The following is a 57,671-nucleotide window of genomic DNA, read 5'->3' as shown; positions in this document are numbered from 1 at the left end:
AGAGTTACCATTGACTCCGACCAATCACTCTGAAATCAAAACTCCCGGGCAATCCTCCTCGGAAATCGGGGGATTGCCCGTTTTTTTTTCGCGCATCCTCAATACCTGATTCACCACTTCAACACCACGCAAAACCGCAACATTGCCCAAAATCGCACCCATGAAGACACGCCCCACGACAAAAGAGCAAACCCTGGCAGCGACACCTCGCGAGACGCCCGGCGCCCTGAGCGAGGACACGCGAAGCAAGGCCCTGGCCGTGGCCGGGTGGTTGGAAGAAAAAAAGGCCCAAGACGTCTCCGTTCTGGACGTCACCCCTTTTTCCGCCGTGGCCGACGTGATGGTCATCTGCTCGGCGCAAGGCGCCCGGCACGCCCAAGCCCTGGCGGACTGGCTTCTGGAACGCTATGCCGAGCAGGGCATCGGCTATCTGGGCATGGAAGGCTATACCGAAGGACGATGGATTCTCGTGGACGGCAACGACGTTCTGGTGCACATCTTCCAGGAAGAAGCCCGGGAATTCTACAACCTGGACGGCCTCTGGTCCCGGGCCCGTCACCTGCTCGACGCTCCGACCCCCGAACCGCCCGCGGACAAGCCATGAACGCCAGACAAAAAGCCCTGTTGCCGGTCAAGCCGGCGCGCATGGAAATCATTTATCTCTATCCGTGTCCGTTTTGCGGACGCGAACTGCCCCTGTCCTCCCCGACCCAGGCGTCCCTGGCGCAATGCGACGTCTGCAAGAACCAATTTCCCATCGTTCCCGTGGACGAACGGATGACCCGCTTTCTGAAACTGGTCAACGCGGACGGCAAGGCCGCTATTGACCAGGACTATCTCTAATCATCGCGCCATTCGCCGAACCGCTTCCCAACGCCCCACCGGATCGCCATGATTCACGACCATGTTCTCTCGCTCATCGGCAAGACCCCCCTGGTGGCCTTGCGCAAGCTGAACCCCTTTCCCGGGGTCCGGATCGCGGCCAAGATCGAAGAGTTCAATCCCGGCGGCTCCATCAAGGACCGGGTGGCCCTGGCCATGATCGAACAGGCTGAAGCATCCGGTATCCTGACCCCGGACAAGGTGATCATCGAAGCCACCTCCGGCAATACCGGCATCGGCCTGGCCATGGTCTGCGCGGTCAAGGGGTACAAACTGATGCTGCTCATGCCCGAGTCAGCCTCGGAGGAACGCAGACGGATCATGCTGGCCTACGGGGCGACCATCCACCTCACGCCCGGGCACCTGAGCACGGACGGGGCCATCGAGGAAGCCTACCGGCTGCACCGCGAGGAGCCGGAACGTTACGTGCTCATGGACCAGTTCAACAATCCGGCCAGCATCGCGGCCCACTACCGGACCACGGCCCAGGAAATCTGGGACCAGACCGAAGGCCGGGCGACCCACGTGGTGGCCACCCTGGGCACGTCTGGGACCGTGATGGGGTTGACGAAGCGGCTGAAGGAACTCAACCCGGATATCACGGTCGTGGCCGTGGAACCCTATGCCGGACACAAGATCCAGGGCCTGAAAAACATGCAGGAGTCCTATCCACCGGGTATCTACGACAAGCACGCTCCGGACCGGATTCTGAACGTGGAGGATGAGACCGCCTTTGACCTCTGCCGCAAACTGGCCAATCAGGAAGGAATTTTCGCGGGCATGAGTTCCGGGGCCGCGCTCAGCGGAGCGCTCCAACTGGCTCGCGAACTGGACCAGCAGGCAGCGAAGCATCCGGCGGCCCCGCCCCCCCTGGTGGTGGTCATCTTTCCGGACGGCGGCATCCGCTACCTGAGCACCCCGCTTTTCGCCCCGCCCCAGGAGCAGGGTGTTCAGGTCCGGGATTTGCGCCGACGCAAGTTGACGGCGTTACGGCCCGGCAAGTCGGCCATGCGCCTGTTCACCCCCGGCCCCAGCCTGGACGACATCACCGGATTCGGAGCATGGCGTCGCATCGTTTTGCTGGACGTGGCGGCCAGGTATCTCAATCAGAAGGACGCCAAAGCCAGTGACCGAGCCGAAGTGCTGGTGGGCGTGGCCGACCTGGACGACCGGGCCGTGGCCGCTGCCCGTGCCGGAGGAATGAGCCTGGAGGTGTCCGGAAAGCAAGCCCTTTCCACGATTCGGGAGCTTGCCGCACGGCTGGGCGTGTCCTCCCGGGTCCGTTTCGTCTCCGCGGGCCAGTGCGCCCCGGAACTGCTCCAGGCCTGCCGCAAGCTGCTCAGCAAGGGTCTCGGGTACGAGAAGCTGCGCTCGGTCTACTTCGACGTGCGCCGGGACAAGCACTACGGGGATCTGCTCGGGGTGGATCCGGAAAAACTGCGCTCCGGCTCCACCGTGGACCTGGACGGCTACGTCAAGGACAATCCTCGGGACTTCACCCTGCTCAAGCGCACCTCCCTGGCGGATCTCAAGGACGGCTTCTTCCTCCAGACCGAGTGGGGCAACGTCCGTCCCAGTTGGTACCTGCAAATGGCCGGTGTGGTTCTGCACGGTCAGTCGTCGGAACTGACCCTGGTCCTCGGGGACGACGACCACCGCTTCCCGCACCTGGAAAACCTTTGCTCCATCTGGCGCGGTGTGGGCAACACCCAGCCCCAGGCCTGGATCACGGCCCAGTCCGCGATCTGCGTCGAGCCGGAGACCTCTTGTTCCCTGTCGTCCCTTCCGGTCATGGACATCCCCCCCCTCGCCCTGCGCTTCTGGCTGCTCTCCGGCTCCTACCATGCCGCGTTGCAATGTTCCGCTGAAAGCCTGGAAATGTGGCTCAAAAACTGGAGACGCATTCAGCAGACCCTGGCAAGGCTGCACACCCTCGCCCCGGATACCGAACCGAAGAAGCCCGCGACGAATATCGGCCAGAATATCGGCCAAAATATCGGTCAATCCCTGTTCAACGTCAAACAGGCTCTCACGGACTGCCTGGAAAACGACCTCAACCTGCCCGCCTTTTGGCCTGCCCTGTTCCAATGCTCCAGGGAAATCAACGCCGCGATCAATCAGAACCGCCTCTCCACCCAGGAAGCCGCGGCCTGCGTCGATCTCTTCCGGTACCTGGACGCCGTTCTGGGCTTGGTGGATTGGACCGAAGTTCCCCTTCGCCCATCCGACCTGCCGGACCACGTCCGCGACCTCTGCGCCCGACGCGAAACCGCCCGAAACGACAAGGACTTCGCCACGGCCGACGCCCTGCGCCAGGAAATCGAAGCCGCCAACTACCGCATCCAGGACACCTCGGATCGGACGCTGATCTTCTCCGCCTCCTGACAGCTTTCTGGTCGTTATTTGACGGCCACCCTTTCAAAGCCTCAACCCGCCCGGACTACCGCCAGGCCCGTTCAAGGCTGATATCGAAGTACTTGCCCACCCCATACTCCCGGCGACGGAAGAATTTGGCCGGGTCGGGGCCGATGATCTGGAGTTCGGGGTGCCGTTTCTGCATGTCCAGGGCGATTTTCATTTCCTTGGTGCAGCCCGTGGAATACGTGGCGTCCTTGCCGTTCCAGACCGCGGGCATCTTTTGGCCCAGCAATTCAAAGGCGCGTTCGATGTCCTCCACGGTTTGGAACCGCCAGACGTCGATGAATCCGCTGCGCTGAACCTTCTCCCACATGTACATCAGATCGTCCCCGTCCATCCCCGGTTCGAAATGTTCGGCGGGATTGATGATCAGGGACTGTTCCAGTCTGGAGCGCAGGTGTGCGACAAAGGCGTTGAGCACGGCGATGGCCGTCTTGGTCTGTCCGGGAATGGACCCGATAATGGCGCTGTAAAAAATCACGGTCTTGCCCGCGGCCCTGGCCTGGCGCATGGCATCGATCAGCTTCTCGGCCTTGACCAGCAGTTCCCGCTCCGTGACGTGCCGGATGCGCTCGGAGCGCGGTTTGCATGAAAAAAAAACTTTTCCGTCCTCGTCGCGGTAAAAGGCGACGATGTCCCGGGTAAACCCCTGGCTCACGGCGATCAGCCGACGATAATGGTCATGTCCGTTGGCCAGGACCAAATTCGCCTCCTTCCAGGCCCTGGCGAAGGTCAGGCTGGTCCGGTACATATTCAGACGCTCCCGGGTGCCGTCCGAAATCATCAGGAGTTGATTTTCCCGGATCCGTTTGAGTAGTTCATTTTTGGAAACCTGATTATCCGTGAGAAAAAAGGCGTCGTCCAGGGATTCGGCCAGCACGGGGTCGTAGTCCGCGTCCCAGACCGTGGGAGCCATGAAGTCGAACCCTTCCTTCAAGGCCAGGATGACCCGGTGGCCCTGACGCATCAGGGAGCGGACGATCAGAATGTCGAACAGTACGGCCCCGCTTTCGCCGGGCAGGTACAGAATCTTCAGGGAATCATGGCGCTTCTGGAACAGATAGCCCCGCAATTCTTCAAACTCCGGCCAGGGAGCGTCCATTTCGTCCAGCAAGGTCTTGGCGTCGGGCTGAATCTCCTTGGACTCCCAAACCGGGAGAACGTCGGTCCACTCGGCCACGGTCTTATGCAGGCGGAACTCCTTGGCCTCCCAAATGCCGTGCAACGTGGCCAGGCGCACCAGTCGCTTCAGTTCCAGAAGGTCCAGATCCTCCCGCAACTGATCCATGTTGGTGCAGGCGATGATGTCCTGCGGGCAGGCGCTGACGATCCGGTGGTACAACGCGGTCTGCGTGAAGGCGTAGGCCCGGGCGTTGGCCCGGCGTTTGCGGTCCCGGAGCGGATCGTCCAGCCCGCTGTAGCTCATGAAGATCGTCAGCATCCATTTGATCAACCGCGACGGAATGATGATGGACGAGTGCAGGGCGGAACGGAACTTGAACTGGCACAGGGCGATGATCTTGTCCCGCAGATACGGGTCGGTGATCTGCTCGCGGACCAGACGGAACAGACTTTTCCAATGGCGGGCGTACTCGGCGCGCAGGGCCGGGGCCAACTCCTGCTTGAGCAGGTAGTCCAGCATCCAGTCCGTGCAGGCCGGAAAAAACTGGTCGTCGTCCAGATCCACCATGAACCGAATCTGTTCCGGTGAAGCGTTCTCCTCCGGATTGGTGGCGTGGTCCAGGTTGTTTTCGGTGAGAAAATGCAGAATCCAGGCGTCCAGCCGGGGATCATGCCCCAGCCGGAACTCCGGAGAAGGACCGGCGCGAAGATGGGCGGACATGTCAGCTCTCCCGGAGAAAACCTTTGGCCTTGAGTTTTTGTAAATAGGACGACCCCGGATACCTGACCAGGTGCATTTTCCGGGACGACCTGGCGACCAGCACGGTGTCCCCCTTGCGCAACGGCCACCCGGATTGTCCGTCAAGGGTCAGGAACACCTCGGTTGCCTCTTCGTCCACCCGGACCCGGATTTCCTGGTCTGCCGGAAAGACGAACGGTTTGACTTCCGTCAGAAACGAACAGATCGGAGTGGCGCAGATCACCTCCAGTTCCGGATAGATCAACGGCCCCCCGGCGGAGTAGGAATAGGCCGAAGCCCCGGTGGGCGTGGAGAGCACCAGGCCGTCGGCCCGCAAGGCGGAGATCCGCTCGTCCGCGAAAAATAGTTCCAGGTTGACCAGCCGGGCCAAATTACCGCGACCGACCACGATATCGTTCACCGCGACGGTTGAAAGCAGGGTGGCCCCGTCGCGGACCAGACGGACGTCCAGGAGCAGGCGTGAGGACACCGCGGCTCCGTCGGCCAGAATGCCCTCCAGGACCTCCTCCCAGGCCTCCTTGGAACACTCCGTCAGGAACCCCACCCGCGCGAAATTGATTCCCAGAACCGCCATATCGTTGGAGCAAAGCTTCCGGGCCACGCTGATCATGGTCCCGTCCCCGCCCAGAACGAGGACCAGGGTAGGAGTCTGGCTTTGGCCCGGCAGACACGGGGAGAGATCGTCTTCGTTTTCCGTAACCCGGGCAACGACCCCGCGGCGGGTCAACCAGTCGGCGATTTCGTCGGCCAGACCGAGGGCTTCGCCATGACCGCGCTTGGCCACCAGAAGGATGGATTTGGGATGAATTCGGTTCATGCCGAAATCCCATGACGCCGAACTATTGAAAAAAACGGAGCAGTTCGGCGGGAGAAAAACTGAATCATGAGGGAAGGGTCCTTGATGCGCCTCTGCGTGCTTGCGCGAAGGCGTCGGCTATGGTGGATCGGTGATCCGTGTCGACGTACTTGCCAGGCAAGGCATTACCCTTTACCCATTCATGGATCAAGGATTGCCGAACCGGCATCACCAAAGAGAGGCGACCGGCAAAGGAGACGAAATCAATGACCGACATGGGGAATACCGAACTCGAAGAGACCATCCGGGTGCTCGGCGCGAAGCTGCTCGACCGAACGGCACTGCTGGCCGCGGCCGAATCCTGCACCGGCGGCCTGATCGCCCACGAGGCGACCAACGTTCCCGGCAGCTCTCGCTGGTTCGCCGGGGGCGTGGTGGCCTATTCCAATCACGTCAAACAGCGGGTGCTTGGTGTGCCGGAGGCCGTGCTGGCGAATCATGGAGCGGTCAGCCGGGAGACGGTCCTGGCCATGGCTCAGGGTGCACGGCGGCTCCTCGGCGTCCAGGCCGCCCTGGCCGTCTCCGGCATCGCCGGTCCGGACGGCGGAACCCCGGAAAAGTCCGTGGGCACGGTCTGGATGGCCTGGGCCCTGGACGACGCGACGCACAGTGCACTGTGGCGCTTTTCCGGAACGCGCCTGGAGATCAAGCACCAGAGCGCCCGCGCGGCTCTGGAAGGTATGTTGGACATGGTTCGGCAAACGGGCTGAAGAGGCGGGGAAGGAAAGGGCTACTCCAAACCGTTCTCCAGAATCTCCTCCTGAAACGCGGCCACCAGGGCCGGATCGAGATGGGTTCCGGCGATGTTTTTCAGAGTCTCGAGTCCTTCATGCATGGTCTTGCCGGGTTGGTAGGGACGATCCGTGGTAATGGCGTCAAAGGTGTCGGCCACGGCCACGATCCGGGCAAAATAAGAAATGTCCTCCCCGGCCAGACCTTGCGGATACCCTGAGCCGTCCATACGCTCGTGATGGTGACGCACCACGTCCACGGCGGGTCCGAGAAAGTCGATCCAGTGCAGGATGGAACTTCCGATTTCGGGGTGGGACTTGATCGCTTGCAGCAATTCCGGCGAATCGCGACAATCCTCGCCGCTGAACAGCCTGTCGGAAAACCCGAGCTTGCCGATATCATGCAGCATGGCCCCGAGATACACAAACTGGGCGTCCTCCTTGGACAAGCCGACCCTTCGGGCCAGACGCAAGGCATACCCGGCGGTACGCTGCTCGTGCCCCTGGGTGTAGGGATCGCGAGCCCCTATCGCGGACGACATGGCCAGCACGAAGGTGGTCACCGCTTTTTTGAACACTTCGTGACGCTCGCGGAGTTCTTCCAGGTCCATCAAAATTCGCTGCTCCCTGGCCTCCACCTTGACCATCATCATCCCCATGGCCTCGGCGATCCTGCGAACCATTTCCGGATGCTCCTCGGTGCTGTACCGGAAGAGATCGCTTCCATATTCACCACCGGCAATCCGCTCCATGATCCGCACAAAATCATCCGTGACATCCCGCATCAGCTTCCTCCAATGCTTTTCCTCATCTCCCGGCGTGGACGGATTTCGACCAGCATTCCCCCGACCACATCCGATCTTCTTGCCTCAACCCTGCGGAAAAGTCCAAAAATCAGCCGTCAAGCAATCACCAAAGCCGCGGAGGCAACATGAAGCTCCTGGACTGACTGATCGAGGATGGCGAGCCCACGTCGAATGGATTCCGAAGAACATCCTGACCAGGAGGAAAGCATGCGCTGCTTCATTGGTTTGCCATTGCCCGGAGACTACCAACGGCTCCTGGCGGGCGTCATCACTGAATGGAAGCCCGTCCTCGGAGCCTGTGCGTCCTGGACCAAACCGGAAAACTGGCATTTGACGCTGAAATTTCTGGGTGAAACGGACCAAGGGCATGTGGCCCGCCTGAGCGAGTTTTTCGGAGGGGGTACGGGAGAGGCCTTTGTCTTGCAAGGGCGCGGTGGAGGTTTTTTCCCGGATCCGCGCAAGCCTCGCGTCCTTTGGGTGGGACTGGGAAAAGGTGCGAACCGGACCCGGCGATTGGCGGCCAGGATCGAGGAAGTCTGCGTGGAACTGGGCTTTGCCCGAGAAGAGCGATTGTTTCGGCCGCATCTGACCATTGCACGGCTCAAACAGCCCCGAAAAGACCATCGCGGCGAGGCGTGCCGCAGTTCGCGCGAAAGTCGACAATCATCCGCCTCGCCCTGGGGCGAGGTCCTACGCTTCGTGGAAACGATTTCCTGGCCGGAAATTACCGTGGACCGGATGGTGCTCTGGGAGAGCCGCCTGTCCGCGGAAGGGCCGAACTATCGGCCCCTGGCGGAATGGAGACTGGCGACGGGAGCCTTCGGATAATCGGCTCCCGTCGATCTACAGATAGTCTCCACGGTTGAACTTGATCCGTTCGGTGACGGCCAGAACTTCCAGTTCGTCAATCATGTCGCGCAGTTCAGGGGCCATGGGCTGAGGCGGGGTCTGTTGGGGCCAGTTGGCCTTCAAGGCGCCGATCTCGGTGGAAATCTCATCAAGGATTCCGTTGGCGCCGCGCAACTCCGGCGGTTGGGCGGTCAGCTGGTGGGCATATTTTTCCCACCTCGAAAGCAGATTGTCGAGGGTGTCCATGGCCTTGCTCTCGAATCCTGGAGTTTGGTCGGCGGGGAACAGCATCTGGGTCGGCGTCAGACGCATCGCATCCCCGGTGCTCAGGGGTTGTGCCGGGCCGGACGGCGGGCTTTGACCGGACGAGATGTTTTCCGTGGCGCGAAGGAGCAGATCTTCAAACCGTTCACTGCCCCTGTTCACCCTCCGGACATCCCGTTCCGCATCCGCCTTGACGAGAGAAGATTGATCTGGATTGATCTTCATGGGGTGCTCCTGGGTGGAGGTGAAATCCGTATGTCTTGCGTTTTTGCAAATAGGTTGCCAACTCCACCGACATGGGTCAAGCCGACGCGAAACCACTGAACTGAATATGCCCAGAGCTACGCCAAGGGCAGCAAAAGGTGCATCAAAACAGGCCCGTACAAGATTTGAAGCATGGCCCCCAGGCTGAGAAACGGGCCAAAGGGAATCCGGGTCCGCATGCCCTGATGGGCATTTTTTGCCATGTAGCCCAGGCTGGCCGCCAGGGCCGTGAACGCGGCCAGAAAGATCATCATCGGCAGCCCCTGCCAGCCCACCAGGGCCCCGAGCATCAGCATCAGCTTGATGTCCCCTGTCCCCAGCCCTTCCACGCCGCGCACCAGGTAGTACCCTTTCTGCAACAACCAAAAGGCCCCCGCGCCGATCACCGCGCCAAGCAGGGAGTCGCCCCAGGTCATGTCCGTCATCAACGCCGTCCCGGAGAAAGCCAGAATCGCCCCAGGGAACGTGAACACGTCCGGCAGGATAAATTCCTGAAAATCGATGAAGCTCATAATGATCAGCAATCCCCCAACGGCCATGTACAAAAGCCATTCCCAGCCCAGGCCGAATTGCACTGCCAGCAGCAGCGCCCAGATCCCGGAAACCGCCTCCACGATGGGATAGCGCCAGGAAATGGGCTCCTTGCAAGCCCGGCACCGCCCGCGCAACAGGATGAAGCTGACCAGCGGAATATTCTCCCACCAGACAAGCGCGTTGCGGCAACGCGGACAATGCGAGGCCGGCAGGACAATGGACTCTCCGGTCAGGTAGCGATGGATGCAGACGTTGTAGAAGCTGCCCAGGACGAGGCCGAGGGCCAGGGCGATGAGGGGGAAAAAGGCGATTAATGGGGTCACGATAAACTCAATCCCTGAGCATGCTGCTACGGCACCAAAGGCGCAACCGGCAAACCCAGGGCCGGGTCGAGGCCCAGCATCAGGTTGGCGTTGACAAGCGCTTGGCCGGATGCGCCGCGGCAGAGGTTGTCGATGACGCTGACGATCACCAGCCGATTGGTTCGCGCATCCACCAGCAGGCCGAGATCGCAGAACATGGTCCCGCGGGTGAAACGGGTTTCCGGCCATGATCCTTGCGGGTGGACGCGCACCCAGGACCCGGCTGTCGGGCCCAGGATATCGGAACGAGTGGCGTAGAAGTCGCGGTAGAGTTCCAGGACCTCCGCCCCGGTCACGGATCGGGTCAACCGGGTGTAGACCGTGGACAGGATGCCCCGGTCAATGGGCAGCAGGTGCGGATTGAAGGACAAAGCCACCGGGGTTCCGGCCAACTTGCCCACTTCCTGTTCCATTTCCGGGGTATGGCGATGCTTGCCCAGGCCGTAGGCCCGGAAGGTGTCGTGAACTTCGCAGAACAGCGTGGCCGTGGCCGCCTTGCGCCCGGCCCCGGAGGCCCCGGACTTGGAGTCGGCCACGATCCCGTCCGGCTCCACCAACCCGGCTTGCAGAGCCGGAGCCAGGGCCAGCAGGACGCTGGTGGGGTAGCAGCCGGGGTTGGCCGTCAGCCTGGCCCGGACGATGTCCCGGGCGTACAGCTCCGGCAGGCCGTAAACCGCCTGATCCAGCAGATCGGCGTGGCGGTGCTCCAGGTTGTACCACTGGGCGTAGACTTGGGGATCACGGAGCCGGAAGTCCGCGCTCAGATCCACCACCCGGACGCCTTTTTGGAGCAACTCCGCGGCCATGTCCATGGCCGTCCCGTGGGGCACGGCCAGGAAGACCAGCTTGCAGGCTTCGGCCAAATCGTCCGTGTCCGGCTGGGTGACCACCAGATCGGCCAAACCGGTCCCGGCCAAATGGGGCAGCAGCAGCCCCAGGGTCTTTCCGGCCTCGCTCCGGCTGGTGGCCCGAACCAGTTCCATTTCCGGATGCCCGGCCAAAAGCCGACACAGCTCCATGCCGGTATACCCGGCCACGCCCACGAGTCCGACGGGAATGCGTTGCATGGTTCTCTCTACGGTTGGTGATTTCAAAAAGTTCGTTACGCCGATTTGCGCACGTAGTGCATGCGCAACTCGAAGAGCATGTCCTTGAGCAGCTTGGATTCTTCGGCATCCAGATTGCCCTTGGTCTTTTCCTCGAGCATGGCCAGGATATCGATGGTGTGTTTGGCTATTTCGATGTTCTCGGCGGTCTTTCCGGTTTCCGGGTCCGGAACCTCGCCCAGATGGACCAGGGCCGAGGAACTCAGGGACAGAACAAAGGTGGGAAAGCAGACCTGGGGCATCACGCAGCCTTGAAAAGCTCCGGCTCCGGCCTGGTGGTCCGCCTGGGCCTGTTCCACGGCCGATGCACCTTGCTCCGTGCCTTCCTTGCCATGACCAACGCGTCGATCCGTGATCTTGATCTCTTCGTTCATTGTTCACCTTCCTTGTCGAATGCTTGTCGGACGGAAGCTCATGCACTCGACCGGTTTCGCTCAGGTTCTCTCCGGTTCCTCTCCCGGAACGCTCCGCGGATCCAGGGCCTGTTCGTAGGCGGTCAACCCGGCCTCCAGATAATCCCGGCTGGCGGTGTGTCCACCGCAGGCTTTGAAGGCCTGGCGCAGGGCGTAGAGCCCGGCCAGGACGTCCGCGTAGTCCACGTGGCCCATATGACCAAGACGGATGATCCGGCCCTTGAGGTGATCCTGGCCTCCGGCCATGACCACGCCGTAGGCGTCGGCCGCGATTTGCAGCAGCCGCTGCCCGTCCAGACCGGCGGGGACCAGGATGCTGGTCAGCCCCCATGTGTACTGTTTTTGCACCAGCAGTTCCAGCCCCAGGGTTCGGACCGCCCTGCGGGTCAGCTGGGTCAGGGCCCATTGCTTGCGGAAAATTTCCTCCAGCCCGCGCTCCCGGAACAGCCTCAGCGAAACGTCCAGTCCGTTGAGCAGATTGATGGCCGGGGTGAACAGGGTCTGGTCCTTCAGGCAGTTCTCCCGCTCCCGGCGCAGATCAAAATAGGCCACGGGGCAGGCCCCCGGAGAGCCCGCGGGACCTGCCTGGCGTTCCACCGCGGCCCAGGCCCGGGCGCTAAGGGCGATGAAGGCCAGGCCGGGTGGGAGCATCAGGCCTTTCTGGGAGCCGGTCAGCAGACAGTCCACGCCCCATTCGTCCATGGGGCACGGGGAAATGGCCACGGCGGAAATGCCGTCCACCACCAGCAGGACGTCCCGGTGCCGGGTCATTTCCGCGATCTCCCGCACCGGATGCAGCACCCCGGTGGAGGTTTCCGAAGCCTGGACCAGCACCCCTCGGATGGCCGGGTCCGCGTCCAGGGCCTCGCGGATCGCCTCCGGGGAAACCGCCTGGCCCCAGGGCAGCTTGAGCACCGTGGCTTCCAGCCCCCGGGCCAGGGCGATATCCTTCCAGCGCTGCCCGAACTTCCCGGCCTCCACCACCAACACCCGCTCGCCCGGTTGAAACAGGTTCCACACCGCGGCGTTCATGGCCCCGCTGCCGGAACAGGTCAGCGGCAGCACGGGTTGTGTCGTCCCGAACAGCCATTGCAGCCCCTCTTGAATCCGGTGCAAGACGGCCTTGAATCCGGGCTTGCGATGATGGACCATATCCTGGGCCAGGGCCAGGCGGACTTCCTCGGGCAAGGGCGTCGGTCCCGGGGTCAGCAAACGCAGCTTGTTGCGCATTCGATTCGTTCCTTTCTGGTTGTCGTCAATGAAAATCGATCCTTACCCATGCCCCACAGCCCAGTTCGCCCCCCGGCCCCAATCCACCACCAGGGGCACGTCCAGCTGAACCACCGAAGCCATCAACTCGGCCACTCGTTCGCCGACCCGCTGGCTCTCCGCGTCCGGGGCCTCCAGGAGCAGTTCGTCGTGGACCTGAAGGATCATCCGGGCCCCGGCCGCCCGCAGTGCTTCGTCGCCGTGAACGCGGATCATGGCCATTTTGATGATGTCCGCGGCCGAGCCCTGAACCACGGTGTTAATGGCCATGCGCCGGGCGATCTGGGCCAGATTGTCGTTGCGGGAGTTGATGTCCGGCAAGGTCCGGCGCCTTCCGGCCAGGGTGAACACCGCCCCTTGTTCCTTGGCCTTGGCCACCACCTCTTCGTAAAAATCCCGGACCTTTTGCAGCCGGGTGAAGTACAGGGCCATGAAGTCCTTGGCCTGCTGCTGGTTGATGCCCAGTTCCCGGCCCAACTTTTGCGGCCCCATGCCGTAGAGCAGCCCGAAATTGATGGTCTTGGCCTTGCGTCGCTCCTCGGCGGTGACCTGCTCCGGCTCCTTGACGAACAAAATGGCCGCGGTACCGGAATGGACGTCCACTCCCCGGGCAAAGAGATCCCGCAGGTGCGGATCTTCGGAAAGATGGGCCAGGACGCGCAACTCGATCTGGGAATAGTCCGCGCTGATCAGCTCCTGGCCGGGCGGCGCGGTGAAGCAGGCCCGCATCCGCCGTCCCTGGTCGCCTCGGATAGGGATGTTCTGTAGATTGGGGTTGCTGCTGGACAGTCGCCCCGTGGCCACGGCCAACTGGTTGAAGGTGGTGTGCACCCTGCCGCCTTTGTCGGCCAGTTTGGGCAGCGGTTCAAGATAGGTGGAGCGCAGCTTTTCCAGTTTGCGGTACTCCAGGATCTCCGGAACGATTGGATGCTCCCCGGCCAGCCGCTCCAGGACCTCCACGCTGGTGGACCTGCCGCCGCCGGGGGTCTTGCGTCCGGTCTTCAAGGCCAGGCGCTCGAAGAGCACCTCGGCCATCTGCTGGCTGGAACGCAGATTGAACGACCCTCCGGCCCGCTGGGAAATGGACCTGGAAAGCCGCTCCAATCCCGCCTGAACCTCGTCCAGGAAGGCTTTCAGGGCCTGCTGGTCCAGCAGCACTCCGACCCGCTCCATGTCCACCAGCACCGGGATCAAGGGCATCTCCAGAGTGGCGATCAGCTCGGAAAACCCGGCCTGCCCCACGCTGCGCCCCAGGGCCTCGGCCAGCCGCAACGTCAGCAGGGCGGGCGCTTCCTCGCCGGGCTGGGCGGCATCCGCCAGCTCATGGCCATATCGGCGAACCAGCGCCGCCAGGCTGTAGTCGCGCTCCTCGGGCTGGAGCAGGTAGGCAGCCAGACTGACGTCGAAGCGTCGGTCCATGGGCACTTCGGACCAACACGCGTCCTGGGCCAGCAAATCCTTCCAGGAATGGGCCGCGACCAGGGCCGCCGGACGCAACGCGTCCACCAAATCCTTGGTCACGTTCTTGGACGTGCCGCCCCACAGGAGTTCACGCCCTTCCAGCCCCAGTCGCCAACTGTCTCGGTCCGCGGCCACCCCGACCCGTTTTCCGGAAAAATTCGGCAGAACCTCCGTTCGTTCCAAAGCCTGTTCATCCGGAGGGTCGTCTTTCGGGTTCCGATGCGCGGCCAAGCGTTTCGTCGCCTTCTGGGTTTTCGAGGTCAGCAACTCTCCTTGGCGCAATCGCCCTTGATCGGACGATGCCGATGCTTCAGGCGCGGACAGGGCCGCCATCTCTCGTTCGAGGGAGCGAAATTCGTATTCGCGCAGAAACGCCAGCAGCGACGCGTCGTCCCATTCCCGGCAACGATAATCCTCCAGCTGGGCGTCCGGATGCAGGTCCGTGCGCAGACGGGTCAGCTCTCGGTAGGTAAAAATGCGCTCCAGCTCGGGTTCGACTTTTTTGCGCTCCTTGGGCGTCAGCACGTTCACGTTGTCCCGCAAAGCCTCCAGGGTCGGGAATCGCCGCATCAGCCCCATGGCGGTCTTTGGGCCGACGCCGGGAATGCCGGGGATGTTGTCCGTGCTGTCTCCGGTCAAGGCCTGGAAATCCGGCCACTGCTCCGGGGTCATGGCGTGTTCCCGGCGGAAGGATTCGTTGGTGACCAGCTTCTCGTTTTTCAGGCCCGGGTCCCAGATCACGACATTCTTGTCCAGGCATTGCAACAGGTCCTTGTCCGAACCGACGACAACCACCGGGCATTCGGACTTGAACTTCCTGCACAGGCTGGCGATCAGGTCGTCCGCCTCCACCCCTTCCGACACCTGGACGGTCAGGCCGAACAGCTCCACTCCCCGGACCAGCGGCTCGATCTGTTGGACCAGGGCTTCCGGGGTCTTGGGGCGCTGGGCCTTGTAAGGCGTGAACAATTCATGGCGAAACGTGGGGCCGGGGCCGTCCAGGAAAAAGCCGGCGTAGCGCGGTCGTTCCTCGCGATGCAGGCGCAACAGCAGGCGCAGGACGATGAACAGGGCGTTGGTCGGGAAGCCGTCCGAGCGCTTCAGATCCGGAAAGGCGTAAAAGGCCCGGTACAAAAAGGAGGTTCCGTCAAGAAGAAACACCGGGTCCGCGGAGAGGTTCAGGCGGGATTTCAGGCTCATGGAGTCTCGGGTAGGGCTTGGGAGCACTCGGGGGATGTTCAAACGGTGGTTGAAACGCGGTCAGGATGTACTGGGCGTGGGCTTGGCCACGGCGCGTTTGGCGGAACGAAGACGCTGCCAGACAAAATCCTCGGGGTCGTTTTCGCCGATATTGGCCAGCGGAACTTCCGCCCGGGCCATGGTCGCGTGGCCTCCGGCCGAGCCCACGTCGCCGAACAGCTTGTTGGCCAGCTTGCCCATGTCCCGATGCAGTCCGTCGCCGCGAAAGATCAGGACCAGGGTGTCGTCGCAGACCCCGCAGGTCACGGTCCAGGAAATCCCGTACAGTCGCAGGAAGAAATCCCCGAGGATCACCAGAATGTCCGGGGAGTCCAGTCGTCCCATGAACACGTGCAGGCAATGGCCGTTCACCCGCAGTTTGCGGAAGGCCAGGGAAAAATACTTCAGCCAGTCCAGCCGGAACTCGCTGCGGGAAATCTTGCGCAGCAGGTTCAGATTGCCGAACTTGCTCAGGTAACGAAAGGCCCGGACGTCGATGTCCGAGAACTGCCGCTCGAAACTCTGGGTGTCGGTCTTGATGCCGTAGAGCAGGGCCGTGGCCAGCAGTTCTCCCGGTCGGATCTTCAGTCTATGGAGATACTCCGTGAGCATGGTGCTGGTGGCCCCGTATCCCGGCTGGATGTCCTGAAATTCCGCCTCAACCGGATTTTCCGGAACCAGGGGATGGTGATCGATGATCAGGGAAAAGGCGTAGTCCTTGAATGCCGGGTGATGGTGAGGCTGCGAGTCCACCAGGGCGAAGTGGTCATACTGCGCGGCCAGGTTCGGGGTCAGGCGCTGGGTGGGGATGCGCAGAGTCTTGATCATGGTCAGGTTGTCCGGCCGGGATATCTCGTTGACCTGGGCGCAGTCCACCGCGGCCACCTTACGGGCCATGATCCGGCGCAGGGCCTGGGCCGAGGCCAGTGCGTCCGGGTCAGCGTTCATCATGATCAGCCAGCGGTCCGATTTGCGCCACAGCTCGTTCAGGGCGTCGATCTTGGAGCCCAGGGATCGGAAGTAGCCCATCTAACTCGTTCCTTTCAGCCAAAGCGGCAACCCGGCGACCATCAGAACCACTTCGTCGGCCAGGCCCGCGATTTGTTGATTTAAAAGGCCCAAGCTGCGAACGAAGTGCCGGGTCTGGGGCGTGGCCTGGATCGGACCGAGGCCGATTTCCGAACTGACGAAAAGCAGGCGCGTCCCGACCATTTTCAGGGCGCTCTCTTGCAAGCAGTCCAGCAGTTCGGTTCGCAACCGGGTCTCCTGGTCGGCCTGGATGCAGGCGAACAGCCAGAAGTCCAGGCTGTCGACCAAAATGGCCCCGTGGTCCGCCCGCTCCCGGCGCAGCGCCTCGGGCAGTTCGATATTCGTCTCCAGGGCCGGTAGATGCGCGGGCCGCTGGCGACGATGCTCCCGGATACGCTGGCGCATTTCCATGTCCTGGGCCGCGGCCGTGCCGACGAACAGATGCGGACCGTCCGCCTGAAGCAGACGCTGCAAGGCCCAGGCGGACTTGCCGGACTTCTCTCCTCCGAGAATCAAGGTAATCATGAGCGACCCGTCATGGCGCGGAGCATGTTCAACGATTCCATGAACCCCTCCGGTTCAAAAACTTCCAGCATCAAGACACAGTCCGGGCGAATCCGCCCCAGAATTTCCTCCAGCAGCGACCGGCCGCGGTGGTCCAGCTCGGTCAGGGAACGATGCCCGTCCCGTGGCCGTCCATCCGCCCCAAACTTGCCGGGAGCGCTGAGATGCATCATGCGCACGCGGGACCAAATCCCCGGCAGGTGGTGGGTTTGCTGTCCGTGGACGAGCAGATGCCCCAAGTCCAGGCAAATACCCAGGTTGGAGGATTGAATCAATGACCACGAGTCCACCAGATCGTTTTCCCGGATGTTCTCCAGCAGCAGTTCCTCCGGGCGTCCGCTCCCGTGTTCCTGCCTCTGCTCCCTCTCTTGATCCCAAAGTCGAACAAAATCGCGCAGGGAGTCAAAACTTTGCCTGAAGGCTACGCCATTTCCCGATGGCGGGCAAATCCGGGACTGTCCGGAAAGATCGGCAAAATCGGCCCGCGCCTCGGGCGGATGCAGCACGAAGGCCCAGGGACGGAGAAAAGCCGCCTTGCGTCGCAGCCCGAAGACGATCTCCCAGACCCGTTCCGGTCCTTCGTTCCAGGGCAGATCCAGGGGCAGATGGACGTGAAACCCGAGGCCGGTCTCTGCCAGCCAGGGAGGCAGGTCATGTTCGGTGTAGGCCAGGCAGGCTTCGGATTGAAAAAAAAGCAGCCCCACTTCGTCCACCAACGGCTCAAGCCGCCGGCAATTCGCGGCGACATCCGCCGGCCAGACGAACGACGGGGCGGCAATTCTTGCATGTTTCAGCCTGGAGCGTGAACAGAGACCGGAAGCGGACATGGCCGGGATTTTTGGGAAGACGCCCGTTTTCATGAAGTCGTGGTTGACATGGGGAAAAAATCACAGCAGAACGCTCTCAGCGCGCAGGAGTCCAGGGACGATGGCATACACCTTGCAAAAAAAACTTGCACGACTGCCCGCTCAGCAGGTTTTTCGCACCGTTTTCCAAGGCCCAGCCCAATGCGCACCGTTCGCTTTTTCGTCCAGCACTACTTCAACCCCCTGCACGTCTACTGTAGACTGCGGGAAATCGGCGTCAACACCTGCACGGCCCAACGGTTTTGTACGGTGTACGAGCGCTTCGTCTATCGCGCTTTCCGATTCTGATTTCTCGCGTCACACCCTGCCGTGCCATCGCGCCTGCCCGGACGTTCCAACTCGGTCCGACAGGTTAGTTGCCAGATTCACCGGTAGATTCGCCGGTAAGTTCGCCGACAAACTTGTTAGGCGGATACGCCCGTCTCCCTCCCGCAAGCCCTTTCAAAACCACGGTTTTTCGACCATCAAGAAAATAACGTCATCCGCTTTTCCCGCCGGACCACCTGCTGCACAGTCTTGCTGCATCGCATCTCTTCCCGGGGCAGGTCCCCCAGGAAACGCGACGGCTTGAGCCGCAAGGTTCGACCGAACAGATTGCGTTTTTCCGCATGGCTGAGAAACAGCCATTGCCTGGCCCTGGTCAACCCGACATAGAACAGCCGCCGCTCCTCTTCCAGATCCCCGAGAAAACTGGATGGCAAACTGGATAGCGGACCAATGACGCCTTCCTGGGGAGGTTCCTCGGCGTCCCGATGCCCCCCCAGCGGACCAAGCCCCACCATGGGCAACAGACCGTCTTCCAGGGCCGGCAAAAAGACAGCCTCGAACTCCAGCCCCTTGGAGGCGTGCAGGGTCATCACCTGGACGGTTTCGGCCCGGGCGCGGACCAGTTCCAGTTCGGTGTGGAAGTTGATCCAGGTCAGCAGCCCGGCCCAGCCCTTGTGCCGGGCGTAGGCCTCCTTGAGACGCAAAAATTCCTTGCTTTGCCAGAACAGGCGATCAAAGGGCGGCACTTCCTGCAAATGGGCCGCCAGGGCCACGGGTCCCTGCACCAGGGCCTGTTCCAGAACGTGACCCTGAACATGCCGTGTAAGGACTTCCTGGTCCGCATCCTCCGCCCGACCGAGCCCCAGCAGTTCCGCAGCGGCCTGCAACAGCAGGGCGACCCTGGGTTCTTTCCAGAACGGCTCGGATTCGGGCGCGGAACAAGGCACCCCGAGGCGCTGCATGGCCTGAACGATGGGCGGAATCAAGGCCTTGATCCGGACCAGCACCGCCACGTCTCCGGGGCTCAGGCCGCCCTGAGTTCCCCGATCCGCTTCCCAATGGGCGCTCCCGCCCAACAGCGTCCGCGTTTGGTCGGCGATCCAGGCAGCCTCCCGGGCCGCGCTGGAGGCCTGAAACAGGGCGATCCGCCCCGCATGCGGATTTTCGGCCAACAGGCCTTGCTCGCCCGGAAACACCTTCCCTGAGAGACGCACCAGGTTTTCCGTGGAGCGGTAATTTCGGCTCAGGGAGACGACCTCCAGATCGGGCCAGCGAGCACGCATGGTCGCGGCGATGTCGTCCACCGCGCCCCGAAAACCATAGATGCTCTGACGGGGGTCGCCGATGGCCCAGAACCCGGAGCCGTCCTGGGGGGCGAGGGCCTGAAGCAGTTCCCACTGGAGCCGGGAAAGGTCCTGCACCTCGTCCACCAGGATGTGCGTATACGGGTGATGGGCGCGCTCCTCGGTGGCCTGGGCCAGCCAGAACTCCAGCAGGTCCGTGTAGTCGACCAGGTTCCAATCCTGCTTCTGGCGGGCGTACCGGGCGGCAAGTTCCGCCCTTTCCGCCGCGCCCTCGGCAAGGTCGGACACCACGCGGCTCTCCCTGGCACGGGAGAGTTCGTTCCAGGCCTGCTTCACCCCGGCTGGACCGAGTTCCGGATTGGCCGCGGCGAAAACCCGCCGGGCCGCGTCCTCGGAGAGCAGGACCGGGGCGTCGCCCTGGACCCTGGTCCAGACTTCGTAGGCCGCGGCGTGCAGGGTGTCCGCCTGGGGCAGGGCTTCTTCCTCGCCCTGGGTGGCGATGAGTCGTTCGCGGAGTTCATTGGCCGCCCGCCGGGTGAAGGTGACCACCAGCATCCGCCGGGGCTGTTCCCCTTTTTGCAACAAATAGGCGATCCGGCCCATCAAGGTCCTGGTCTTGCCCGTGCCCGGCCCGGCCAGGACCAACACCGGCCGCGGCCCGGCCCGCAAGGCCCGGCCCTGTTCCGCGTTGAACTCCATCCGGGCTTCGGGCCGTGCGCCTTTGTCCGAAGGCTCCGATGGGATTCGCGATGGGGGGACGGCCCCATAGGAAGATTGTGGCTCGGCAGCCGAGGGTTGAGCATCCACGGGTTGAGCCTCTGCGGGCGGCGTCGCGAAAAAAGCGCGGCCCCGTCGCAGTTCCCGCTGTTCTTGGGGCGTGAACATGGAAATCGTGCCGAAATGACCGTCATATCCGGACTGGCGCAGTACGCGGCCCTGGCGCATCCGGCGCAACGATTCGGCCAGGGCCGGGCGGCGACGGGCCATGTCGTCCAGGGGCAGCTCGCCGAGAATGTCCAGCTCCGAGCCATGAGCCGCGACCAGGGCCGCGTATTCCCGGCGCACGGTCTTGGTACCCGGGCCTTTGCCCAGGACTTCCGAAATCAATTCCACCAAGGGCACCAGGGACTGAAATCCAGGCTGATTGGGCGGCTTCAGCGGCTGGTCCCGGTCGGCCAATTCCATTACCCGATGCAGCACGCCCAGGGTCAGGGGCTGGCCGCAAACCGGGCAGATGTTGCCCCGGGCCATGGCTTCTCCGGGGGACAGGACCACGTCGCACTTGCGATGCCCGTCCAGATGATACTTGCCCTCCTCGGGAAAGAACTCCACCGTGCCCAGGAAGGCATGGCTCCCGCCGTCGCCCCGTAGGGCCTTGTATATGCCCTCGAAGCTCGGCTCGCCGCGAAACAGATTGGCCTCCCGGGCCAGCTTCTCCCCGGAATGGGCGTCGGAATTGGAAATCATCCGAAAGCGGTCCAGGGCGCTCCACTGCCAGTTCATGTCCGGATCCGAGGACAGCCCGGTCTCCAGGGCGAAAATTTCCGAGGACAGTTCTCCGTAGCACTCCTCAATGGCGTCGAAGCCGGACTTGGAGCCGAACAGGGAAAACCAGGGCGTCCAGATATGCGCGGGGACGAGAAAGGCCTGGGGGTGCAGCTCCAGGACCATTTCCAGGAGATGGCGCGAGTCCAGCCCGAGGATGGGCCGACCGTCCGAACCCAGATTGCCGATTTGTTCCAACTTGGCGTTCAACGCCCTGGCCTGCTCCAGACCGGGGACGTACACCAGATGATGGACCTTGCGCACCCGGCCCGCGCGTTTGTAGATGGTGCTGATTTCCGCGGAGAGAATGAACCGGACCGGGCTTGCGCCGCGACCCGGAGCAACGGACTCCAGCCAGGGGATCTCCGCCGAGAGGTCCGCTTCCCGCCGCGGAACCAGCAGGCCGGAATCGTCCTCTTCCAGACATTCCTCAAGGTCTTGCAGCCATCCGGGATGGGTGAAGTCTCCGGTGGCCACCACGTCCAGACCCTTGACCCGGGCCCAGGCGGCCAGGTGGCTCGGCGTCAGGCCGCGGCTGGTGGCCCGGGAATACCGGGAGTGGATATGCAGGTCCGCGCGGAACAGGTCGGAGGTCATTCGGGAATCACTGGGTGATTGTTGGGGGAGACGTCGTGAGGATGCGCCGTGGCGCAGTCCGAGGGATCGCCCTGGAGCTTGGCCAGGGTGTGGTCCAGAGCGGGCAGCAGGGCTTCGAGGTTCTCCCGAACCGCCTTGGGAGAACCCGGCAAATTGATGATCAGGGCGCGGCCCAGGATACCGACCACGGCTCGGGAAATCACGGCATGCGGGGTCTTGCGCAGGCCGGCCTGGAGCATGGCCGCTTCCATGCCGGGCAGGCGTTTTTCGATCACGGAGAGGGTGGTTTCCGGGGTGGTGTCCCGGGGCGCGACCCCGGTGCCCCCAGTGGTCACGATCAGGTCGAAGCCCTGTTCCAGAGCCAGTTCCGTGAACAGCGCGCGCAATCTTCCGGGCTCGTCAGGAAGCAGAAAGCCTTGGGCCCAGGCCAGTTCCAGGGGCCCGCCGGTCTGTTTGTCCAGCAGCTCGACGATCAGCGGCCCGGCCCGGTCCTCGCGGTGTCCGACGTAGCCTTTGTCGCTGAGCGTGATCCAGGCCAGACTGTGGCCGCATTTTGTCGCGGCCCAGGATTGCGCTCCCGGCTCAACCTGGAACGCTTCCAACACCTGGACCCAGCAGCCCTCACGGCTCGGCAGACCGCCAACGGGATCCGGCCAACGGAACATGCCCAGCACCCGAAGGCTCCCGGCTTCGCCGGGTCGGGCCAAGACAGCGCCCACGCCGGGCAACGGTGGCGTTTCCGCGATCAGGTGCGGGCCGGGAAACAGGCCCGAAGCCGTATCCGGCTCCAAAACCGGACCGCGTACCACGGCCAGACGTTGCCCCGAGGCGAAATTCTCCCGCCGCATGGAGCTGAGTCGCAATTGCATGGCGTTTTCCGTGAATCCCGGAACAGTCTTTGGACGCCCAAACGACAAAAGCCCCTCGTTCGCACGAACAAGGAAGCTTTGGCCGTGGACCGAGGGGCCAAAACCCCTTGAGCTTGTCGCCCCTGAGGCCGGATGAAGACAAGAAGCGATTAGTGATCCATGTGCTTGCCCTGCTTGATGCGGACAAGCGCGGTGATCACGATCACGGTCAGATAGGTGAAGATGAACCCGACGCCGATTACGCTGGAAAGATCGGCTTCCTTGGCCGCGTTGGCGATCAAAGTGGGGATGATTTCCGTAATGCCCATGGTCGTCTCCTTTGTAATAAAGTTCACATGCGAGGTCTTTGGTCAATGTCCAGGCAAATGTCAAGAACGGAGGCGGACAAGACAATTCACTGAAGGAACGCCGGTTCTTCATGCTGTTTGAAGGCTTGATCGAACAGTTGGGTCGGATTATCCATTTTGGGGGCGAGTGGAGCGCGTTTTCAGCTCAGAACCCTATTCTGAGCACGGATACTGAACAAACGCCCAGAACAAGAACCTTGATCAACCGTCTCGCATCCAAATATATAGCATCCGGATCTTGCCATGCACACAGCCGAACACAAGCCTGAAGCCGGAATAATCTCCCCCCGTCCGCTCATACTCGTTTCCGCGCCCTGGGCCATGTACAACCGGCCCTCCATCCAGCTCGGCACGCTCAAGGCCCACCTGCGCCGCCGGTTCCCCGACGTGCCGGTCCGGGCGGAGCATGTTCATCTTCATGCGGCTGCGGCCGTCGGCTACACCTTGTATCAAGTCATTTCCGAGCGAACCTGGGTCGCGGAAAGCGTGGCCGCGACCTTGCTCTTTCCGGACCAGGGTCCGGCCATTCAGCGGCTCTTCGAGCGGGAAAGCAGGCAAAACCCGGCCATCCGCGCCGTGGGGCTGCCGGCTCTGGCCCAGGCCCTGGACACGGCCTGCGACCGGTTCATCGCCGACATCGACTGGACCGCGTTCGGTCTGGCCGGGTTCAGCGTCTCCCTGTGCCAGTCGACCTGCTCCCTGGTTCTGATCCGGCGCATCAAGCGAAAATATCCGGAACTGCCCGTCGTGGTCGGCGGGGCCGGTTTTTCCGGCGAATCCTTCGTGGCCCTGACCGCCGCGTTTCCGGAGATCGATTACCTGACCCAGGGAGAAGGGGAAACGGACCTGGCCGAGCTGACGGACGCCCTGTGTCGGAACCAAGGGGCTGCGCGAAAACCCCTCCCGGACGGCCTCAACCGCCAAATCCGGGATTTGGACGATCTGCCCATACCGGACTTCGACGACTATTTCGCCCAACTGCAAACTCTTGGCCCGGTGAAACAGTTTCATCCCGTGCTTCCGGTGGAGGCCTCCAGGGGTTGCTGGTGGATCAAGAAGCCGGACCCGAACCGCCCCGCTCAAGGCTGCGCGTTCTGCAACCTGAACCGGCACTGGGCCGGATACCGGGCTAAATCCCCGCGCAAGGTCGCGGAGGAAATCACCGCCCTGAGCACCCGGCACAAGGTGCTGGGCTTTTCCTTTATGGATAACCTGCTGCCCCGCAAGGGCGCGACGGAATTGTTCACCACGCTGGCCGAATCCGGCAGGGACTACCGACTGTTCGGCGAAATCCGGGCCGACACGCCCCCGACCCTGCTCGCGGCCATGCGCCGGGCCGGGATGCGCGAAGTCCAGGTAGGCGTCGAGGCCTTGAGCAGCGCCCTGCTGGCCAGGATGAACAAGGGCACCAGCGCCCTGGACAACATCGAGGTCATGCGCCACTGTGAGGCCCTGGGCATCCATCACGGCGGCAACCTGCTGATGCGTTTTCCCGGCTCCACGGCCCAAGAAGTCCAAGAAACCCTGGCCAACATGGAATTCGTCGCCCTCTACCTGCCCCTGCGTCCGGTATCCTTCTGGCTGGGCCTGGGAAGCCCGGTATTCCGCGATCCGCGCGGCCACGGAATCCGCCTGACGGGCAACGACCCGCGCTGGAGCGTCCTGTTTCCTCCTCAAATCGCCCGGACCCTCCGCTTCATGGTGCAGGGGTACGTCGGCGGCAAGCGGGAGCAGCGCAGGTTGTGGCGACCGGTGGAGCACCGGGCAAGACAGTGGGCCAGGGAATACGCCCAATCCATGCGCGGCCCGAATCCCGCCCCGATCCTGGGCTACCAGGACGGCGCGGACTTCCTGATCATCACCCTCCGCCGCCCGGACAAAACCCACGACACCCACCGCCTGCCCCAAGCTTCACGCCGCATCTACCTCTTCTGCCGAAAAAGCCGCACCAGAAACCAAATCCAATCCCTGCTCCCCCACCTGGCCGCGGACAAACTGGACGGCTTTTTGCGGATGATGGTGGACAAGCGATTGATGTTCTCGGAATCCGACAGATTTCTGAGCCTGGCCGTGCCCATGGACCGGAGTGCGGAGGATTTATAAGCGGCCAATGGCGTGAATTCGGACTGAATGCGCCACCACGGCAACGTATTGCACCGAGGCGACATCTTTTCTCAAAGTGTTCAGCCATGCTCCACCCCGCCATACCACTCTGAGGTGGGCTTTATGCAGGGCTTTTTTCAGGATTGATCTGGCACTGCATAATGTTGGCATCGACGGTGGAGGGATTGTGTTGCAGAGCAAATAATGCTTTTGAAAACAGAATGTCGTGAACGAAAAAGGTTCTTTTCGAGAAGAGGCTTAGCTGTTTGTGAGATAAGGTGGTGAGTTTTTGTCAATTTCGTATAATAAGTCTGTTAGCAGTTGAAAAAGCCAGATTCTGCAGGCTGTTCAAAAACCCCGGCGGAAAGGCGGAAAAAGTTCAATGTCGAAGGGTGTTTAGTCGTTCTTGAGGGGGGTTGGACTTTTTGCAGCAACGCAGCTAGCGGGGATTATTCAACAGCCTGTTAGATGGGTTTGCCGTCGTGCCGACCCATATCCACGGCATTATTGTGGTTGTAGGGGCACCCGCAAGGAGTGCTCCTACGATGGGCGAGATTGTTGGGGGATATAAATCGTTGTGTACACCACGGGTTGAAATGGATAAACCAAAACCAACCCCGCACCATTCTGGGTAAATTAGGCAACGGAATCATTGGGAACACATTATCCGCAAGGAGTCCGAATTGAGTCGACTCCAGGAATGCATTGGCAATAATCCGACGAAATGGGCAATGGATAGACTGTTTATTCCACCTGACATCAACGCTACTGTTTCGGAAACCAGGGGTTCAAGGTCTGCCCTGCCCCAGGTCCCGTTTAGAACTTTGACCTGACATACTGAGAGGAGTCCACCTGATGCGCGGTGATTCTGGAGCAAGGCGTTTGTGGCGGGGGATGGCCGTTTGCTTGGTGCTGGCCGGGGCGATGTTTTTGGCGGGCTGCGGGGATTCCTCGCCGCCGGCCCAAGGGCGGCCGCCGGCCCTGCCGGTGAACGTGATCACGGCCCAGAAGATGACCGTGCCCATCTACGGCGAGGCCGTGGGCAACACCCAGGCCGTGGAGACCGTGGAAATTCGCTCCCGGGTCAACGGGCACATGCTGCGCCGCGACTTCGGAGACGGGGCCCTGGTCAAAAAGGATCAGCTTCTGTTTCTCATCGACCCGGATCAGTACCAGCAGGATCTGTCCAAGGCCAAGGCTCAATATGAGTATTCCCAGGTCAGCCTGGAACTGGCCCGCAAGGAGACCCAGCGTTACGCAACGCTGCTTCGTCAGGCCATGATCTCTCAGGAGGAGTTCGACCTGAAGCAGATCAAGGAGCAGGAGGCCGAGGCCAATGTCCTGGTCAACGCGGCCTCCGTCAACCTGGCCCAGCTCCAGCTCCGTCACACCCGGATCACCTCACCCATCGACGGACGGATCGGCTTCGCCCTGGTGGACCAGGGTGGACTGGTTACTGCCGGTTCGACCCTGCTGGCCAAGATCTCCACCGTAGATCCGATGCATTTCTTCTTCTATCTCAGCGAGGAAGACTATCTCAATCTCAGCGCCCATTTCGGGGACGACTTCCAGGAGGTCTTCAAGACCCTGGACATTCGGCTGACCCTGGCCGGAGGCTTGATCTACGATCACACCGGGCATCTGGACATGTTCGACCGGGAGGTGGACCCCAAGACCGGCAGCATCGCGGCCCGGGCCGTGTTCCCCAATCCGGACGGGATGCTCCGTCCGGGCATGTTCGGGCGGGCCCGAATTACACTGGAGAAGGAATGGGAGACGCTGCTTATTCCCCAGGTGGCCATCATGGACACCCTGGGTCGCAAGAGCGTGTTCGTGGTGGACGACCAGGGGCTGATTGCCTCCCGCGGCGTGGAGGTGGGCATGCGCCTCGGCAATCTGCGCGCAGTCCGGGGCGTCGAGCCCGGCGACCGGGTGGCTGTGGACAATCTCCAGAAGCTTCGTCCCGGCGCCCATGTCGCCCCCACCGTGGTTCCCTACGAACTGGAGGATACGGAAGAGACTTCGGTCGAGACTCCGGCCGCGCCCCCGACTACCTCACCGACAGACCCCTTGACCGATCCCGCCGGCTCGCCTGTTTCGGACGCCACCGTGAAACCGGCTGACAGCCCCGCCGGGGAGTGAGCCAGCCATGTTCTATAAATTCTTTATCGACCGGCCCGTCTTTGCCTCGGTCCTGTCCATCGTCATGACCCTGGCCGGGGTTCTGGCGCTGGTCAATTTGCCCGTGGCCCAGTACCCGGAAATCACCCCGCCCACGGTGAATGTCAGCGCCAGCTACCCCGGCGCCTCGGCCGAAGTGGTGGAGCAGGCCGTGGCCACGCCCATCGAGCAGCAGGTCAACGGCGTGGAGGGGATGATCTCCATGTCCTCCACCAGTTCCAACGACGGCAGCTACAGCCTGACCGTAACCTTCGAGGTGGGTCACGACCTGGACATGGCCACGGTGGACGTCCAGAACCGGGTCAGCCAGGCCGAACCCAAGCTGCCGGACATGGTCAAGCGCATGGGCGTCACGGTGAACAAGCAGTCCACGGGCATGCTCCTGGCCGTGAACCTGATCTCGCCGAACGAAACCTACGACGCCCTGTTTCTGCTCAACTACGCCAAAATCAACCTGACCGACGCCCTGAGCCGGGTGCCCGGGGTGGGCAAGGTGGACACCTTCGGGGCCGGGGAGTTTTCCCTGCGCATCTGGGTCGATCCGGACAAGATGGCCTCCCTGGGCATCGTGGCTTCGGACATTGACCAGGCCCTGCAGGATCAGAACATCCAGGCCCCGGCCGGGCAGATCGGCCAGGCCCCTGCCCCGCCGGGAACCCTGTTCCAGTACGCGGTGCGGGTTCGCGGCCAGCTCACGGAGGTCGAGGAATTCGAGGACGTGATCATCAAGACGGCCGATTCCGGAGCCGTGGTCCGGCTACGGGACGTGGCCCAGGTGGAGCTGGGCGGGGATTTTTACGGCGTATTCAGCCGTTTTTCCGGCAAGCCCACGGCCACCTTGATGATCTACCAGCTCCCCGGGGCCAACGCTCTGACCGTGGTGAGCGACGTGCGCAAGGCCATCGAAGACTTGGCCGGAGCCTTTCCGGACGACGTGGGCTATGAGATCGCCTTCGACACCACGGAGTTCGTCTCCAAATCCATCGAAGAGGTGGTCCAGACCCTGTTCGAAGCCTTTGCCCTGGTCTTTCTGGTGGTCTTTCTCTTCCTGCAAAGCTGGCGGGCCACGATCATCCCGATGATCGCCGTGCCCGTGTCCCTGGTGGGCGCGTTCATCGCCTTCCCGATGCTTGACTTCTCCCTGAACACCCTGACCCTCTTCGCCCTGGTTCTGGCCATCGGCCTGGTGGTGGACGACGCCATCGTGGTGGTGGAGGCGGCCCAGCACAACCTGGACAACGAAGGCATGACCCCTCGGGAAGCGACCCTCAAGGCCATGGACGAGGTGGCCGGGCCGGTGGTGGCCAACGGGCTGGTCATCGCGGCGGTGTTCATCCCCGTGGCCTTTCTGGGCGGGATCGCCGGGCAGCTCTATAAACAGTTCGCCCTGACCCTGACGGTGTCCGTGGGCATCTCGGTCTTCAACGCCCTGACGCTGAGTCCGGCCCTGGCCGTGCTCCTGTTGCGGCCCTCCAAGCCGGGCCGCGGCCCCCTGGGCTGGTTCTTCCGTCAGTTCAACCGTTTCTTCGCCTTCTGCACCCGGGGCTATACGGCCACGGTGCGCGGAGCCATTCGCGGCTGGGTCCTGACCCTGTGCGTCCTGGTCGTGCTCTTCGGCGCCACCTATGGCCTGCTGCGAGCACTGCCCACGGGCTTCGTGCCCCCGGAGGACCAGGGCTATTTCCTGGTCAGCATCCAGTTGCCCCCGGCAGCGTCCCTGGAGCGCACGGATACGGCGGTGCGCAAGGTGGAGGCCTATCTGGACCAGGCCGAGGGGATCAAGGCCTACATTTCCCTGGGAGGGTTCAACATGCTGGGGGCTGGGGTGTCTTCCTACGCCGCCACCATGTTCGTGATTCTGGATTCCTGGGACGAGCGCCAAACACCGGAGCTGACCCTGGACGCCATCCTGGCCCGGGCCGGACGCTTCTTATGGAGCATTGACGACGGACTGGCCTTCGCCTTTTCCCCTCCGGCTATTTCCGGGCTGGGTGCCACGGGCGGCGTGGAGATTCAGATCCAGGACCGCACCGGAGCGGGAATCCAGGATCTGGCCCGGGTGGCCAATGAGTTTATGGCCGCCGCCGGCCAACGTCCCGAGGTGAGCAATCCCTTTACCACCTTTTCCGTGAACGTGCCCCAACTGCAACTGGAACTGGACCGGGACAAGGCCAAGAACATGGGCGTGCCGCTGACCCAGGTTTATTCGGCGTTGCAGGCCTTTCTTGGCGGGCTGTACATCAACGACCTGAACAAGTTCGGGCGAACCTACCGGGTCATGCTCCAGGCCAAGCCCGAATTCCGGGGCAAGCCCGAGGACATCGAAAACTTCTACGTGCGCAACAACAAGGGCGAGATGGTCCCCCTGTCCACCCTGGTCACGGTCACGGACGCCTCCGGCCCGGAATACATCGCCCGGTACAACGTCTATCCGGCCATCAGTGTGACCGCGGACACGGCCCCCGGGTTCAGCAGCGGCCAGATCATCGCGGCCCTGGAAGAGACCGCGGCCCAGGCCCTGCCCGCCGGATTCGGCTACGAATGGACGGGCATGGCCCTGCAGGAGAAGGAATCCGCCGGAACCTACGGTCCGGTCTTTGCCCTGGCCCTGCTGATGGTCTTCTTCTGCCTGGCGGCCCTGTATGAAAGCTGGGCCATTCCCTTCGCCGTGCTCTTCGCCCTGCCTTTGGGGGCTCTCGGGGCCTTCAGCGGACAATGGCTGCGCGGCCTGGACAACAACGTCTACGCCCAAATCGGGCTGGTCATGCTCATCGGCCTGGCGGCCAAGAACGCCGTGCTCATCGTGGAATACGCCAAAACGGCCTACGATCGGGGCATGAGCGTGGTGGAAGCTGCCGTGGAAGCCTCCAGGATGCGCTTCCGCCCGATCCTGATGACCTCCCTGGCTTTCATTCTCGGAGTCCTGCCCCTGGTCACGGCCACCGGAGCCGGAGCCTCGGCCCGCCACGCCCTGGGGACCTCGGTTTTCGCCGGAATGATCGCAGCCACCTTCCTGGGCGTGTTTTTCGTGCCCTTTCTCTACGCCCTGGTGATCGGGATGCTGGATCGGCTTCGGGGTGGAAGACGCGACGCGAGAACCGATCGCGCCGACGAAAGACGAAACGGAAACGGCTTGACGGTGCGGTGATAATGTCCGTTGAGGGAATCGAGTTCGTTTCGGGAGGGGGGTGCCGGATGGATGAGGGGGGAGCGGGGCCATGCAGGATGGGTATTCAAGTGCCGGAGTCAGATGCAAACCGCCTCTTTGCACCTGACTCCGGATAAATTAGTCAAAGCAAATCCCGAACAATATTCGGGATTTTGCTTATTATTCAACAAATCTACGCTTTCGCGCTAGGTTCTACCGAGTATTTTTCCTCTGTTGTATCAACAAACACAGCAGCAACTGCATCTCCTGTAACGTTCAATGTAGTTCTGGCCATATCAAGGATTCTATCAATTCCAGCAATCAAGGCGATACCTTCCATTGGCAAGCCAACGGAAGCCAAAACCGTTGTAAGGATGATCAATCCTGCTCCGGGAACTCCGGCAGCTCCGATGGATGCCAATGTTCCAGTAATGACAATTACCAACTGCTGTCCCAATGACAAATCCAGGGCATAAACCTGGGCGACGAATAAAGCGGCAATACCTTGATAAAGCGCGGAACCATCCATATTTATTGTCGCACCCAATGGCAAAACAAAACTTGCTGTTTCCCTAGATACTCCAAGATTCTCTTGTGTACATTTCATTGTCGCAGGAAGTGTCGCCCCGCTGCTGCATGTTGAAAAAGCAATAAGTTGTGCAGGAAGTATTCCTTTATAAAACGCTGGCAGCGTCAACCGTGTAAATCCTTTTATAACAAGTGAATACACAATCAATGCATGCAGTATCGCTCCCATATACATGATGCCAATAACTTTCGCCAAAGGAAAAAGCACAGAAGGTCCGTTCATTGCAACAACAGGAACAATCAATGCAAAAACGCCATATGGAGCCAATTGCATAACCATTCCTGTAATTTTATACATAATTTCTGCAAAACCATCGAAGAAACTCTTGACTGAATCGGCTTTTTTGCCAACCAAAGAGATGGCCACTCCGATAAACAATGCAAAGACGATAATTTGCAACATGGACCCTTCAGTTACAGCCTGAAAAGGATTCCTGGGAATGATATTTACCAAAACATCAATAAGAGGCGGTGCCTCACGGCCGGTGTAAACGGCATCCACAGGCAGAACCAAGCCTTTCCCAGGCTTAAAAATGTTTGCCAGAAGAACACCCATTGTCACGGCAAAAGCAGTAGTGGCCAGGTAAAACGCAATGGTTTTGCTCCCCATTCTGCTCAGTTTCTTGACATCCCCAGTGCTCGCAGCACCTACGACCAACGAGGAAAAAACCAAGGGAACAATAATCATCATGATCAACCGGATGAACAAATCTCCAAAGGGCTTGATGTAGCTTACGGCAACGTCTTGCAGTCCCTGCATGAACAGCCCGACAACAACACCAGCGATTAACCCTATTAAAATCTTTGTCGCTAGACGCACTTTCCTACCTCCTCGTGTTTGAATAGTGAACAGTGTTTACCAGCAAAAACAATCATCACGTCTCCTCTCTCATTGATTGACGCGCCTCACGCACAATGGCCTCGGCGAGAATTTGCGCGGCATCCACCACGGGATACGATGTCCGAATGCATCCGGAAATGACCGAGAGCTCCGTACAGGCCACCAGCAATGCCTGGGCGCCGTCCTGAACGAGACCATCTACAGCGGTCCGCAGAGAGGATCTGACGTCTTCTCCATACTGACCTGTCTTGATTTTCCTGATGGCTGCCATCAACGCATCCTGATCAGAAGACCTCGGCGCAAGGATCTTCAAGTTATGGGCTGCAAAAGCCTTTTCATAAATGCGCAAGTTAAGAACCGCGGTCGAAGCAACCAAGCCAACGGCTTGAATTCCGGGAGCCCGGACGGCTACGGCCTCGGTAGCCAGGGCAATCATATCCAAAACCGGAATGGAAACAGCTTGTTGAATGTCTCGGTGATAAAAATGGGCCGTATTGCACGGCATGGCCAAGAAATCGACCCCCCAGGCGGCAAGCTTGCGCGCCATTTCCTGCAGACAGAAAGCCGGACTTTCGCCTTTGCCTTCAAGCAAGGCATTGATGCGAGAGGGGACCTTGGGATTGTTATCCACCACCATCCGGATATGATCAACATCATCCTTGGCCGGCGTGGCCTTGATGACCCTGGCCATGAGATCCACGGTGGCTTCCGGCCCCATGCCTCCGATAATCCCCACCACCTTTTCATCCATGGAGCCTCCTTTCGTGCATTCCAACAAAAAAAAATCCCGGAAAAATTAATTGAAATTTTTCCGGGAATGCATCAATCGGATACGTCTTCCTGCCCCAAAAGCGGCTTCATATACGCATACAGGGCTGGCGAGCCACCGGTGTGAACGTAGAGAACGTTTTCACCATTTTTGAAATAGCCCTTGCGGGATAAATCAATGAGACCGGCAACAGCCTTTCCCGTGTATACCGGGTCCAACAGAATCCCTTCGGTTTTGGCCATCAGATTGACGGCCTCCACCATTTTCTTATTGGGCACAGAATATTTGGGACGCCAGTAATCCCCGAACGCAACCACGGTCTCACGGGGAATGTCCTGTTTGATCCCGACGCGCTGGGCTGTTTTCACGGCCAGTTCATGGACCAGAGGTTCCTGATCCGCAGAGTCACGGCTCACCCCCACCCCAACGATGGGAATATTCATGTTGCAACCCAAAAAGCCGGTCAGCAGCCCCGCATGCGTTCCGGCGGAGCCGGAGGCCACGCAAAGGCGATCAATGTTCAAGCCTTGCACGAACAACTGATCCTGGATCTCCTGCGCGCAGGCCACATAGCCCGTGGCACCGATGGTGTTGGAGCCTCCGCCGGGGATGATGTACCCCTTGCGACCCTCGCCAGCCAGTTCATCAGCGACTTTGGCCATGGCCTCCATCATGCTGGAACCCGCGGGAACCACGGTGATTTTTTCCACACCCAATAGGTTGAAGAGAAAGTTGTTTCCCGAAGCTTCAGGATTGTAACTGCCAGGCACCCGTTCTTCAAGAACCAGTCGGCATTTCAGCCCCTCTTTGACCGCCGCGGCCAGGGTCAGACGACAATGGTTGGATTGAACCGCGCCGCAGGTAATCAGGGTGTCCGCGTCCTGGACCAAGGCGTCAGCCACGAGGAACTCCAGCTTGCGGGTCTTGTTTCCGCCGGAAGTCAGACCAAGGAGGTCGTCACGCTTGATGTAAATGTTGGGTCCCCCCAGGGCCGCGCTGAAGCGGGGCAAAAACTCGATGGGGGTTTGACCTGCCGTGTACCGGCGACGAGGGAATTGAGCCAGGTTCATGAAATTTCTCCTTAAGGGTTATCGAGCGAGTATGGCTTCAATTTCAATGGTGGCGTTTTTCGGCAAGGCCGCAACCTGTAAAGCGGATCGCGCCGGAAGCGTCGTTTTGAAGTACTGCGAATAGACTTCATTCACAGCGGCAAAGTCCGCCATGTCGGTCAGAAAGACCGTGAGCTTCACGGCCCGGTCCAGGCTTGTTCCGGCAGCAGCGGCAATAGCCGCAATGTTTTTCAGGCACTGATGCGCCTTTTTGCCGATGTCGCCAGCCACAAAGTCTCCTGTCTCTGGATCCAGAGGCAACTGTCCAGAGACAAAAACCAAGTCTCCAACAACTACGCCCTGGGAATAGGGGCCGATGGCAGCGGGCGCATGATTGGTTGACAGAGGTTGTACAGCAATTTTCTGGGTCATGATGCAAACTCCTTGCGTCCATCAGACGCTGTTTTAAAGTCGACTCAAGCTCTTCTTCACTCTTATCTTATTGATATGGCTACAATATCACACACCACCATCAAGATCACCAAGTCTATGCAACCGTTGCTTTTGCCCTCCCGGAGCACGAACCCACCAGGCCAGGACTTTCCCTTGGTTTCCAAGCATTCACATCCTGCTTAGGTGAGGTCAAAAAAGTTGTCAATATTTTATAAAATATTTTCTAAATTTTTTTGAATCTTTTTTGATATTAAATCATCCTTAACTTTGGCCTGCACCTGGTGTAATGACCGAACGTCCAAGGTCAGCGAAGCTTCCGACTTGCCGAATCGTTGGCGAAACGCCTCAATGGTTCGTTTCGCCGTTGACCACGCTGGATAATTCAAATGCGGGTGAGTGGAGAAGAAGTGGAAGAAAAGAACTGCGAAATGAAATCCCTGACCGCGTATCAGCGGATCAGGGACATGATCATTACCAGGGAAAAACTCCCTGGAACGCGTCTTGTGATCTCGGAGCTGGAGGAAGAACTGGGAATCGGTAAAGGGCCGATTCGGGAAGCGTTGATGCGCCTGGACCGATCCGGCCTTGTACGCAATATCCCTTACAAGGGCGCGGTGGTGGCCGAATCCCCGCGAATGCGGGAGATCGAGATCATCTATGAAATGCGGGTCAAGCTGGAGACGACGCTGGCCCTGGAAGCCATGGCCAATATGGACGAGCCGGGCATTGCCAGGCTGGAATCCATGTTGGCGGAAATGCAGCCGGGATTGGACCTTCAGGCCTTATATCATCTGGACCGCCAGTTTCACTCCCTGATTTACGAGTACTCAAGGCTGACCCATCTCTGCCTGGTGGTGGACAAGCTGATGGAGTCCGTGGATATCTTTCTGGTCAATCGCCCCCGGGACGACAACGATCTGGCGCGAATGCACGAGCAGCACGCCCAGATTCTGGAAGCCCTGAAAAAGAAGGACGAGGCCATGCTCAAGGAGATTTTCAAGCAGAATATCAAGAACGGGCTGCGGCTGATCAAGAAGGTCTACAGCCGATTCATGTTCCATTAGTTGGACCAAGCCCCGTGCTCATGAATACCTGGTCCGATCTCGGTGGATGTCTGGCCCGATCTTGGAGGATGTCTGGCCCGATCTCGGTGGACACAGGGTCCGACCTCGTTTCAGAACCGTCGGATATTGTAGACGGATCGACCCTCGGCAATGATCACCTCCGGAGCGGTGGTGGAGTGGACCACGGTGGAGACGTTCCCCACCCGGTTGCCCAGCATCCTGATCCGGGAGTGGGCGATGATGTCGCAGGCCACGGCCGGCTTGAGGTAGTCCACGCGCAGGTCGATGGTGGCGACCCGGTCCTTGATGCTGCCGGTGCTCCAGACCGCGAATCCCCCGCAGGTGTCGATCAGGGCGGAAATCACTCCGCCGTGCAGGGCTTGGCGGCGGGCATCGCCCTGGAGTTCCGGCCTGTACGGCAGGAGCAGGCGACACTGGCGATCCCCGAGGTCCAGGAGTCGGATGCCCAGATAGGCATTGAAGGGGATGCCTGTTTCGATCAATTCGCGAAACGCCTGCAACGCTTCCGGATTCATACCAGCCTCGCTTCATATGTCATCCCAGTTCCAATCAACGATTCTCTTTCGGTGTCGGTGTCGATATCGGCATCTGGGTCGAAATCAGGATATAGCCGAACAAACAGTTTCGATCCCGATACCGACCCCGATGCCGACCAAGAGAACTGCATTATTTTAAGAGGATAACGCATTACCGAAGGAGGGTTGGCGTTACCGGATCCACCGATTTCGTGGCGGTTCCATGGAAAATATACCCTGCCAGCCACCACTTCCGGACCACGGTGGTCTCCAGGGCGGTCAATCGAAAACCGCTCCGGGTCAGCAAGCCCGAAACATCCCTGTTCAGATGGCATCCACCGGCCAACCGCTTCCAGATCGGGGTCAGCCGGTCCTGCCAGCGGCGCACGGCTCGGTCCGGCGCCGCGCCGTGCTCGCAGAAGATCAGCGTCCCTCCCGGCTTGAGCACCCGGTACATTTGCCGCAGCCCCTCTTCGGGCGAAGCGACGCTGCAAAGCGTGAAGGTCGTGACGATGGTGTCCATGCTTGCGCTCTCCAGCGGAAGCTCTTCCACGCTCCGGTCGATCCAGTGTGGAACGACCGGCCCGGAACGGGCCGCGTGGGCGGCGATGCGGAGCATTTCCGGAGACGGATCAAGCCCCCAGAGTTCGGTTACCACAGCCGGGTCATAGTAGGGCAGATTCAGGCCCGAGCCGATCCCGACCTCCAGAACGCGGCCCTGGGCCGGCGGGATGATCCGCGCCCGCAGGCGACGGATCGGCCCTTTGCCGCAGGCGGCGTGAATCAGCCGGGGAAGAACGGTGCTGGCGTAGAATCCCATGATTGTCTGGTATGGTGTCGGAGCTGGACCGCATCCACGAACGAAGCCGACGACGGTCTCGGTCCGGTCGCGTCCGTCATGCCCGTCATGCTTGTCAGATTCGTCATGTCCCGCAAAACGTCTTGTAGGCTCCGGCCGAGGGGGGAGGCGGCAACCGGTAGTCGGAATCGATCGGCTCGGCGTACGGCTGGGCCAGGACGTCAAGGAGTCGATGCGTCACGCGCAGGTCGCCGTGGTCCACGGCGGCTTCCAGGGCCTCCTCCACGCGGTGATTGCGGGGGATCACGGCGGGATTGGCGGCGCGCATCCGTTCACGGACGGACGGCATGGCTCCCGAGGATTCCGGCTGTCGATTCAGCCGCGCTTGCCAGCGCTTCAGCCATTCCGCGAAGGCCTGGTCCTGGAACAGCGGCAGGCGTTCCGGATGGTCCGCGGCCAGATCGCGCAGCGTGTTCGTGTAGTCCAGCCGATTCCGATGCATGTGCGTCAGCAGATCCTGGACCAGGGCGGCGTCATCCTCTTCGGACGTGATCATCCCCAGCTTGGCCCGCATCCCCGTCAACCAATGATCGCGGTAGACGTCGGGGAACGATTCCAACACCTCGTTGGCCAGGTCAACGGCTTTCTCCCGGCTTTCATCCAGCACCGGCGCCAACGTCTCGGCGAAACGGGCCAGATTCCACTGGGCGATCCGGGACTGATTGCCGTAGGCATAGCGGCCCTGCTGGTCGATGGAACTGAACACCGTGGCCGGATCGTAGGCATCCATGAACGCGCAGGGGCCGTAGTCGATGGTCTCTCCACTCAAGGCCATGTTGTCCGTGTTCATCACGCCGTGGACGAATCCGACAAGCATCCACTTCGCCACCAGCGCGGCCTGGCGCTCCATCGCCACTCGCAAGAGGGCCAGGGGCGGGTTGTCGGAGGGTTCCAACTCGGGGTAGTGGCGGCGCAGGGTGTACGCCGCCAGTGTTCGGACATGCTCCGCCGCGTCCCGGGCCGCGAGATACTCGAACGTGCCCACGCGAATATGGCTGGACGCGACCCGCGTCAAAATTGCTCCGGCCAGTTCGGTTTCCCGGAGCACCGGCTCCCCGGTGGTCACCACGGCCAGGGCGCGGGTGGTGGGAACGCCCAGGGCATGCATGGCCTCGCTGATGATGTATTCCCTGAGCATCGGCCCTAGCGCGGCCCGGCCGTCGCCGCGACGCGAATACGGGGTCTGCCCGGAGCCTTTGAACTGGATATCGAAACGCTCGCCGCGCGGAGTGATCTGTTCCCCCAGGAGGATCGCCCGCCCGTCGCCGAGCATGGTAAAATATCCGAACTGGTGCCCGCCGTAGGCCTGGGCGATGGGTTCCGCGCCGACGGGAAGGCGATTGCCGGAAAAAACCGCCGCGCCGTTCTGCCCGGAGAGAATCTCTCCGTTCAGTCCTAAAAACTCGGCCAAAGGACGATTCAAAAGCACCATGCGCGGCTCACGAACCGGAACCGGACGCAGCCGGGAAAAGAACACCTCCGGCAACCGGGCATAACTGTTGTCGAAACGCCACCCGGCAGGGTCCCCGACAAGTGTCCCCGGTGCTTGATCATGCGTGCCCATGCCGCTCTTTTGGATCAACGGATTGTTTTGCATTTCGGAACTATGCATCCTCGATCCGAGGTGTCAATGTAGTTATGGTGATTTTTTATCTCAGCCGTAAAGAGCCTCCATGCTGAGACATGAGTTTTTTCTTGACTTCCCAACCTCTCCTGGGGAAATAAGCGCGTTCATGTTTTCTTGCCGGGTCCGCCCGTAGGGGATAGAGGGTCGGGCTGTCTCGGTATGCGGAAATGGTCGTGCATGTTGATTGTCCACCTTGTTACCGATTGGAGGAGCAGATGAAAGGCAAAATACTGGTTTTGGCGGCCGCGGCGGTCTTTTTCTGGACCGGGACCGCTTTGGCGGACGTCCTGGAAAACATCAAAGGCAAGGGCTATATTTCCTGCGGCGTGGCCGGCAGGGTGCCCGGATTCTCCGTGCCGGACGAGCAGGGCGTCTGGAAAGGCCTGGACGTGGACTACTGTCGGGCTCTGGCCGCTGCCGTGTTCAACGATCCCGAAAAAGTCCGCTTCGTTCCTCTGACCACCACCGAACGCTTTACCGCGGTGCAGACCGGCGAGGTGGACGTCCTTTCCCGGAACACCACCTGGACGTTCCAGCGGGACGTGGAACAGGGCATTGATTTCGCGGGAATCATCTTTTTCGACGGCCAGGGCTTCATGGTCAACAAGAACCTGGGCGTGACCAGCGCCAAGGATCTGAACGAAGCCTCCATCTGCATCCAGATCGGCACGACCACGGAAATGAACGTTTCCGACTATTTCGCGGCTCATGGCATGACCTACAAGCCCGTGGTCTTCGAGAGCGCGGACGAGGCCACGGTGATCTACGACACCGGACGCTGCGACGTGTACACCACCGACGCCTCCGGGCTGGCCGCCCGGCGGACCACGCTGTCCAACCCGGACGATCACATCATCCTGCCGGAAATCATTTCCAAGGAGCCCCTGGGTCCCTCGGTGCGCCAGGGCGACCCCCGCTGGAGCAAGATCGCCCGCTGGACCCTCTTCGCCCTGATCAATGCCGAGGAGCTGGGCGTGAATTCCCAGAACGTGGATGAAATGCTGGAATCGGCCAATCCCAACGTCAAACGGCTGCTCGGCCAGGAAGGCAATTTCGGCGAACAGTTCGGACTGACCAATGCCTGGGCCTATCAGATCGTCAAGCATGTGGGCAATTACGGCGAAATCTTTGATCGCAACGTGGGACCGACCACGGCCTTGAAGCTGGAACGCGTTCAAAACGACCTCTGGACCCGCGGCGGTCTGCTCTACGCTCCCCCGATCCGCTAAGAAACTCCCTGAAACGTATACAGGTCTAATGGTTCAGAATTGGTTGCGGATATACGCCATTCTTGCCATGCAGTAGGGGCGACCGGCCGGTCGCCCCTACACCTGGACATGAAACCAGGTATGAACGACTCCATAGCCCTTTCCCATGTCCGCCCCCGCGTCTAAAATTCCTCTTGGGACACCTCCCTCTGACCCGACTCGCCCTTCCCGGCTGGCCGCTCTAGCCGGGCTCGCGAACAACCCCGCGTTTCGGTCCGCGTTGGTCCAACTGCTGGTCTTCGCCGCGGTGGTCGCGGGGCTGATCTGGGTGGTCTCCACCACGGCGGACAACCTGAAGCGGGCCGGGATTTCCTCGGGCTTCGGTTTTCTGGGCCAGACCGCGGGTTTCGAGATCAGTCAGACCCTGATCGAATACTCCCGGACCAGCACCTATGCCCGGGTATTTTGGGTGGGTCTGTTGAACACCCTGCTGGTCTCGGTGATCAGCATCACGGCCTCCACCCTGATCGGCTTCGTGGTGGGCGTGCTCCGGCTGTCCTCCAATTGGCTGATTTCAAGCTTGGCCGCCGCGTATATCGGCCTGATCCGGAACATCCCCCTGCTTTTGCAGATTCTGTTCTGGTACATTGCCATTCTGATGCCGCTGCCCGGCCCCCGGCAAGCCTACAGTCTTTGGGAGACCTTCTTTCTTTGTAACCGGGGACTTATTCTGCCCCGACCCGAATTTCATCCCGGCACTTGGCTGATCCTGTTATTCGCCGTCCTGGCCATTCCGGCCGTGGTCGCCCTGACCCTCTGGGCCAGACGCCGCCAGCGCCTGACAGGCCAAAGATTTCCGACCTCCGCGGCCTCCCTGGGCCTGCTGGTGGTCCTGCCTCTGCTGGGCGCGGCCCTGGCCGGATTTCCCCTGACCTGGGTGATCCCGGAACTGCGCGGCTTCAATTTTCAAGGCGGCATGACCCTGCTGCCGGAACTGACCGCCCTGATCCTGGCCCTGACTCTGTACACCGCCGGATTCATCGCCGAGAACGTCCGTGCCGGTATCCAGTCCGTGGACAGGGGCCAGGAGGAGGCCGCAGCGGCTCTGGGACTGCGGCCCGGCACGATCATGCGTCTGGTGGTCATTCCCCAGGCCATGCGGGTGATCATTCCGCCCCTGACCAGCCAGCACCTGACCTTGGTCAAGAATTCCTCCCTGGCCGTGGTTATCGGCTACCCGGATCTGATCTCGGTCTTTGCCGGCACGACGTTGAACCAGACCGGGCAGGCCGTGGAAATCATCGCCATGACCATGCTCTTCTATCTGGCCGTGAGCCTGCTGATTTCCCTGTTCATGAACTGGTACAACAAGCGGATGGCCCTGAAGGAGCGGTAGTCCATGTACGTAAAGACCACCCGCCATCCGGACCTGCCGCCGCCCCTGTCCGAGGTCGGGGTTCTGGGCTGGCTGCATAAGAACCTGTTCTCCTCCTGGCTGAACTCGCTGATGACCCTGGCCGCGGCGGGCCTGCTCCTGGCCGCCCTGCCGCCGATACTGAACTGGGGTCTGTTCTCGGCCAACTGGATCGGCCAGACCAGGGACGCCTGCCTGCCGCCCCAGGGCAATCCGGACGGCGCCTGCTGGGTGTTCATCCGGGTCCGCTTCGACCTGCTGATGTACGGCTTTTATCCCCAAGCCGAGCGCTGGCGGGTGGTGTTGACCTTCTTGCTGCTGGTAGGGCTGGGCGGGCCGTTGATCCTTTCCACCCTGTTGCCTTTCCGGGAGCGGATCAAGCAGGGCCTAGTGCTGGACCTGGTGCTGGTCCTGCCGCTGGCCGTGGCGGCCTACAGCCTCGTGTTCCACGGCATGCTCCCGGGACTGGCGGTCCTGGTTCTGCTTCTGGCTCCGGAACTGCTTGGCCGGGCGTTCAAACGCAAGCTGCTCCCACCGACCATGCTCCCCTGGCTGCGTCAGGCCGTGCTCATCGGCGTTCCGGTCCTGGTCTGGTTCGTGACGAGCCAAGCGATGCAGGCTCTGGACCCCGGCGCGGCCGGCCCCCTGGCTCTGGCAGCGGGAGGCTTGGCCTTTCTCACCTTTGCCCTGTCCGGGCAGTCCGTGACCTCCTGGCGATTCGCCCTGCTGTTCACCATCTATCCCTGCGTCGCGTATCTACTGCTCCTGGGTGGAGGGCTGGGTCTGCCCCTGGTGGAGACCGACCGCTGGGGAGGGATGTTCCTGACCCTGGTCATTGCCGGGATCGGCATCGCCGTCTCCCTGCCCGTGGGCATCCTCCTGGCCCTGGGGCGGCGCAGCCGGATGCCGGTGATCAAGGCCCTGTGCGTCAGCTTCATCGAGTTCGTGCGCGGCGTGCCCTTGATTTCGGTGCTGTTCATGGTCTCGGTGATGCTGCCCCTGACCCTGCCCCAGGGCGTACATTTCGATAAATTGCTGCGCGCCCTGATCGGGGTATCCCTGTTTTACGCGGCCTACATGGCCGAGGTGGTCCGGGGCGGCCTGCAGGCCATTCCCAAGGGCCAGTACGAGGCGGCCGAAGCCCTGGGCCTGCGCTACTGGAAGTCCATGCGCCTGATCATCCTGCCCCAGGCCCTGCGGCTGGTCATTCCGGGCATCACCAACACCTTTCTGGGCCTGCTCAAGGACACCACCCTGGTGGCGGTGATCAACCTGATGGACATTCTGGGCATTCTGAAAAGCGCTGTGGCCGACAGCAACTGGCTGGGCTACACCAAGGAAGCCTATGTTTTCGCGGGACTGGCCTTCTGGCTGCTCTGCTTCGCCCTGTCCCGCTACTCCATGCACCTGGAGAAGCGGCTAAAGACGGACAGATGACGGACAGAAGACGAAGCGAATGATGAAACGTTGAGGAACGGAAGAACGAAATGGAAATGAACGAAACCACGCCAACGGACATGGTCATCCGAATCGAGAGCCTGCACAAGTGGTTCGGACCCTTTCACGCCCTGAAGGATATCCATCTGGACGTGGCCCGGGGCGAACGGGTGGTGATCTGCGGCCCCTCGGGCTCCGGAAAATCCACCCTGATCCGGTGCATCAACCGCCTGGAAATTCATCAGCGCGGACGGATTCTGGTGGACGGGATCGAGTTGACCGACGATCTGAAGCGCATCGACCGGGTCCGCCGGGAAGTAGGCATGCTCTTCCAGAATTTCAACCTGTTCCCGCACCTGACGATTATGGAGAATTGCACCATGGCCCCGATCTGGGTGCGGCGCATGCCCCTGGAGGAGGCCCGTAAACAGGCCATGCACTACCTGGACCGGGTGCGCATCCCGGATCAGGCGGACAAGTATCCGGCCCAGCTCTCCGGCGGCCAACAGCAGCGGGCGGCCATTGCCCGCTGTCTGTGCATGAGTCCGAAGATCATGCTCTTCGACGAGCCCACCAGCGCCCTGGACCCGGAAATGATTAAGGAAGTCCTGGACGTGATGGTGGACCTGGCCAAATCCGGAATGACCATGCTCTGCGTGACCCACGAAATGGGCTTTGCCCGAGAAGTGGCCGATCGCGTGGTCTTCATGGATGACGGGGAAATCATCGAGGCCAACACGCCGACGGAATTCTTCAGGAATCCGCACACGGACCGGGCCAAGCTGTTCCTCTCCCAGATACTTTCGCACTGAGGTGTGACCGCTGGGGCTTGGCGGAACGCAAAAGCCTGCCCAAATCTCGTCAGGACGTAATTGCTCAATAAGGCCGGGCAGCCTACCGCGTTAGCGAGTTCTCTCGGTCGTCACCCCGGCGCAGGCCGGGGTCCAGGTGTTTTTGTGTGGTTCACTTGCCCGGATTGATTGACCAGTTACGTCAGGACGCTTGGCCGTTGAAAATGCAGGCAGCGCCAACCACCGCCAAAATCGCTCCCAGCCAGGCCGGACCGGCTGGGCGCTGGCCGGTGGCGACCCAGAGAATGGGCAGGATCAGCACCGGAGACGTGGCGGACAGGGTGGACACCACTCCGGCCGTGCCCCGGGCCAGGGCGGCCAAAAGAAAGGTCATGCCCAGAGCCATGCCCACAAGGCCGCTGAGCGCGGTCAGACCGGCTATTTTGGGCGTGATTTTGGCCGGAGAATGGAACATGGAGGCCGGCAGAAGCACGGTGGCGGAGAGGGCCAGGGCTGCGGTGCCCACGCGCAGGGCCGAGGCCGCCACTGGGTCCACTCCCGAAGCCAGAACGGGCTTGGCGATGATCGTGGATACGGCCTGGCACAGGGCGGCCCCAAGACCAATGAGCACGCCCACGGCCAACCGGCCGCGGACCTCCTCGAAAGCATGCCGCGATGCCGCCTCGCTCCTGAAGTGGATGGCCATGACCACCCCGATCATCACCAGGATGCATCCGGTCAGAGTGAGCGGGGACATCCGTTCGCCCAGGATGAGGATGCCCAGCAGCGCGGTCATGGGCGCGTTGGTGGCGAAAAGAATCCCGGAGCGCCTCGGCCCCAACCGGCGCAGGGCCGCGAACAGGGCCGTGTCCCCCAGGAAGATGCCTATCATGGCTGAGACTACCAGCACCGAGGAGTGCTCCAGGGTCAGGCTCCACCAGCCCCCGGTGACCAGGGCGGCCAGGGCGAGCATCACGAAGACCATGGACATCCGCAGGCGGTTGAAGGGCAGAGCCCCCAGCTCTCGGGCCGGAAACAGGGCGATCAGCCCACCGAAGGACCAGCACAACGCGGCGCAGAGCGCCAGGATTTCAGCGGGAACCATGTTGATCCTTTCCGGGCCCAAGAGGCCGCAGGGGGGGCCACGGGGGGGATGCCGCGGGGGGAAACAGCGGCACAACCCTTGAAGACAAACCTATCAGGTTATCGATAAACTCAAGTTTGGCGGGCTTCCTACGCCCAACCACATCAACCGTCAACGACGCTTTCGCGAGGAATCAATGCGAATCGGCATTCCCAAGGAAATCAAACCCCAGGAAGGACGGGCGGCTCTGCTGCCCAGACAGGTTCAACGACTGACCCAGGCCGGACACGCCGTGCTCGTGGAATCCGGCACGGGCCTGCTGGCCCGCGCCTCGGACCAGGATTACGCCGCGGTGGGGGCCACGGTGCTGCCAACGGCCAAGGAGGTTTTCGACTCGGCCCGGTTGATCATCAAGGCCAAGGAGGTTCTGCCGCCGGAATACCCGCTGCTCAGGGCTGAACATATTATCCTGACCAATATTCACGCGGCCATGAACAAGGAGGAATTGGACGTTTTTCTCCAGGTCGGGCTGACCGCGATATCCGCTGAGAACACGCATCGCTTCGGCTCGCCCAACTGCGTCCTGGCCGGAGAAGTCGGCGCGTTGGAGGCCGTGCGGCTGTGCCTGGCGACCTACGGCGGCACGGGGCGGCATTTCATGGGCCACTTCGGCGAACCCGCCCTGAAGGCGCTGGTCCTGGGGCTGGGCAACGTGGGACGTGGAGCCGTGCGCACCCTGCTGGGGCTGGGGGCCACGGTGATCGGGCTGGATGTTTTCGAGGGTGCGCGCAAGGCCGCGGGCCTGGACTGGCACGACCGAAGCCTGCATGTGGGCGATGTGACCGAACTGGAACGCCACCTGGAGGACGTGGACGCGGTGGTCAACTGCGTGCTCTGGCCCAAGGAACGGCCCGACCACCTGATCACCCGGAAGATGCTGGGCCGGCTCAAGCCCGGGGCCGTGATCGTGGACATTTCCTGCGACCGGGCCGGGGCCATCGAGACCAGCCGCCCCACCACCTGGGCCGATCCGGTCTACGAGGTGGACGGGGTGCGCCATTTCTGCGTGGACAACATCCCAGGCGCTGTCCCGGTCACGGCCTCGGCCGGATACGGCGAAGCCCTGCTGGACAAGATATTGGCCATTGCGGACAAGGGCGTGGTTCAAGCCTGCAAGGAAGATCCCTGGCTGGCCCGAGGCCTGACCTGCGCCGGGGGCACGCTCCTGCTGGAAGAAGCGGCCCGCTACCAGCAGCGGGACTTCACCCCGGTCCAAACCTGGCTGGAGGCCCAACCGACGTGATCGTGGCTCTGGGCGGCGGGTCGGCCACCAGGAAACTTTCGCCTGTTCCTCGTCCGGACGAGGAACAGGCGTCCAATCCCCTCTCCCGCTTTTCTCACAGCCAGGTCGGCGAATGTGCTTCGTTTTGTGTGGCCTAAGCTGCTCCCCATTTTGCGAAAGACTTCGGAAAGAGCTCGATATGCTTTCCTTCTGGTCCGTAACGAAAGACCTTTCAATTCTGGATATTCTCTCCAAATTCCAACAAACCAACCGGCTATGACGAATATGACCACGGACCCGGCCCGGATTGCCCTGAGCATACGTCAACCTTGGGTTGAGCTGACCCTCCCTGGGGCGCAAGGCCATCGAGGTCCGTTCATGGACGACCAGGCACCGGGGGCCGCTGTGGTTGCACGCCGGGATGACGCGGGAAAGAAAGCTCTTGCAGCGGTTTCGCTTGATCGAGAAGCAGTTGGCCTTTGGCGCGCTCGTGGGCCGTTGTGAACTGACGGACTGTGTTGAGTTCACTCCCGAGACCTGGGATCAGTAGCACGGCCGCCATTACCCCGCCCCTTCAGCAAATACCGGCGACGTTTGTCCTCGGGAAATTTCTCGATGGCGTACCGGAGCATGGTTCTGGGCATGTGCTGGTGGTGGCGTCGCAGGAAATCCTCTTCCGCGTCCAGATCCCGCTTGCCGATTTCCCGGAGCATCCAGCCCACGGCCTTGTGGATCAGGTCGTGGGAGTCGGAAAGGAGGAGTTCGGCGATCCGCAGCGTCTCGTCGAACTGGTTCTTCTTGATGAAGTGAAAGGTGGCCATGACCGCGATGCGCCGTTCCCAGATGTCGGCGGAGCGGGCCAGGTTGGAGAGCGGGGCGCGGCTTTTGTCCCAAAGGTGGGCGCCGACCACGTGTTCGGCTGAGACGTCGACGAGGTCCCAGTTGTTGATATGGCGCGTGTTGGCGAGATACAGATCGAAGATTCCCCGCTTCTGGTCGGCGGTCCCGCGCTGATACCGGCCGATCAGAATCAGCAGAGCCAGGAGACGTTCCTCGTGAATTTCCGAGGTCAGGAGGGCTTGCGCGTCGGCCAGGGGCATTGCCCGGAACATCCGGGCAACCTTGCGGGTCGCGGGAACCCGGACGCCGAGGAACCGATCCCCTTCCCCGTATTCACCGGGACCGGTCTTGAAAAACCGTTGCAGGATTACCGCGTCCGCTTCGCTGGCGAACCCCCGGAGTGCGTCGCGGGCTTTTTGAAGCATGTTCCGTCCAAATTCTCTGCGAGAAGTCGGCGCTTGCGCGGGCTTTTACATGGAAGCCCCGCCTTTTTTCTCGCCCCGCGCCGCCTGATGCTGCGCGGCCTGGTACATAAAGGTTCGGATAGCCACTTCGCGGTTGGGTTGGATGGCTCCGTCGTAGGAGGCGTCCAGGTAGGGGACGTTCATTTTCAGGAGCAGGGGCTTGAGGATGGCCGAGGTGATGGTGCTGGGCATGCAGGTGAAGGGGAAGACGTTGACCACGCCGTCGAAGTTGTCGTGGACGTATTCCAGCGCCCCGCCGATGCTCAGGGCGGCCTCGGTACCGATGTCGAAGGTGAACAGGCTGTCGTTGTCCAGCTTGTCCTCCACCGTGGTAATGGCGTGGTCGCCTTGGATGTCCAGGTGCTCCTGGGCCTTCTTGTAGACCTGATTCTGCCGCCAGCCCTGCCAGGCCATCTCGATCCGGCTGTCCGCCCATTTCCGGGTGGCGTCCACCAGAGCGCCGACATCCATCCGCTTCCAGGCCTGCCGCCAGTCCTTGCTGATGTTCCGGTGCTGCTCGAAGCTCACGTAGTTCACCCACTCGCCCAGGGAGGCGTCCACCACCTCCGCGCCAAAGCGCTCCAGCTCTCCGACAATGTTCTGGTTGGAATCCGGATGGGTGCGCAGGTAGATTTCGCCGACAATGCCGATCTTCGGCTTGCGCGGCTTGGCCGGATCGATGAGTTCCCTGGCCCCGGCGGCGATTTTGCCCAGCAACTCGTACAGGGCGTTGAAATCCCGGGCCTCGCCGCGGCGCTCGATCAGCTCGATCATCTCTTGCAGGGCCTTGGCCATGTAGGCGTCGGTAGCCCCGGGCTCGCGTTCGTAGGGTCGTACCCGCCAGGTGATCCGGTCCAGGACATCGGCCAGGATCGTGGCCACGTAGGCCAAGCGACGGAACAGCTTGGCCTTGTCCCCGGGCAGCACCCCCGTGGAGGCGTAGCCGTCCGCCGTGGACATGTAGAGAATGGGGATGTCCTTGAATTCCGGGAAGCGGTCCAGGACCAGGCGGTGCATCTTGTTGTACATCCCGAAGCGACAGGGACCGTCGGCCTCGGGCATGAAATAGACGTACTGGGTGACGTCAAAGGCCTCGCCCAGCCGCTTCTTCTCCTCCTCCAGAAAACCGAGAATGTCCCCCAGGGTGACCTGGCAGGGAAAGCACTCCTTGCCGGAGGTGAACTCCTTGCCCAGGTGCAAATGGGTGTAGGTGGGCATGACCACGGCCGGAACCCCGAAGGCCCGAAAGCTGGCGGCCAGCAGCCGGGAGCCGATGGGGGCCATGTCCGGGACCAGAAGGGTCCTGCCGGTAACGTCGAACCGGCCGACCTGCTGGGTCATCCGTTCCGCGAACGAGGAGGTTGGTTTGTCGGGGGGCATTTCCATGGTGGTGTCCGTTGTCTTTTAACTGTTTGCTCGTTGGGATGGTTTCGAATTGATCGATATGGCGGGGATGGGGTGGTATCCGTAGGGCACGGCGCACCGTGCCCCTACCGGGGGGACATTATCCGACTTCCCGCTCACGCGGCGATCTCTTTCTCTTCTGCTGCCTTGCTCGCCGCCCGTACATTCTTGACCACGTTCTGAAACGCCTCGATGCGGGTGAGCATTCCGGCTACGGCGCTGTGTTCGTCCAGTTCCAGAATCAGGAAGGGTTTGTCGCTCAGCACGTGGCCGTAGAAGTGTTCAATGAACGAATCCGGGCCGCAGGAGAAGTTGGTCAGGTGGACGCCGAACCAGTTGGGGGTGCGGGCGATCTTTTTGGTGGCCCGCAGGATGCGGGCGCCCAGGCCCCAATACATCCGGGGAAAGTCCTCCAGGGACTCGTCGTCCACGTCCAGGAAGTCCAGGGGCAGGGCCTTGATGCCCAGCTTGGCCATCTGCCGGCCCATCTGCAGGTTCAGCCGCTCGTCGTACAGGTTGTAGGGCCGACCGGTGACGATCCAGACGGCCTCGTCGCCGTTGACCTGGCTGAGGATTTCCCGGCCCCGACGGCGCAGCTCGGCCTTGAACTTGTTCTGCTCGTCCCAGGCCCGGTGCAGGGCACGGGCCACCACCGGCTTGGCCGGGCGCAAAGACGCGGGCAGGCTGTCGTAGACCGCGTCCACCAGCATTTCCGGGCCGTCCTTGAGGAACAGGGTGGGCCGGATGATCCGGTCGTTGTCGATGCGCAGGGCGGCCCGGACCAGGTACTGGGAGCTTTCCACCAGGGGGCAGAACTGGCCTTTTTCCTCTGGGTCCGCGGTGGCCATGTTGATCACGTTGGGCAGGAAGAGATAGTCCGCGTGTTCCAGAAGGTGATGCACATGGCCGTGGAACACCTTGACCGGAAAGCACATTTCCGCGGTCATGCTCTCCACCCCGGCCATGGCCATGGCCTGGGTGGTGGGCGGGCTGAAGACCGGACGCAGGCCCATGCCTGTCAATAAATGGGCCCAAAACACCCCCCAGTCCAGGGAATGCAGGCTCAAGGGCACGCCGATCAAGGGGCGGTCGTCCTTTTGGGGCCGCCCTTCTCCAAGATGCGCCCCGGTCGCCTGGACGGCGTCCCGAAACAGATTCCAGCGCAACTGAAAGTAGTCCGTCTCCTTGCGCACCGCGGTCTGGGCGGTTTCGTACCGGCCGCAATCCCCGCCCCAGACGCTCTTGCGCCCGCCGAAATTGTAGATCTTCAGCTTACACTCGTTGTGGCAGTTCTTGTCCGCCCGACAGATGCTCTCCTTAAAGGCCACTTCCAGCCCGGCCAGGTGCTCCAAATCGCGCTGCTTTTCCTCCACCTTGCCGGCCTGGGCCAGTTCGCGAACGGCCAGGGCCGCGCCAAAGGCCCCCATGACCTCCCGGTGTTTGGGAACCAGAATCGGCTTGCCCGCCACCTTCTCGAAGGCCGCGACAATGCCCTTGTTCAGGGATGGTCCGCCCAGAAACATGATCCGCTGACCGATGCGCCGGTTCTCCACCACCCGGTGCAGATAGTTGCGGACAATGGCGTAGCACAGCCCGGCGATGAGGTCCTCCCGGCCCGCGCCCTTCTGGGCATAGGCGGTCAGGTCGGACTCCATGAACACGGTGCAGCGCTCGGCCAGGTTCACCGGATTTTTGGACGCCAGGGCCACCTCCTGGAATTCGCCGATGATGTTGATGTTCATCTTGTTGGCCAGCTCGTGCAGAAAGCTGCCCGTGCCCGCGGCGCAGACCTTGTTCATCATGAAATCCGTGGGGTGGGTCTTGTCGATGGCAATGTACTTGGAGTCCTGGCCCCCGATCTCGAAAATGGTGTCGATTTCCGGATCCACGGCCACCGCGCCCCGGGCATGGGCCGTGATTTCGTCGATGACCAGATCCGCGCTGATGAAATCCCCGACCACGTTGCGGCCCGAGCCGGTGGTGGCCACGGCCTTGAGCCGGACGCGCGGGCCGACCTCGGCCTGAAGATGGCGCAACAGCCCCTGGGCCACTTCGATGGGCTTGCCCTGGGTGGGCACGTAGCGCTTGTGGATGATCCGGCCCTGGTCGTCGATCAGGGCGTACTTGGTGGAGGTGGAGCCGATGTCCACGCCGAGATAGGCGTCGATGACCCCCTCGTCTTCCGGTAGGGGCGGCAGGGTGTTGTCCGGATCAAAGACCGTGTATTCCAGGGACAGCGGCTGGGCCCGGCCGATGGCGTCCACCTTGGAGGCCGCCGGGGAGCGCAGCAGGTCCAGATCAATGCTGCTCCGAACCTTGCCGCGCAGGGATTGCAGGGCCGTGCCCAGGGCGCCCAGGGAGGCGTGGTGCTCCGGAACCGTCAGATTGGGGTAATATTTGCGGAAAGCCTCCACCTGAAGCTGATTGGAAGCCATCCCGCCGATGAAGATCACCGGTTCCACCAGCTCCCGGTTGGCCACGATGGTGCTCATGTAGTTGGCCGCGGTGCCGTGATGCAGTCCGGCGATGATGTTCGGCAGGGTCTCGCCCTTGTTCTGGAGGTGGATCATGTCCGACTTGGTGAACACGGTGCAACGACAGGCCACCGGGGCCGGATAGGTGCTGGTCGCGCCCAGGGCGATGAAGTCCTCCAGAACCTTTTGGAGCTTTTCCTGGTTCATGTCGAACTGGTCGCCGTACATGGCAAAGGTCAGCCGCTCGGCCTGCTGGTCGATGAACGAGCCGGTGCCCGAGGCGCAGGGCCCGTTGACGTTGAAGGCGGCCAAGCGCCACTGGCCCTGCTGATCGTAATCCAGCTCGAACAGGGCCGCGTCCTGACCGCCGATGCTGATGATGCTGCGCACCCCCGGGGCGACCTTGGTCGCGCCGAGCACCTGGGCGATGGTCTCCACCTCGAAGGGCGCTCCCAACAGCTCGCTGATGGCCTGACCCTGGTTGCCGGTGAAGGATATGGATTGAACCTGTTTACGGGGAAAGCGGGCGAGAACGTCTTCCAGGACCCTGGCCGTTTCATCGAGAACCAGGCCGAAATGACGGCGGTACGGGGCTTCGTGAACAAGGGTTTCAGAATCGTCGAGAACAACGCAATTGACGCTGACGGAACCGACGTCAACGCCGATATGGTAAGCCATGGGCGGGGTGCTCCTTGCAGGATTTGCGACACTCGGACAGGGGGCGACCATCACCCCCGAAGCCTTGATCTATAACCACGTCCCATGCTCCGGGCAAGTGCGAGGGGGAGTCAGGCGTACGAGCATGGGGCGAAAAGCCCTCGGCCTTGAAAAAACTGGACAAGGGCGAGGAATCTCTTTTACAGCCGAGCAGGAGCGGAAACGGGGTTGACGAGAGGAAGTCGTCACGCGTCAAAGCAAAGGAGGAGAGGGGCGAAATGCAAGAAAAGGCTTTGGGATACCTGGACTATTTCGAGCTGGAACTTACCGGGGAGGGCATGCGGATCACGCTCGCGGAAGACGCTCCTCGTGAATTGCTGGACCTGGCCCGCGAGGTATGCGGTCCGGATGGAGAGGGGTTGTTGGTCTGCCTCTACGAGGCCCTGACCTGTTTAGCCGAAGCCGAAGCCCCGGAGTATTGCGCCATCGACGAAAAGGTCTGTCCTTCGGACACGTTCCACATCGTCGTGGAGGCCCTGCGGCGGGAGCGGTGAACATCTCTTAGGGATATGGCTATCAATGGTGGGACAGGCATCCTGCCTGTCCGTGCAGGCAAGATGCCCGCACTACCCAATTCTAAAACGGTGATTGAGTAGACAGCCAACTCCCTGAGTTGGCAGCGGCTCAAAATAATCCACCCGTGCTCGGACTCGATTCTACGCCGGAACCGCGTCCCGGGGCCGAAACCGGGCTGCCAGATACATGAACGGGGTGTCCAAAAGCCCGACCAGCAGCTTGATCAGATACGTGCTGATCACGATCTGGATCCAGACGTCCATGGGAAAGATGCCCAGAAAGGCGATGGAGCAAAAGATCACGGTGTCCAGAAGCTGGCTGACCAGGGTGCTGGCGTTGTTGCGCAGCCAGAGGTGTTTGCCGCCGGTGCGCGCCTTCCAGAAATGGAAGGCCCAGATGTCGTGCCACTGGGAGACGATGTAGGCGACCATGCTGGCCAGGACGACCCGGGGCAAAACGCCGAAAATGGCCTCCAGGTGGGGCTGGGCGAAGTCCGAGACGGCAGGGGTGAAGAGCAGGGCGATCTGCATATAGGTCACGGCCAGGATCAGGCTCAGGAAGCCCAGCAGCACGGCCTTTTTGGCCTCTTCCCGCCCGTAGTGCTCGCCCAGCAGGTCCGTGGAGAAAAACACGCTGGCATACAGAATATTGCCCAGCGTGGTGGTCAGGCCGAACAGCTCGATGGTCTTGAGCACCTGAATGTTGCACAGGATCAGGTTGAAGACGATCATGGCGAACAAGCCCTGCCTGCCGAAGAAGCGGAAGACCACCACGACCATGACCAGATCCAGGAAGGCGAATCCCAACCAAAGCGCTTCGTTCATCGTATCCGTCCGTATTCGTTTTGCCGTGTTCGTTTTGGAGTGCGCGGCTTGGGCCGCGGAAACAAAAAAGCACGAAAAAAAAGCACGGATGCGACCATCCGTGCTTTCAAGGAAGCCAGGCACCCACAAGCAACTGTTACCGCTGCTCCCTCTCGGGCCTGACGGGGTTGGCAGCGCTTATGCCACCCGGCTTCCTTTAAAATTTGAGCAAGCCCAAAAGAAGAAAGTTATCAAATGGTGCTTCGTCTGTCCACCATCGGTTTGTCTCCGCGCCGAACAATAATGATAGCGGAACTGCGAAGTTACTGCGTAATGTTTTTCGATTTCGATCACGATTTCGATTGTGACTTGATCGTGGTACATGTGCCCATCGGGAACAAATTGGCCCTGTACCGGCGTGCGCAAGGAATTGACCCAGGGCTGAACCCGGCTTAGGTTGCGCTATTTCAAGTCGGCAATGATTCGGAAACTTTCCTCGGCGGCAGTTGTGAGACAACGCGAACACGGAGGCAAAAGACAATGCATGACGCGGACTTTGAAGCTCGGGTCGTCACCCGGGGGCGACAGTTTTTCGGTTCCATTCAGGGCGAAGCGCCCAGCGTCTTCAACAAAGGCTTCTGGACCGGCAAGGTCATGGATTGGGCCATGCAGAACGAGGACTTCAAGGTCCAGTTGTTCCGGTTCGTGGACGTGCTTCCCTACCTGAACACGTCCGAGTCCTTGCAGCGTCATATCGAGGAATATTTCTCCGGCCAGGGCAGCGGGGACATTCCCGCGGTCCTGAAATGGGGCGCGGAAAAGTCCGGTGGCTTGTTCGGGGCCTTCGCGGCCAAGGCCATGGGCAAGCTCATCCGTTCCAACATCGAGGGCATGGCCCGTCAGTTCATCATCGGCCAGAACACCAAGGAAGCCGTTTCCAGCCTGCAAAAAATCCGCAAGGACGGCTTTGCCTTCACCGTGGACCTGCTGGGCGAGGCCACGGTCAGCGAGGAAGAGGCCCAGGCCTACATGGACGGGTACATGGAACTGCTGGACGCCCTGGCCAAGGTCCAATCCTCCTGGAAGCCCCTCGCGTCCTCCGGCGGCGCGTCCGCGGATCTGGACTGGGGCCACACGCCCCGGCTGAACGTCTCCATCAAGCCCTCGGCACTCTACTCCCAGGCCAAGGCCGTGGACGTGGAGGACACGGTACGGGGCATCCTCTCCCGGTTGCGGCCCATCTACGCGCGAGTCAAGGAACTGGGCGGCGCGCTGTGCATTGACATGGAATCCCTCAAGTTCAAGGAAGCCACCCTGGAGCTGTTCAAGCGGCTGCGCACCGAGCCGGAGTTCCGGGATTATCCGCACCTGAGCATCGTTCTCCAGTCCTACCTGCGCTGCACGGACGAGGACCTGAAAGACCTGATCAACTGGGCCAAGGCCCAAAACCTGCCCATCGGCATCCGCCTGGTCAAAGGGGCCTACTGGGATCAGGAAACCATCGTCGCGGTCCAGAACGGCTGGCCCGTCCCGGTCTGGACCAAAAAGCCGGAGACCGACGCGGCTTTTGAGCGCCACGCCCGGATGATTCTGGAACAACAGAACCTGATTTATTTTCAGTGCGGTTCCCACAACATCAGGTCCATTTCCATGGTTATGGAAACGGCCAAGGACCTCGGGGTCCCCCCGGAGCGCTACGAATTTCAGGTGCTCTACGGCATGGCCGAACCCGTGCGCAAAGGCCTGAAGAACGTGGCCGACCGGGTCCGGCTGTACTGCCCCTACGGCGAGCTGCTGCCGGGCATGGCGTACCTGGTCCGCAGGCTGCTGGAAAACACGGCCAACGAGTCTTTCCTGAAGCAGAGCTTCGCGGATCAGGCGGACATGGACCGGCTCCTGGAAAATCCTCTGAAGACCCTGGAGCGGGACAAGGCCAGGGCCTTTGCTCCGGAAACCTCCACCGGCAACCCCCTGGGCGCTTCCGCCTTCAAGAACATGCCCCTGGTGGATTTCACCGTGCCCGAGGCCCGTAGCGCCTTCCCCGAGGCCATTGCCAAGGTCCGCGCCCAAAAGGGCAAGAACTGGCCGGTGTTCATCGGCGGCAAAGAGGTCTTCACCCAGGATCTCATCGCTTCCTATAACCCGGCGGATCCGGACGAAGTCCTGGGCCAGGTCTGCCAGGCCGGCCGGGAGGAAGTGGACCAGGCCCTGGATGCGGCCCGCAAGGCCCTGCCCGGTTGGCGGGACACGTCCCCCGAGGAGCGGGCCGCGTACCTGTTCAAGGCCGCGGACGTCTGCCGTCGCAGGGTCTATGAGCTGTCCGCCTGGCAGGTCCTGGAGGTGGGCAAGCAGTGGGACCAGGCCTACAACGACGTGGCCGAGGCCGTGGACTTTCTGGAATACTACGCCCGGGAGATGATCCGTCTGGGCGTGCCCCGCAGGATGGGCAACGCCCCGGGCGAGGTCAACGAATTGTTTTATCAGCCCAAGGGCATCGCCGCGGTCATCGCGCCGTGGAACTTCCCCTTTGCCATTTCCATGGGCATGGTCTCCGCGGCCATCGTCGCCGGCAACCCGGTGATCTACAAGCCCTCTTCCCTCTCCTCCCTGGTGGGCTACGGCCTGGTGGAGGTCTTCCAGGAGATCGGCCTGCCGGAGGGCGTCTTCAACTACTGCCCGGGCCGCAGCCGGGTGATGGGCGACTACCTGGTGGAGCATCCGGATATCAGCGTCATCGCCTTCACCGGTTCCGTGGAAGTGGGCCTGCGAATCATCGAAAGGGCGGCCAAAGTCCATCCTGGCCAGGACCAATGCAAGCGGGTCATCGCCGAAATGGGCGGCAAGAACGCCATTATCATCGACGACGACGCCGACCTGGACGAGGCCGTGCCCCAGGTCATCTACTCGGCCTTCGGATTCCAGGGCCAGAAGTGCTCGGCCTGCTCCCGGGTCATCGTCCTGGACGCCATCTACGATCGGTTCATGACCCGGCTGCGCGAAGCGGCCCTTGCGGTGAAGATCGGCCCCAGCGAACACCCCGGCAACTTCATGGGCGCGGTGGTGGACACGGGACAGCAGAAAAATGTCTGGACGGCCATCGAGATTGCCAAGCAGGAAGGCCGGATCGTGGTCCAGCGCGAGGTCCCGGAAAAGGGCTGCTTCGTGCCCCTGACCATTGTCGAGGACATCCGACCCGAACACCGCACGGCCCAGGAAGAGATTTTCGGGCCGGTGCTGGCCGTGATGCGGGCCAAAGACTTCACCGAAGCCCTAGACATGGCCAACAACTCCCGCTTCGCCCTGACCGGCGGCGTGTTCTCCCGCAGCCCGAAACGGTTGGAACAGGCCAAACGCGAATTCCGCGTGGGCAACCTGTACCTGAACCGGAACAACACCGGCGCCCTGGTCTTTCGCCAGCCCTTCGGCGGCTTCAAGATGTCCGGCGTGGGCTCCAAGGCCGGCGGACCGGACTATCTGATCCAATTCCTGGACCCGCGAGTGGTCACCGAAAACACCATGCGGCGAGGGTTCGCACCCATAGCCGGCGACGATGAATGGGTGGGATGAATAATGTCCAATCATACGAAAAAAATGATGATCGCCGTTTTCGGCCAGGACCGTCCGGGGATCGTGGCCCGGGTTTCCGGGCTGTTGGCCGAAATGGGCTGCAATATCGAAGACGCCACGCAGACCATTCTGCATGACCGGTTTGCCGGAATGTTCGTGGTCCAGCCGGTTCAGGAGAGCCTGGGCCGGGAACAGGTTCTGCGGGCGCTGGAGGATGGCTTTCAAGGCGAGGAACTGACTTTCTGGTTGTCGCCCATGGATGAAGCGGCGCCGCCCAAACCAGCCCAGGGAGCGACGGACCCGTTCGTACTCACCACCATCGGCCCGGACCAGCTTGGACTGGTGGCCGGTGTGACCGGAGTCCTCTCCCGGTTCGGCGTGAACATCACGGCCTTGCGGGCCAACGTCAAAACCGAGGATGTTTCACAGTGGGTCATGATCTACGAAGTGGACGTGCCCAAGTCAGTGGATCGGCAGCAGTTCAGGGAAGCGCTCTACGGCAAGGCCCAGGAACTCGACCAACGCCTCAGCCTCCAGCACCGGGACATTTTTGAAACGGTGCATCGGGTTTGATGTCATTGCTCATCAGTTTGGTCATGCCCGTCCACGTTCACGTACACGAGACGTCTTTTCGATTACGTGAACGTGGACGGGCATGTTTTTCGATCAAGCCCGAGAATGGGGCGCGGTCTCCGCGTGATTTGCCAATACTAGGAGATACCAAGATATGCTGACGGAAAAAGAAGTTTTGACCACGTTGGAAATGCTGCGCAACGAACATCTGGACGTGCGCACGGTGACCTTGGGCCTGAGTCTTTTCGATCTGGCCACCCACGATGTCGGCCGGTTTCAGGATCGATTGATGTCCCGGATCACCGGTATGGCCGCTTCTCTCGTGGACGTGTGCGACGAGGTGGGAGATATTTACGGAATTCCGGTGGTCAACAAGCGCATTTCCGTCAGCCCCATGGCCGTGGTCGGTGCGCCGTTTTCCTCCCGGGAACTGGTCCAGACGGCCATGACCCTGGACCAGGCGGCCCAGGAAGTGGGCGTGGATTTCATCGGCGGGTTCAGCGCCCTTGTGGAGAAAGGGTTGGCCCGGGGCGACCTGAGTCTGATTGAGGCGGTCCCGGAAGCCCTGACCGCCACGTCCCGGCTTTGCGCTTCCTTCAACGTGGCCACCACCGCAGCCGGGATCAACATGGACGCCGTGCTCCTGCTGGCCAAGACCATCAAGGCCGCGGCGGCCAGGACCGCGGACCAGGACGGCCTGGCCTGCGCCAAGCTGGGGGTCTTCGCGAACATTCCCCAGGACGTGCCCTTCATGGCCGGGGCCTATCTGGGCGTGGGCGAACCCAATGCCGTGATCAACGTGGGCGTGAGCGGGCCGGGCGTGGTCAAGCGGGCCCTGGAGCGGGCCATGGAGGCCGACGACCACCTGGCCCTGGACGAGATTTCCGAGGTCATCAAGCGCACGGCCTTCAAGGTGACCCGGATCGGCGAACTCATCGGCCGGGAGGTGGCCAAGCGCCTGAACGTGCCCTTCGGCGTGGTGGACCTGTCCTTGGCTCCTACGCCCAACGTCGGGGATTCCGTCGGGGAAATCTTTCAGGTGCTCGGCCTGGCCCACATCGGGGCTCCCGGTTCCACCGCGGCCCTGGCCATGCTCAACGACGCGGTGAAAAAGGGCGGGGCCTTTGCCAGCTCCTCGGTGGGCGGATTCAGCGG

The 57,671-nt window shown here is 61.6% G+C and carries 48 protein-coding genes and 1 other RNA gene (1 of these 49 only partly in view); 20 read left to right on the top strand and 29 right to left on the bottom strand.

What is annotated here, in order from left to right; genetic code table 11:
• Nucleotides 1–24: 24 nt before the first annotated feature.
• On the bottom strand, nt 25–162 hold the full coding sequence (locus AC559A_RS04430) for a hypothetical protein (protein WP_498816470.1): 138 nt from the start codon (nt 160–162) through the stop codon (nt 25–27).
• Between AC559A_RS04430 and rsfS the strand changes: the two genes are divergently transcribed.
• From rsfS to AC559A_RS04415, 3 genes are read left to right on the top strand one after another with little or no spacing between them, the layout of a single operon-like run.
• Nucleotides 161–604 (top strand): ribosome silencing factor, encoded by a 444-nt coding sequence (gene rsfS / locus AC559A_RS04425; protein WP_498816469.1) that lies wholly within the window; start codon nt 161–163, stop codon nt 602–604. The two genes, AC559A_RS04430 and rsfS, sit on opposite strands and share 2 nt — an antisense overlap.
• Nucleotides 601–843: a hypothetical protein gene (locus AC559A_RS04420; protein ID WP_028572754.1), complete on the top strand. Its 243-nt coding sequence runs from the start codon at nt 601–603 to the stop codon at nt 841–843. Before rsfS ends, AC559A_RS04420 begins: the two co-directional genes overlap by 4 nt.
• A gap of 48 nt (nt 844–891) precedes the next feature.
• Entirely contained in the window at nt 892–3,267 is a 2,376-nt protein-coding gene (locus AC559A_RS04415; protein ID WP_498816468.1) for a cysteine synthase, read from the top strand.
• Nucleotides 3,268–3,322: 55 nt separating this feature from the next.
• Here the strand turns inward: AC559A_RS04415 and AC559A_RS04410 are convergent, their stop codons facing one another.
• Nucleotides 3,323–5,143, bottom strand: coding sequence for a hypothetical protein (locus AC559A_RS04410; protein WP_498816467.1), 1,821 nt, complete (start codon nt 5,141–5,143; stop codon nt 3,323–3,325).
• 1 nt (nt 5,144) lies between these two features.
• Nucleotides 5,145–5,999, bottom strand: coding sequence for an NAD(+)/NADH kinase (locus AC559A_RS04405; protein ID WP_051434660.1), 855 nt, complete (start codon nt 5,997–5,999; stop codon nt 5,145–5,147).
• Between the two features lie 245 nt (nt 6,000–6,244).
• Here AC559A_RS04405 and AC559A_RS04400 point away from each other — a divergent pair, with 245 nt between their 5' ends.
• Nucleotides 6,245–6,748 carry a CinA family protein gene (locus AC559A_RS04400; protein ID WP_245590059.1) on the top strand — a complete coding sequence of 168 codons (504 nt, stop codon included), beginning with the start codon at nt 6,245–6,247 and terminating at the stop codon, nt 6,746–6,748.
• A 20-nt stretch (nt 6,749–6,768) separates the two neighbouring features.
• On the opposite strand, the gene AC559A_RS04395 is transcribed toward AC559A_RS04400, so the two are convergent.
• Nucleotides 6,769–7,554 (bottom strand): HD-GYP domain-containing protein, encoded by a 786-nt coding sequence (locus tag AC559A_RS04395; RefSeq protein WP_498816466.1) that lies wholly within the window; start codon nt 7,552–7,554, stop codon nt 6,769–6,771.
• A gap of 228 nt (nt 7,555–7,782) precedes the next feature.
• On the opposite strand from AC559A_RS04395, the gene thpR reads away from it, so the two are divergent.
• Complete coding sequence (thpR, locus tag AC559A_RS04390) at nt 7,783–8,403, top strand: RNA 2',3'-cyclic phosphodiesterase (protein ID WP_028572748.1); 621 nt, start codon at nt 7,783–7,785, stop codon at nt 8,401–8,403.
• Nucleotides 8,404–8,418: 15 nt separating this feature from the next.
• Here the strand turns inward: thpR and AC559A_RS04385 are convergent, their stop codons facing one another.
• From AC559A_RS04385 to cbiR, 9 genes are all read right to left on the bottom strand, one after another.
• Nucleotides 8,419–8,913, bottom strand: a complete 495-nt coding sequence (locus tag AC559A_RS04385) for a hypothetical protein (protein WP_498816464.1) — start codon at nt 8,911–8,913, stop codon at nt 8,419–8,421.
• A 116-nt stretch (nt 8,914–9,029) separates the two neighbouring features.
• Nucleotides 9,030–9,809: a prepilin peptidase gene (locus AC559A_RS04380; RefSeq protein ID WP_498816463.1), complete on the bottom strand. Its 780-nt coding sequence runs from the start codon at nt 9,807–9,809 to the stop codon at nt 9,030–9,032.
• A 26-nt stretch (nt 9,810–9,835) separates the two neighbouring features.
• Nucleotides 9,836–10,915, bottom strand: a complete 1,080-nt coding sequence (gene argC / locus AC559A_RS04375; RefSeq protein ID WP_498816461.1) for an N-acetyl-gamma-glutamyl-phosphate reductase — start codon at nt 10,913–10,915, stop codon at nt 9,836–9,838.
• Between the two features lie 35 nt (nt 10,916–10,950).
• Nucleotides 10,951–11,328 (bottom strand): DUF1844 domain-containing protein, encoded by a 378-nt coding sequence (locus AC559A_RS04370; protein WP_084032054.1) that lies wholly within the window; start codon nt 11,326–11,328, stop codon nt 10,951–10,953.
• A gap of 60 nt (nt 11,329–11,388) precedes the next feature.
• Entirely contained in the window at nt 11,389–12,597 is a 1,209-nt protein-coding gene (locus tag AC559A_RS04365) for a pyridoxal-phosphate-dependent aminotransferase family protein (protein ID WP_498816460.1), read from the bottom strand.
• Between the two features lie 42 nt (nt 12,598–12,639).
• The gene (polA, locus tag AC559A_RS04360; protein WP_498816458.1) at nt 12,640–15,297 is read right to left on the bottom strand and encodes a DNA polymerase I; all 2,658 of its coding nucleotides are present in this window, start codon (nt 15,295–15,297) and stop codon (nt 12,640–12,642) included.
• 60 nt (nt 15,298–15,357) lie between these two features.
• The gene (locus AC559A_RS04355) at nt 15,358–16,365 is read right to left on the bottom strand and encodes a DHH family phosphoesterase (RefSeq protein WP_028572742.1); all 1,008 of its coding nucleotides are present in this window, start codon (nt 16,363–16,365) and stop codon (nt 15,358–15,360) included.
• Nucleotides 16,366–16,890, bottom strand: coding sequence for a bifunctional adenosylcobinamide kinase/adenosylcobinamide-phosphate guanylyltransferase (locus tag AC559A_RS04350; RefSeq protein WP_028572741.1), 525 nt, complete (start codon nt 16,888–16,890; stop codon nt 16,366–16,368).
• Nucleotides 16,887–17,789, bottom strand: a complete 903-nt coding sequence (cbiR, locus tag AC559A_RS04345; RefSeq protein WP_498816456.1) for a cobamide remodeling phosphodiesterase CbiR — start codon at nt 17,787–17,789, stop codon at nt 16,887–16,889. Before cbiR ends, AC559A_RS04350 begins: the two co-directional genes overlap by 4 nt.
• 147 nt (nt 17,790–17,936) lie before the next feature.
• On the opposite strand from cbiR, the gene AC559A_RS04340 reads away from it, so the two are divergent.
• Nucleotides 17,937–18,083, top strand: coding sequence for a hypothetical protein (locus tag AC559A_RS04340; protein ID WP_162834856.1), 147 nt, complete (start codon nt 17,937–17,939; stop codon nt 18,081–18,083).
• 176 nt (nt 18,084–18,259) lie between these two features.
• On the opposite strand, the gene AC559A_RS04335 is transcribed toward AC559A_RS04340, so the two are convergent.
• The 3 genes from AC559A_RS04335 to AC559A_RS04325 form a co-directional block, all read right to left on the bottom strand.
• A complete protein-coding gene (locus tag AC559A_RS04335) occupies nt 18,260–21,508 on the bottom strand; it encodes a UvrD-helicase domain-containing protein (RefSeq protein WP_498816454.1) in 3,249 nt (1,082 codons plus the stop codon).
• Complete coding sequence (locus AC559A_RS04330) at nt 21,505–22,377, bottom strand: MogA/MoaB family molybdenum cofactor biosynthesis protein (RefSeq protein ID WP_498816452.1); 873 nt, start codon at nt 22,375–22,377, stop codon at nt 21,505–21,507. Before AC559A_RS04330 ends, AC559A_RS04335 begins: the two co-directional genes overlap by 4 nt.
• Nucleotides 22,378–22,526: 149 nt before the next feature.
• The gene (locus tag AC559A_RS04325) at nt 22,527–22,685 is read right to left on the bottom strand and encodes a hypothetical protein (protein ID WP_153304589.1); all 159 of its coding nucleotides are present in this window, start codon (nt 22,683–22,685) and stop codon (nt 22,527–22,529) included.
• A gap of 282 nt (nt 22,686–22,967) precedes the next feature.
• Here AC559A_RS04325 and AC559A_RS04320 point away from each other — a divergent pair, with 282 nt between their 5' ends.
• The 3 genes from AC559A_RS04320 (at nt 22,968) to AC559A_RS04310 (ending at nt 30,156) form a co-directional block, all read left to right on the top strand.
• Nucleotides 22,968–24,827 (top strand): RiPP maturation radical SAM C-methyltransferase, encoded by a 1,860-nt coding sequence (locus AC559A_RS04320; RefSeq protein ID WP_498816451.1) that lies wholly within the window; start codon nt 22,968–22,970, stop codon nt 24,825–24,827.
• Between the two features lie 855 nt (nt 24,828–25,682).
• Entirely contained in the window at nt 25,683–26,969 is a 1,287-nt protein-coding gene (locus AC559A_RS04315) for an efflux RND transporter periplasmic adaptor subunit (protein WP_498816449.1), read from the top strand.
• Between the two features lie 7 nt (nt 26,970–26,976).
• Nucleotides 26,977–30,156: an efflux RND transporter permease subunit gene (locus AC559A_RS04310; RefSeq protein ID WP_498816448.1), complete on the top strand. Its 3,180-nt coding sequence runs from the start codon at nt 26,977–26,979 to the stop codon at nt 30,154–30,156.
• Between the two features lie 193 nt (nt 30,157–30,349).
• On the opposite strand, the gene AC559A_RS04305 is transcribed toward AC559A_RS04310, so the two are convergent.
• The 4 genes from AC559A_RS04305 to AC559A_RS04290 form a co-directional block, all read right to left on the bottom strand.
• Entirely contained in the window at nt 30,350–31,564 is a 1,215-nt protein-coding gene (locus AC559A_RS04305) for a dicarboxylate/amino acid:cation symporter (RefSeq protein WP_498816446.1), read from the bottom strand.
• Nucleotides 31,565–31,619: 55 nt separating this feature from the next.
• Nucleotides 31,620–32,336, bottom strand: coding sequence for a cysteate racemase (cuyB, locus tag AC559A_RS04300; protein WP_498816445.1), 717 nt, complete (start codon nt 32,334–32,336; stop codon nt 31,620–31,622).
• A gap of 71 nt (nt 32,337–32,407) precedes the next feature.
• Nucleotides 32,408–33,424, bottom strand: coding sequence for a D-cysteate sulfo-lyase (gene cuyA, locus AC559A_RS04295; RefSeq protein WP_498816443.1), 1,017 nt, complete (start codon nt 33,422–33,424; stop codon nt 32,408–32,410).
• Nucleotides 33,425–33,442: 18 nt separating this feature from the next.
• Nucleotides 33,443–33,835, bottom strand: coding sequence for a RidA family protein (locus tag AC559A_RS04290; RefSeq protein ID WP_498816441.1), 393 nt, complete (start codon nt 33,833–33,835; stop codon nt 33,443–33,445).
• Between the two features lie 407 nt (nt 33,836–34,242).
• Between AC559A_RS04290 and AC559A_RS04285 the strand changes: the two genes are divergently transcribed.
• Entirely contained in the window at nt 34,243–34,920 is a 678-nt protein-coding gene (locus AC559A_RS04285) for a GntR family transcriptional regulator (RefSeq protein WP_498816440.1), read from the top strand.
• A 110-nt stretch (nt 34,921–35,030) separates the two neighbouring features.
• Here AC559A_RS04285 and AC559A_RS04280 read toward each other — a convergent pair whose 3' ends face one another.
• The 3 genes from AC559A_RS04280 to AC559A_RS04270 form a co-directional block, all read right to left on the bottom strand.
• On the bottom strand, nt 35,031–35,456 hold the full coding sequence (locus AC559A_RS04280) for a PaaI family thioesterase (protein WP_028572725.1): 426 nt from the start codon (nt 35,454–35,456) through the stop codon (nt 35,031–35,033).
• 172 nt (nt 35,457–35,628) lie between these two features.
• Nucleotides 35,629–36,276, bottom strand: a complete 648-nt coding sequence (locus AC559A_RS04275; protein ID WP_028572724.1) for a class I SAM-dependent methyltransferase — start codon at nt 36,274–36,276, stop codon at nt 35,629–35,631.
• Between the two features lie 103 nt (nt 36,277–36,379).
• On the bottom strand, nt 36,380–37,927 hold the full coding sequence (locus AC559A_RS04270; protein ID WP_498816439.1) for a protein adenylyltransferase SelO: 1,548 nt from the start codon (nt 37,925–37,927) through the stop codon (nt 36,380–36,382).
• Nucleotides 37,928–38,157: 230 nt separating this feature from the next.
• Between AC559A_RS04270 and AC559A_RS04265 the strand changes: the two genes are divergently transcribed.
• The 4 genes from AC559A_RS04265 to AC559A_RS04250 all read left to right on the top strand — a co-directional run bounded on the left by AC559A_RS04265 (nt 38,158) and on the right by AC559A_RS04250 (nt 42,813).
• Entirely contained in the window at nt 38,158–39,171 is a 1,014-nt protein-coding gene (locus AC559A_RS04265; protein WP_028572722.1) for an amino acid ABC transporter substrate-binding protein, read from the top strand.
• Between the two features lie 145 nt (nt 39,172–39,316).
• Nucleotides 39,317–40,546 (top strand): amino acid ABC transporter permease, encoded by a 1,230-nt coding sequence (locus AC559A_RS04260; RefSeq protein WP_498816437.1) that lies wholly within the window; start codon nt 39,317–39,319, stop codon nt 40,544–40,546.
• Nucleotides 40,547–40,549: 3 nt separating this feature from the next.
• Nucleotides 40,550–42,001, top strand: coding sequence for an amino acid ABC transporter permease (locus tag AC559A_RS04255; protein WP_498816436.1), 1,452 nt, complete (start codon nt 40,550–40,552; stop codon nt 41,999–42,001).
• Nucleotides 42,002–42,051: 50 nt separating this feature from the next.
• Nucleotides 42,052–42,813: an amino acid ABC transporter ATP-binding protein gene (locus AC559A_RS04250; RefSeq protein ID WP_498816435.1), complete on the top strand. Its 762-nt coding sequence runs from the start codon at nt 42,052–42,054 to the stop codon at nt 42,811–42,813.
• Nucleotides 42,814–42,994: 181 nt separating this feature from the next.
• On the opposite strand, the gene AC559A_RS04245 is transcribed toward AC559A_RS04250, so the two are convergent.
• The gene (locus AC559A_RS04245) at nt 42,995–43,897 is read right to left on the bottom strand and encodes a DMT family transporter (protein WP_498816434.1); all 903 of its coding nucleotides are present in this window, start codon (nt 43,895–43,897) and stop codon (nt 42,995–42,997) included.
• Between the two features lie 175 nt (nt 43,898–44,072).
• On the opposite strand from AC559A_RS04245, the gene AC559A_RS04240 reads away from it, so the two are divergent.
• Together AC559A_RS04240 and AC559A_RS04235 are read left to right on the top strand one after the other, a co-directional pair.
• On the top strand, nt 44,073–45,179 hold the full coding sequence (locus tag AC559A_RS04240) for an alanine dehydrogenase (RefSeq protein WP_498816432.1): 1,107 nt from the start codon (nt 44,073–44,075) through the stop codon (nt 45,177–45,179).
• Between the two features lie 388 nt (nt 45,180–45,567).
• Nucleotides 45,568–45,708, top strand: a complete 141-nt coding sequence (locus AC559A_RS04235) for a hypothetical protein (protein WP_492207364.1) — start codon at nt 45,568–45,570, stop codon at nt 45,706–45,708.
• Here the strand turns inward: AC559A_RS04235 and AC559A_RS04230 are convergent.
• From AC559A_RS04230 to AC559A_RS04220, 3 genes are all read right to left on the bottom strand, one after another.
• Nucleotides 45,683–46,423: a DNA alkylation repair protein gene (locus tag AC559A_RS04230; RefSeq protein WP_051434653.1), complete on the bottom strand. Its 741-nt coding sequence runs from the start codon at nt 46,421–46,423 to the stop codon at nt 45,683–45,685. The genes AC559A_RS04235 and AC559A_RS04230 overlap by 26 nt on opposite strands.
• Nucleotides 46,424–46,468: 45 nt before the next feature.
• Nucleotides 46,469–47,848, bottom strand: a complete 1,380-nt coding sequence (locus tag AC559A_RS04225; RefSeq protein WP_498816430.1) for a CoA activase — start codon at nt 47,846–47,848, stop codon at nt 46,469–46,471.
• A gap of 134 nt (nt 47,849–47,982) precedes the next feature.
• Complete coding sequence (locus AC559A_RS04220; RefSeq protein WP_498816428.1) at nt 47,983–51,018, bottom strand: acyl-CoA dehydratase activase; 3,036 nt, start codon at nt 51,016–51,018, stop codon at nt 47,983–47,985.
• Between the two features lie 257 nt (nt 51,019–51,275).
• Here AC559A_RS04220 and AC559A_RS04215 point away from each other — a divergent pair, with 257 nt between their 5' ends.
• Nucleotides 51,276–51,551: a hypothetical protein gene (locus tag AC559A_RS04215; protein WP_498816426.1), complete on the top strand. Its 276-nt coding sequence runs from the start codon at nt 51,276–51,278 to the stop codon at nt 51,549–51,551.
• A gap of 162 nt (nt 51,552–51,713) precedes the next feature.
• Here the strand turns inward: AC559A_RS04215 and AC559A_RS04210 are convergent, their stop codons facing one another.
• Together AC559A_RS04210 and ffs are read right to left on the bottom strand one after the other, a co-directional pair.
• Nucleotides 51,714–52,397, bottom strand: coding sequence for a queuosine precursor transporter (locus AC559A_RS04210; protein WP_498816425.1), 684 nt, complete (start codon nt 52,395–52,397; stop codon nt 51,714–51,716).
• 103 nt (nt 52,398–52,500) lie between these two features.
• An RNA gene (gene ffs, locus AC559A_RS04205) (signal recognition particle sRNA small type) lies at nt 52,501–52,596 on the bottom strand.
• A gap of 320 nt (nt 52,597–52,916) precedes the next feature.
• Between ffs and pruA the strand changes: the two genes are divergently transcribed.
• From pruA to AC559A_RS04190, 3 genes are all read left to right on the top strand, one after another.
• Nucleotides 52,917–55,943, top strand: coding sequence for an L-glutamate gamma-semialdehyde dehydrogenase (gene pruA / locus AC559A_RS04200; protein ID WP_498816424.1), 3,027 nt, complete (start codon nt 52,917–52,919; stop codon nt 55,941–55,943).
• A 3-nt stretch (nt 55,944–55,946) separates the two neighbouring features.
• The gene (locus AC559A_RS04195) at nt 55,947–56,516 is read left to right on the top strand and encodes a glycine cleavage system transcriptional repressor (protein ID WP_498816422.1); all 570 of its coding nucleotides are present in this window, start codon (nt 55,947–55,949) and stop codon (nt 56,514–56,516) included.
• A 154-nt stretch (nt 56,517–56,670) separates the two neighbouring features.
• Nucleotides 56,671–57,671: the 5' portion of a PFL family protein gene (locus AC559A_RS04190; RefSeq protein WP_498816421.1), read on the top strand. The gene runs 373 nt beyond the window's last position; 1,001 of the gene's 1,374 nt are visible here — the first part of the coding sequence; it begins with the start codon at nt 56,671–56,673; its stop codon lies beyond the right edge, outside the window.

The sequence above is a fragment of the Desulfonatronum zhilinae genome (assembly GCF_900182865.1).
GTDB lineage: Bacteria > Desulfobacterota > Desulfovibrionia > Desulfovibrionales > Desulfonatronaceae > Desulfonatronum > Desulfonatronum lacustre.
This window is presented reverse-complemented; position numbering and strand designations above follow the sequence as displayed.

Excerpts from the sequence above, each read along its gene's own strand:
- AC559A_RS04215 (WP_498816426.1), top strand. The coding sequence starts at position 51,276 with ATGCAAGAAAAGGCTTTGGGATACCTGGACTATTTCGAGCTGGAACTT.
- AC559A_RS04320 (WP_498816451.1), top strand. The coding sequence starts at position 22,968 with ATGCACACAGCCGAACACAAGCCTGAAGCCGGAATAATCTCCCCCCGT.
- cbiR (WP_498816456.1), bottom strand. The coding sequence starts at position 17,789 with ATGAAAACGGGCGTCTTCCCAAAAATCCCGGCCATGTCCGCTTCCGGT.
- AC559A_RS04195 (WP_498816422.1), top strand. The coding sequence starts at position 55,947 with ATGTCCAATCATACGAAAAAAATGATGATCGCCGTTTTCGGCCAGGAC.
- AC559A_RS04265 (WP_028572722.1), top strand. The coding sequence starts at position 38,158 with ATGAAAGGCAAAATACTGGTTTTGGCGGCCGCGGCGGTCTTTTTCTGG.
- AC559A_RS04315 (WP_498816449.1), top strand. The coding sequence starts at position 25,683 with ATGCGCGGTGATTCTGGAGCAAGGCGTTTGTGGCGGGGGATGGCCGTT.
- AC559A_RS04385 (WP_498816464.1), bottom strand. The coding sequence starts at position 8,913 with ATGAAGATCAATCCAGATCAATCTTCTCTCGTCAAGGCGGATGCGGAA.
- cuyB (WP_498816445.1), bottom strand. The coding sequence starts at position 32,336 with ATGGATGAAAAGGTGGTGGGGATTATCGGAGGCATGGGGCCGGAAGCC.
- AC559A_RS04245 (WP_498816434.1), bottom strand. The coding sequence starts at position 43,897 with ATGGTTCCCGCTGAAATCCTGGCGCTCTGCGCCGCGTTGTGCTGGTCC.
- polA (WP_498816458.1), bottom strand. The coding sequence starts at position 15,297 with ATGAGCCTGAAATCCCGCCTGAACCTCTCCGCGGACCCGGTGTTTCTT.
- AC559A_RS04430 (WP_498816470.1), bottom strand. The coding sequence starts at position 162 with ATGGGTGCGATTTTGGGCAATGTTGCGGTTTTGCGTGGTGTTGAAGTG.
- AC559A_RS04220 (WP_498816428.1), bottom strand. The coding sequence starts at position 51,018 with ATGGCTTACCATATCGGCGTTGACGTCGGTTCCGTCAGCGTCAATTGC.
- AC559A_RS04420 (WP_028572754.1), top strand. The coding sequence starts at position 601 with ATGAACGCCAGACAAAAAGCCCTGTTGCCGGTCAAGCCGGCGCGCATG.
- AC559A_RS04260 (WP_498816437.1), top strand. The coding sequence starts at position 39,317 with ATGTCCGCCCCCGCGTCTAAAATTCCTCTTGGGACACCTCCCTCTGAC.
- AC559A_RS04250 (WP_498816435.1), top strand. The coding sequence starts at position 42,052 with ATGGAAATGAACGAAACCACGCCAACGGACATGGTCATCCGAATCGAG.
- AC559A_RS04350 (WP_028572741.1), bottom strand. The coding sequence starts at position 16,890 with ATGATTACCTTGATTCTCGGAGGAGAGAAGTCCGGCAAGTCCGCCTGG.
- AC559A_RS04325 (WP_153304589.1), bottom strand. The coding sequence starts at position 22,685 with ATGGGCATTACGGAAATCATCCCCACTTTGATCGCCAACGCGGCCAAG.
- AC559A_RS04405 (WP_051434660.1), bottom strand. The coding sequence starts at position 5,999 with ATGAACCGAATTCATCCCAAATCCATCCTTCTGGTGGCCAAGCGCGGT.
- AC559A_RS04255 (WP_498816436.1), top strand. The coding sequence starts at position 40,550 with ATGTACGTAAAGACCACCCGCCATCCGGACCTGCCGCCGCCCCTGTCC.
- AC559A_RS04310 (WP_498816448.1), top strand. The coding sequence starts at position 26,977 with ATGTTCTATAAATTCTTTATCGACCGGCCCGTCTTTGCCTCGGTCCTG.
- AC559A_RS04275 (WP_028572724.1), bottom strand. The coding sequence starts at position 36,276 with ATGGGATTCTACGCCAGCACCGTTCTTCCCCGGCTGATTCACGCCGCC.
- AC559A_RS04410 (WP_498816467.1), bottom strand. The coding sequence starts at position 5,143 with ATGTCCGCCCATCTTCGCGCCGGTCCTTCTCCGGAGTTCCGGCTGGGG.
- thpR (WP_028572748.1), top strand. The coding sequence starts at position 7,783 with ATGCGCTGCTTCATTGGTTTGCCATTGCCCGGAGACTACCAACGGCTC.
- AC559A_RS04230 (WP_051434653.1), bottom strand. The coding sequence starts at position 46,423 with ATGCTTCAAAAAGCCCGCGACGCACTCCGGGGGTTCGCCAGCGAAGCG.
- AC559A_RS04330 (WP_498816452.1), bottom strand. The coding sequence starts at position 22,377 with ATGCAATTGCGACTCAGCTCCATGCGGCGGGAGAATTTCGCCTCGGGG.
- AC559A_RS04335 (WP_498816454.1), bottom strand. The coding sequence starts at position 21,508 with ATGACCTCCGACCTGTTCCGCGCGGACCTGCATATCCACTCCCGGTAT.
- AC559A_RS04370 (WP_084032054.1), bottom strand. The coding sequence starts at position 11,328 with ATGAACGAAGAGATCAAGATCACGGATCGACGCGTTGGTCATGGCAAG.
- pruA (WP_498816424.1), top strand. The coding sequence starts at position 52,917 with ATGCATGACGCGGACTTTGAAGCTCGGGTCGTCACCCGGGGGCGACAG.
- AC559A_RS04290 (WP_498816441.1), bottom strand. The coding sequence starts at position 33,835 with ATGACCCAGAAAATTGCTGTACAACCTCTGTCAACCAATCATGCGCCC.
- AC559A_RS04280 (WP_028572725.1), bottom strand. The coding sequence starts at position 35,456 with ATGAATCCGGAAGCGTTGCAGGCGTTTCGCGAATTGATCGAAACAGGC.
- AC559A_RS04270 (WP_498816439.1), bottom strand. The coding sequence starts at position 37,927 with ATGCATAGTTCCGAAATGCAAAACAATCCGTTGATCCAAAAGAGCGGC.
- cuyA (WP_498816443.1), bottom strand. The coding sequence starts at position 33,424 with ATGAACCTGGCTCAATTCCCTCGTCGCCGGTACACGGCAGGTCAAACC.
- AC559A_RS04240 (WP_498816432.1), top strand. The coding sequence starts at position 44,073 with ATGCGAATCGGCATTCCCAAGGAAATCAAACCCCAGGAAGGACGGGCG.
- AC559A_RS04400 (WP_245590059.1), top strand. The coding sequence starts at position 6,245 with ATGACCGACATGGGGAATACCGAACTCGAAGAGACCATCCGGGTGCTC.
- AC559A_RS04340 (WP_162834856.1), top strand. The coding sequence starts at position 17,937 with ATGCGCACCGTTCGCTTTTTCGTCCAGCACTACTTCAACCCCCTGCAC.
- AC559A_RS04225 (WP_498816430.1), bottom strand. The coding sequence starts at position 47,848 with ATGGAAATGCCCCCCGACAAACCAACCTCCTCGTTCGCGGAACGGATG.
- AC559A_RS04355 (WP_028572742.1), bottom strand. The coding sequence starts at position 16,365 with ATGGGCTACTTCCGATCCCTGGGCTCCAAGATCGACGCCCTGAACGAG.
- AC559A_RS04210 (WP_498816425.1), bottom strand. The coding sequence starts at position 52,397 with ATGAACGAAGCGCTTTGGTTGGGATTCGCCTTCCTGGATCTGGTCATG.
- argC (WP_498816461.1), bottom strand. The coding sequence starts at position 10,915 with ATGCAACGCATTCCCGTCGGACTCGTGGGCGTGGCCGGGTATACCGGC.
- AC559A_RS04395 (WP_498816466.1), bottom strand. The coding sequence starts at position 7,554 with ATGCGGGATGTCACGGATGATTTTGTGCGGATCATGGAGCGGATTGCC.
- rsfS (WP_498816469.1), top strand. The coding sequence starts at position 161 with ATGAAGACACGCCCCACGACAAAAGAGCAAACCCTGGCAGCGACACCT.
- AC559A_RS04365 (WP_498816460.1), bottom strand. The coding sequence starts at position 12,597 with ATGCGCAACAAGCTGCGTTTGCTGACCCCGGGACCGACGCCCTTGCCC.
- AC559A_RS04285 (WP_498816440.1), top strand. The coding sequence starts at position 34,243 with ATGCGGGTGAGTGGAGAAGAAGTGGAAGAAAAGAACTGCGAAATGAAA.
- AC559A_RS04415 (WP_498816468.1), top strand. The coding sequence starts at position 892 with ATGATTCACGACCATGTTCTCTCGCTCATCGGCAAGACCCCCCTGGTG.